Source organism: Microbacterium sp. CSI-V, from assembly GCF_001984105.1.
Classification (GTDB): domain Bacteria; phylum Actinomycetota; class Actinomycetes; order Actinomycetales; family Microbacteriaceae; genus Microbacterium.
In genome coordinates this window covers 803105-858295 of the sequence record NZ_MTQM01000008.1, presented here as the reverse complement: position 1 = coordinate 858295, position 55191 = coordinate 803105, and the positions used below count along the sequence as shown (strand labels likewise).

At 71.2% G+C, this 55191-nt stretch carries 58 protein-coding genes (2 of these 58 only partly in view); 28 read left to right on the top strand and 30 right to left on the bottom strand.

Annotated features, from left to right (window positions below; translation table 11 throughout):
• From CSIV_RS18075 to menC, 6 genes are all read right to left on the bottom strand, one after another.
• Positions 1–364, bottom strand: the 5' portion of a protein-coding gene (locus CSIV_RS18075) for a hypothetical protein (protein ID WP_139340673.1). 56 nt of this gene lie to the left of the window's left edge; the window shows 364 of its 420 coding nt (coding positions 1–364); the start codon lies at positions 362–364; the stop codon falls past the left edge of the window.
• A 540-nt stretch (positions 365–904) separates the two neighbouring features.
• On the bottom strand, positions 905–1954 hold the full coding sequence (locus CSIV_RS10545; protein WP_077051305.1) for a tetratricopeptide repeat protein: 1050 nt from the start codon (positions 1952–1954) through the stop codon (positions 905–907).
• 1 nt (position 1955) lies between these two features.
• Positions 1956–3059, bottom strand: coding sequence for an ATP-binding protein (locus tag CSIV_RS10540; protein WP_077051304.1), 1104 nt, complete (start codon positions 3057–3059; stop codon positions 1956–1958).
• Positions 3060–3063: 4 nt separating this feature from the next.
• On the bottom strand, positions 3064–4452 hold the full coding sequence (locus CSIV_RS10535; RefSeq protein ID WP_077051303.1) for a glycine--tRNA ligase: 1389 nt from the start codon (positions 4450–4452) through the stop codon (positions 3064–3066).
• A gap of 57 nt (positions 4453–4509) precedes the next feature.
• Positions 4510–5211: a hypothetical protein gene (locus CSIV_RS10530; RefSeq protein ID WP_077051302.1), complete on the bottom strand. Its 702-nt coding sequence runs from the start codon at positions 5209–5211 to the stop codon at positions 4510–4512.
• Positions 5208–6341 (bottom strand): o-succinylbenzoate synthase, encoded by a 1134-nt coding sequence (menC, locus tag CSIV_RS10525; RefSeq protein ID WP_077051301.1) that lies wholly within the window; start codon positions 6339–6341, stop codon positions 5208–5210. Before menC ends, CSIV_RS10530 begins: the two co-directional genes overlap by 4 nt.
• 153 nt (positions 6342–6494) lie before the next feature.
• Between menC and CSIV_RS10520 the strand changes: the two genes are divergently transcribed.
• Entirely contained in the window at positions 6495–7304 is an 810-nt protein-coding gene (locus tag CSIV_RS10520) for an SDR family oxidoreductase (protein WP_077051300.1), read from the top strand.
• A gap of 4 nt (positions 7305–7308) precedes the next feature.
• Positions 7309–7518, top strand: coding sequence for a multidrug transporter (locus CSIV_RS10515; protein ID WP_077051299.1), 210 nt, complete (start codon positions 7309–7311; stop codon positions 7516–7518).
• 1 nt (position 7519) lies between these two features.
• On the opposite strand, the gene CSIV_RS10510 is transcribed toward CSIV_RS10515, so the two are convergent.
• Positions 7520–8212: a GNAT family N-acetyltransferase gene (locus tag CSIV_RS10510; RefSeq protein ID WP_077051298.1), complete on the bottom strand. Its 693-nt coding sequence runs from the start codon at positions 8210–8212 to the stop codon at positions 7520–7522.
• 254 nt (positions 8213–8466) lie between these two features.
• On the opposite strand from CSIV_RS10510, the gene CSIV_RS10505 reads away from it, so the two are divergent.
• Entirely contained in the window at positions 8467–8871 is a 405-nt protein-coding gene (locus tag CSIV_RS10505; protein ID WP_077051297.1) for an MFS transporter permease, read from the top strand.
• A 9-nt stretch (positions 8872–8880) separates the two neighbouring features.
• Here the strand turns inward: CSIV_RS10505 and CSIV_RS10500 are convergent, their stop codons facing one another.
• Complete coding sequence (locus CSIV_RS10500) at positions 8881–10197, bottom strand: MFS transporter (protein ID WP_077051296.1); 1317 nt, start codon at positions 10195–10197, stop codon at positions 8881–8883.
• Between the two features lie 200 nt (positions 10198–10397).
• On the opposite strand from CSIV_RS10500, the gene purU reads away from it, so the two are divergent.
• From purU to CSIV_RS10485, 3 genes are all read left to right on the top strand, one after another.
• Positions 10398–11285, top strand: coding sequence for a formyltetrahydrofolate deformylase (purU, locus tag CSIV_RS10495; RefSeq protein WP_077051419.1), 888 nt, complete (start codon positions 10398–10400; stop codon positions 11283–11285).
• Positions 11286–11350: 65 nt separating this feature from the next.
• Positions 11351–11875 (top strand): ArsR/SmtB family transcription factor, encoded by a 525-nt coding sequence (locus tag CSIV_RS10490; RefSeq protein WP_077051295.1) that lies wholly within the window; start codon positions 11351–11353, stop codon positions 11873–11875.
• On the top strand, positions 11872–13101 hold the full coding sequence (locus CSIV_RS10485) for an MFS transporter (protein WP_077051294.1): 1230 nt from the start codon (positions 11872–11874) through the stop codon (positions 13099–13101). Before CSIV_RS10490 ends, CSIV_RS10485 begins: the two co-directional genes overlap by 4 nt.
• A gap of 40 nt (positions 13102–13141) precedes the next feature.
• On the opposite strand, the gene CSIV_RS10480 is transcribed toward CSIV_RS10485, so the two are convergent.
• The 4 genes from CSIV_RS10480 to CSIV_RS10465 all read right to left on the bottom strand — a co-directional run bounded on the left by CSIV_RS10480 (position 13142) and on the right by CSIV_RS10465 (position 17405).
• Positions 13142–14029, bottom strand: a complete 888-nt coding sequence (locus tag CSIV_RS10480; RefSeq protein ID WP_077051293.1) for an FHA domain-containing protein — start codon at positions 14027–14029, stop codon at positions 13142–13144.
• A gap of 14 nt (positions 14030–14043) precedes the next feature.
• Complete coding sequence (locus CSIV_RS10475; RefSeq protein WP_077051292.1) at positions 14044–14319, bottom strand: hypothetical protein; 276 nt, start codon at positions 14317–14319, stop codon at positions 14044–14046.
• Positions 14320–14420: 101 nt separating this feature from the next.
• On the bottom strand, positions 14421–15383 hold the full coding sequence (locus CSIV_RS10470) for a serine hydrolase (RefSeq protein WP_077051291.1): 963 nt from the start codon (positions 15381–15383) through the stop codon (positions 14421–14423).
• A 48-nt stretch (positions 15384–15431) separates the two neighbouring features.
• A complete protein-coding gene (locus tag CSIV_RS10465) occupies positions 15432–17405 on the bottom strand; it encodes a M13 family metallopeptidase (RefSeq protein WP_077051290.1) in 1974 nt (657 codons plus the stop codon).
• A 73-nt stretch (positions 17406–17478) separates the two neighbouring features.
• On the opposite strand from CSIV_RS10465, the gene CSIV_RS10460 reads away from it, so the two are divergent.
• The 3 genes from CSIV_RS10460 to CSIV_RS10450 are packed head-to-tail and all read left to right on the top strand — an operon-like array spanning position 17479 to position 19786.
• On the top strand, positions 17479–18807 hold the full coding sequence (locus CSIV_RS10460; protein ID WP_077051289.1) for an MATE family efflux transporter: 1329 nt from the start codon (positions 17479–17481) through the stop codon (positions 18805–18807).
• Between the two features lie 42 nt (positions 18808–18849).
• Entirely contained in the window at positions 18850–19392 is a 543-nt protein-coding gene (locus CSIV_RS10455; protein WP_077051288.1) for a hypothetical protein, read from the top strand.
• Positions 19393–19441: 49 nt separating this feature from the next.
• Positions 19442–19786 (top strand): hypothetical protein, encoded by a 345-nt coding sequence (locus CSIV_RS10450; RefSeq protein ID WP_139340671.1) that lies wholly within the window; start codon positions 19442–19444, stop codon positions 19784–19786.
• Here CSIV_RS10450 and CSIV_RS10445 read toward each other — a convergent pair.
• Together CSIV_RS10445 and CSIV_RS10440 are read right to left on the bottom strand one after the other, a co-directional pair.
• Positions 19767–20816, bottom strand: coding sequence for a hypothetical protein (locus tag CSIV_RS10445; RefSeq protein WP_139340670.1), 1050 nt, complete (start codon positions 20814–20816; stop codon positions 19767–19769). The genes CSIV_RS10450 and CSIV_RS10445 overlap by 20 nt on opposite strands.
• Positions 20817–20914: 98 nt before the next feature.
• The gene (locus tag CSIV_RS10440) at positions 20915–21565 is read right to left on the bottom strand and encodes a TrmH family RNA methyltransferase (RefSeq protein WP_077051285.1); all 651 of its coding nucleotides are present in this window, start codon (positions 21563–21565) and stop codon (positions 20915–20917) included.
• 75 nt (positions 21566–21640) lie between these two features.
• On the opposite strand from CSIV_RS10440, the gene CSIV_RS10435 reads away from it, so the two are divergent.
• The 3 genes from CSIV_RS10435 to CSIV_RS10425 all read left to right on the top strand — a co-directional run bounded on the left by CSIV_RS10435 (position 21641) and on the right by CSIV_RS10425 (position 24070).
• Positions 21641–22918 carry an Nramp family divalent metal transporter gene (locus tag CSIV_RS10435; protein WP_077051284.1) on the top strand — a complete coding sequence of 426 codons (1278 nt, stop codon included), beginning with the start codon at positions 21641–21643 and terminating at the stop codon, positions 22916–22918.
• A gap of 9 nt (positions 22919–22927) precedes the next feature.
• Complete coding sequence (locus CSIV_RS10430; protein ID WP_077051283.1) at positions 22928–23563, top strand: metal-dependent transcriptional regulator; 636 nt, start codon at positions 22928–22930, stop codon at positions 23561–23563.
• A gap of 75 nt (positions 23564–23638) precedes the next feature.
• The gene (locus CSIV_RS10425) at positions 23639–24070 is read left to right on the top strand and encodes a hypothetical protein (RefSeq protein WP_077051282.1); all 432 of its coding nucleotides are present in this window, start codon (positions 23639–23641) and stop codon (positions 24068–24070) included.
• Here the strand turns inward: CSIV_RS10425 and CSIV_RS10420 are convergent.
• Together CSIV_RS10420 and CSIV_RS10415 are read right to left on the bottom strand one after the other, a co-directional pair.
• Positions 24019–26511 carry an HAD-IC family P-type ATPase gene (locus CSIV_RS10420; protein ID WP_083735099.1) on the bottom strand — a complete coding sequence of 831 codons (2493 nt, stop codon included), beginning with the start codon at positions 26509–26511 and terminating at the stop codon, positions 24019–24021. The two genes, CSIV_RS10425 and CSIV_RS10420, sit on opposite strands and share 52 nt — an antisense overlap.
• Before the next feature lie 42 nt (positions 26512–26553).
• Entirely contained in the window at positions 26554–27501 is a 948-nt protein-coding gene (locus tag CSIV_RS10415; RefSeq protein WP_077051281.1) for an SDR family NAD(P)-dependent oxidoreductase, read from the bottom strand.
• Positions 27502–27689: 188 nt separating this feature from the next.
• On the opposite strand from CSIV_RS10415, the gene CSIV_RS10410 reads away from it, so the two are divergent.
• The 4 genes from CSIV_RS10410 (at position 27690) to CSIV_RS18720 (ending at position 29510) form a co-directional block, all read left to right on the top strand.
• Positions 27690–27860, top strand: coding sequence for a CsbD family protein (locus CSIV_RS10410; RefSeq protein ID WP_077051280.1), 171 nt, complete (start codon positions 27690–27692; stop codon positions 27858–27860).
• A gap of 96 nt (positions 27861–27956) precedes the next feature.
• A complete protein-coding gene (locus CSIV_RS10405) occupies positions 27957–28787 on the top strand; it encodes an HAD-IIA family hydrolase (protein WP_077051279.1) in 831 nt (276 codons plus the stop codon).
• Position 28788: 1 nt separating this feature from the next.
• Positions 28789–29364: a YdeI/OmpD-associated family protein gene (locus tag CSIV_RS10400; RefSeq protein WP_077051278.1), complete on the top strand. Its 576-nt coding sequence runs from the start codon at positions 28789–28791 to the stop codon at positions 29362–29364.
• Between the two features lie 17 nt (positions 29365–29381).
• Positions 29382–29510: a hypothetical protein gene (locus tag CSIV_RS18720; protein ID WP_272918358.1), complete on the top strand. Its 129-nt coding sequence runs from the start codon at positions 29382–29384 to the stop codon at positions 29508–29510.
• 229 nt (positions 29511–29739) lie between these two features.
• On the opposite strand, the gene pyrE is transcribed toward CSIV_RS18720, so the two are convergent.
• Positions 29740–30318 carry an orotate phosphoribosyltransferase gene (gene pyrE, locus CSIV_RS10395; protein WP_077051277.1) on the bottom strand — a complete coding sequence of 193 codons (579 nt, stop codon included), beginning with the start codon at positions 30316–30318 and terminating at the stop codon, positions 29740–29742.
• Positions 30319–30425: 107 nt separating this feature from the next.
• Here pyrE and CSIV_RS10390 point away from each other — a divergent pair, with 107 nt between their 5' ends.
• The 4 genes from CSIV_RS10390 (at position 30426) to CSIV_RS10375 (ending at position 33383) form a co-directional block, all read left to right on the top strand.
• A complete protein-coding gene (locus CSIV_RS10390) occupies positions 30426–31271 on the top strand; it encodes an exodeoxyribonuclease III (RefSeq protein WP_077051276.1) in 846 nt (281 codons plus the stop codon).
• A gap of 82 nt (positions 31272–31353) precedes the next feature.
• The gene (locus CSIV_RS10385) at positions 31354–31587 is read left to right on the top strand and encodes a hypothetical protein (protein WP_077051275.1); all 234 of its coding nucleotides are present in this window, start codon (positions 31354–31356) and stop codon (positions 31585–31587) included.
• 132 nt (positions 31588–31719) lie between these two features.
• Positions 31720–32148 carry a YciI family protein gene (locus tag CSIV_RS10380; protein WP_022878177.1) on the top strand — a complete coding sequence of 143 codons (429 nt, stop codon included), beginning with the start codon at positions 31720–31722 and terminating at the stop codon, positions 32146–32148.
• Positions 32145–33383, top strand: a complete 1239-nt coding sequence (locus CSIV_RS10375; RefSeq protein WP_077051274.1) for an RNA polymerase sigma factor — start codon at positions 32145–32147, stop codon at positions 33381–33383. Before CSIV_RS10380 ends, CSIV_RS10375 begins: the two co-directional genes overlap by 4 nt.
• A 129-nt stretch (positions 33384–33512) precedes the next feature.
• On the opposite strand, the gene CSIV_RS10370 is transcribed toward CSIV_RS10375, so the two are convergent.
• Entirely contained in the window at positions 33513–34085 is a 573-nt protein-coding gene (locus CSIV_RS10370; protein ID WP_077051273.1) for an NADPH-dependent FMN reductase, read from the bottom strand.
• A gap of 144 nt (positions 34086–34229) precedes the next feature.
• On the opposite strand from CSIV_RS10370, the gene CSIV_RS10365 reads away from it, so the two are divergent.
• Complete coding sequence (locus tag CSIV_RS10365) at positions 34230–35501, top strand: sensor histidine kinase (protein ID WP_077051272.1); 1272 nt, start codon at positions 34230–34232, stop codon at positions 35499–35501.
• On the top strand, positions 35494–36165 hold the full coding sequence (locus CSIV_RS10360; RefSeq protein ID WP_077051271.1) for a response regulator: 672 nt from the start codon (positions 35494–35496) through the stop codon (positions 36163–36165). The genes CSIV_RS10365 and CSIV_RS10360 overlap by 8 nt, the downstream gene beginning before the upstream one ends.
• 323 nt (positions 36166–36488) lie before the next feature.
• Here CSIV_RS10360 and CSIV_RS10355 read toward each other — a convergent pair whose 3' ends face one another.
• A complete protein-coding gene (locus CSIV_RS10355) occupies positions 36489–36941 on the bottom strand; it encodes a hypothetical protein (protein WP_077051270.1) in 453 nt (150 codons plus the stop codon).
• A 244-nt stretch (positions 36942–37185) separates the two neighbouring features.
• Between CSIV_RS10355 and CSIV_RS10350 the strand changes: the two genes are divergently transcribed.
• Together CSIV_RS10350 and CSIV_RS10345 are read left to right on the top strand one after the other, a co-directional pair.
• Entirely contained in the window at positions 37186–38070 is an 885-nt protein-coding gene (locus CSIV_RS10350; RefSeq protein WP_077051269.1) for an ABC transporter ATP-binding protein, read from the top strand.
• Positions 38067–39185 (top strand): ABC transporter permease, encoded by a 1119-nt coding sequence (locus CSIV_RS10345; protein ID WP_077051268.1) that lies wholly within the window; start codon positions 38067–38069, stop codon positions 39183–39185. Before CSIV_RS10350 ends, CSIV_RS10345 begins: the two co-directional genes overlap by 4 nt.
• An 84-nt stretch (positions 39186–39269) precedes the next feature.
• On the opposite strand, the gene CSIV_RS10340 is transcribed toward CSIV_RS10345, so the two are convergent.
• From CSIV_RS10340 to CSIV_RS10325, 4 genes are read right to left on the bottom strand one after another with little or no spacing between them, the layout of a single operon-like run.
• On the bottom strand, positions 39270–39650 hold the full coding sequence (locus tag CSIV_RS10340; RefSeq protein WP_077051267.1) for a VOC family protein: 381 nt from the start codon (positions 39648–39650) through the stop codon (positions 39270–39272).
• A 15-nt stretch (positions 39651–39665) separates the two neighbouring features.
• Positions 39666–40346, bottom strand: coding sequence for a hypothetical protein (locus CSIV_RS10335; protein ID WP_077051266.1), 681 nt, complete (start codon positions 40344–40346; stop codon positions 39666–39668).
• A 39-nt stretch (positions 40347–40385) separates the two neighbouring features.
• The gene (locus tag CSIV_RS10330) at positions 40386–41096 is read right to left on the bottom strand and encodes a hypothetical protein (RefSeq protein WP_077051265.1); all 711 of its coding nucleotides are present in this window, start codon (positions 41094–41096) and stop codon (positions 40386–40388) included.
• A gap of 41 nt (positions 41097–41137) precedes the next feature.
• Positions 41138–42907, bottom strand: coding sequence for a glycoside hydrolase family 15 protein (locus CSIV_RS10325; RefSeq protein WP_238592366.1), 1770 nt, complete (start codon positions 42905–42907; stop codon positions 41138–41140).
• Between the two features lie 114 nt (positions 42908–43021).
• On the opposite strand from CSIV_RS10325, the gene CSIV_RS10320 reads away from it, so the two are divergent.
• Together CSIV_RS10320 and CSIV_RS10315 are read left to right on the top strand one after the other, a co-directional pair.
• On the top strand, positions 43022–44389 hold the full coding sequence (locus tag CSIV_RS10320; protein ID WP_077051264.1) for a glucose-6-phosphate dehydrogenase: 1368 nt from the start codon (positions 43022–43024) through the stop codon (positions 44387–44389).
• Positions 44390–44487: 98 nt separating this feature from the next.
• Entirely contained in the window at positions 44488–45072 is a 585-nt protein-coding gene (locus tag CSIV_RS10315) for a nitroreductase family protein (protein ID WP_077051263.1), read from the top strand.
• A gap of 154 nt (positions 45073–45226) precedes the next feature.
• Here CSIV_RS10315 and CSIV_RS10310 read toward each other — a convergent pair whose 3' ends face one another.
• The 3 genes from CSIV_RS10310 to CSIV_RS10300 form a co-directional block, all read right to left on the bottom strand.
• Positions 45227–46519 (bottom strand): cation:proton antiporter domain-containing protein, encoded by a 1293-nt coding sequence (locus CSIV_RS10310; RefSeq protein WP_077051262.1) that lies wholly within the window; start codon positions 46517–46519, stop codon positions 45227–45229.
• A gap of 13 nt (positions 46520–46532) precedes the next feature.
• Positions 46533–47000, bottom strand: a complete 468-nt coding sequence (gene rraA, locus CSIV_RS10305) for a ribonuclease E activity regulator RraA (RefSeq protein ID WP_077051261.1) — start codon at positions 46998–47000, stop codon at positions 46533–46535.
• Positions 47001–47335: 335 nt separating this feature from the next.
• Entirely contained in the window at positions 47336–49534 is a 2199-nt protein-coding gene (locus CSIV_RS10300) for an ATP-dependent Clp protease ATP-binding subunit (protein WP_077051260.1), read from the bottom strand.
• A gap of 128 nt (positions 49535–49662) precedes the next feature.
• Between CSIV_RS10300 and CSIV_RS10295 the strand changes: the two genes are divergently transcribed.
• Positions 49663–51039, top strand: coding sequence for a DUF2252 domain-containing protein (locus CSIV_RS10295; protein ID WP_238592365.1), 1377 nt, complete (start codon positions 49663–49665; stop codon positions 51037–51039).
• Positions 51040–51059: 20 nt separating this feature from the next.
• On the opposite strand, the gene CSIV_RS10290 is transcribed toward CSIV_RS10295, so the two are convergent.
• Entirely contained in the window at positions 51060–52049 is a 990-nt protein-coding gene (locus tag CSIV_RS10290; protein ID WP_077051259.1) for a GlxA family transcriptional regulator, read from the bottom strand.
• A gap of 85 nt (positions 52050–52134) precedes the next feature.
• On the opposite strand from CSIV_RS10290, the gene CSIV_RS10285 reads away from it, so the two are divergent.
• Positions 52135–52425 carry a hypothetical protein gene (locus CSIV_RS10285; RefSeq protein WP_077051258.1) on the top strand — a complete coding sequence of 97 codons (291 nt, stop codon included), beginning with the start codon at positions 52135–52137 and terminating at the stop codon, positions 52423–52425.
• Here CSIV_RS10285 and CSIV_RS10280 read toward each other — a convergent pair.
• From CSIV_RS10280 to CSIV_RS10270, 3 genes are all read right to left on the bottom strand, one after another.
• Positions 52398–53630, bottom strand: a complete 1233-nt coding sequence (locus CSIV_RS10280; RefSeq protein ID WP_077051257.1) for a glycosyltransferase family 4 protein — start codon at positions 53628–53630, stop codon at positions 52398–52400. The two genes, CSIV_RS10285 and CSIV_RS10280, sit on opposite strands and share 28 nt — an antisense overlap.
• Before the next feature lie 4 nt (positions 53631–53634).
• A complete protein-coding gene (locus tag CSIV_RS10275; protein ID WP_077051256.1) occupies positions 53635–54843 on the bottom strand; it encodes a glycosyltransferase in 1209 nt (402 codons plus the stop codon).
• Positions 54844–55076: 233 nt separating this feature from the next.
• Positions 55077–55191: the 3' portion of an ABC transporter ATP-binding protein gene (locus CSIV_RS10270; RefSeq protein WP_077051255.1), read on the bottom strand. It continues 1910 nt past the right edge of the window; 115 of the gene's 2025 nt are visible here — the last part of the coding sequence; the start codon falls outside the window, past its right edge; it ends in the stop codon at positions 55077–55079.

Sequence of the window (55191 nt, the reverse complement as noted above, 5' to 3'; positions counted from 1 at the left end):
CCACCTCGACGTCATCGATGTTCACCCAGCGATGCCAGCCGTCTCTCACGTTCCCCTCCCACGAGGGATCAGACGATGCTGCGGAAGGCCCGGCCTGGATGAGGAGTTGCCCCTCGCGAACGTTTCCCACCCAGCACCACTCGCCGTCGAACAGGGCGTACCAGTCCCAGAGGCGCACATCACGCACCGATGAGCGCCGGATCCTGACGTTTGGCGCCCCCGGCACATCGTCGGCAGGTAGCGGCGCCCATCCGGGGGGCAGACATACGCGGGGAATGGTCACCCAGTCCACCGGGGTACCTCCTGTTCCCGCGCTTCCCGACCCGATGATCGGCACCTCGACATCGTCGACGAAAGCGAACATCCCACGCTGATGCAATTCGCGCACCATCACGGGAGGTCCGGCTTCCATCCACCTACCGAGACCCATCCTCCGGTGAGGTCATCGAGGATTGCGAGCATCCGGTATGTCCCTCCTGGTGTCACTTCCCACATCTCCGCCCCCGTCTGCATCCGCGTGCCGCGGGAGGCATAGAACGCGGGGATGAGATCTCCATCGCGAATCGGTATCCCAGACGCTGTATACCCCTTACCCGTGAACGGGTCCAGGTCGGTGAAACCCGTGGGGTGACCGGCGACAAATTCATCGAAGGGTACTTCGAGAGTGCCCGCTTCCCGCCGATATCGAATCATCTGGATCGGGCCGTCGAGAAGCGAATGGAACGGAGACGATTGGTAGTCAAGGCGGAGACCGCTGAAAACAGCCTGCGAATCCCGAAGATGAGCGACATCCTGCAATCGAGCAACAAAACCGCCCACGGAGTCCGTGATCGCCGCCCTGGCCGCGGTCTCGGGTGGGATCGCCCACGACCTGGCGCCCGACGGACGCGGCTGACGCCGCGCCTCAGCGAGGCGTCGGCATCCGCAATCCGTTGAGCTTCACCTCGTGGACGGTCCAGACCACCAGGGAGACCAGGGGCGCGAGTCCCAGAGGAGCGAGAAGGCCCGTCACCGCTGTCACGATGTAGCCGAGGAAGATGACGACGACGGTGGCGGCAGAGACGACTTCGATCCTCCGTCGCCGTGCGAACAGCCATACCGCGCGAGCCGTCGCACGATCACGGAGCGGCCCTAGCACGACCGCAGTCAGAACGCCGATGGCGAACGCTCCGATCGCGGCGGCCACGCGTGGACCGATCTGCCCGAGATACGGCTCGCTCAGACTCCCCAGCCCGAACCCGGCGGTGAGGACCGCGACGACGGCGACACAGCCGAGCAGTCGGCGTAGGAGCATCGCGACTGACAGCTGCGCCAGATAGGGCGGCAACCGTGCGAGCGGATTCTCGCGGAGGACCCGCAACGCGGTCGCCGCGGCCTCGGCTCGCCGCCCGGCCACCATCTGAGCGGTGGCGAGCAACTGCGTCGCGACCGCATCGGTCGGGTCGATCCGGACCGCGTCCTGCGCGACGAGCAGCGCCTCACCGTACCGCCCAGGGTCACGCACCGCGATCGACCCTGCGGTGATCAGCGCCTGCAGGCGTTCCTCCGGAGACACCGCGGTCATCAGCCCGGCGTCGGCTTGTTCTCTCGCCTCCGCCAGCGCACCGCGCTCGCGGAGCACGCGGGCGAGCACGAGGCGGTGCTCCGACCGCGACGGTTCCAGGTTCACGGCCTCGACGGCCCAGGTCACCGCTTCATCGAGATCACGCGTCGCGATGATCTGTGCGAGTGCCGAGGCGGCTTCCGCCCGCAGTTCGGGGTGGGCAAGCGCCAGTCGCGCGTCGCGCTCGGCCGCCGCGAGATCTCCGAGCTCCACACGCACGTAGGACATGACGAGAAGGGCCGGCCCGTAGTCCGGATGCTGCGACAGCACGAGCTCGAGGATGAGCCGCGCTTTGTGCGGTTCCCCGAGAACGAGGTACCGCCGCGCTTCCGCGAGGGGATGGGATGCCATGTCAGATGCGGTGACGTTTGAGGTAGGTGCGCAGCTGGCCGAAGGTTCCGTCATCGACGCCGTACTCGAGCACCGGCTTGATCTGCTCGAACCACTCGCGGGTGGACGGGATGATGCGCGCGGCGGCGCGCTCCAGATCGGCCGTCCCGATCATCCGCGGCACGCCGCTGGCCACCGACTCCGTGAACGCGGTCTCGACGGCCTGATCGACGATGTACGCGATGTCGGCCCCGGAGAACTCGGTGGTGCGCCGCGCGAGATCGCCCGCGTCGACGGATGCCGCGGGCTTGTCGCGCAGAGCGATCTCGATGATCGCGCGCCTCGCGGGCTCGTCGGGCGGGAGCACGAGGACGGTGCGGTCGACGCGACCCGGGCGGCGCAGGGCGGGATCGATGTCCCACGGGCGGTTCGTCGCCGCGAGGATGTAGACGCCGTCGTTGTCGGCATCCACCCCGTCGAACTCCTCGAGGAGCTGACTGGTGAACATGCGCAACGACTGGGCCGAGGAACTGCCGGACGAACGTCGCCCGCCGATGGCGTCGAACTCGTCGATGAACACCACGCAGGGGCGGGCGGCACGTGCGGCCTCGAACAACGAGTGGATGGCCTGCTCGGTCTCGCCGAAGTGCGGCCGCACGATGTCGGCGAGCGTGGCGTGGACGAAGTTGGCATCCAACTCGCCGGCGATCGCGCGCGCGATGAAGGTCTTGCCGCATCCGGGTGGGCCGTACATCAACAGGCTGCCTCGCGGAGCCTTGCCGAACATGCGCGCCATCTCGGGATTGCGCATCGGCAGGAGGAACGAGCCGTTGATGTGGGGGGCAGGCGGCGCGGGCCGCTCCGGCGCGGAGGGTTCCGCGGACACCGGGGGCGCGGCATCCGGAACCTGACCCGCCCGCAGACGCGCCGCCGCCAGCCGCGCCCTCAGCACGAGCACGGTGGCCGCGTTCGCTCCGATCGATGAGAGCTGTTCGATCTCGGCCGCAGCCTCGTCGAGGCGGTCCTGCAGAAGCAGCTCGACGAGGTCGACGCGCAGACCGACGTTGCCCGGGTCGGCCTCGACGGCCGCCCGGATGATCTCGACGAAGTCCTCGGAGCCCGTCACGATCTCAGGCGCCGCGCAGGCGCTCGGAGAGGTAGGCGTGCAGGCCGTCGAGCGGGATGCGCTCCTGGCCCATCGTGTCGCGGTCGCGGACGGTCACGGCGTTGTCGTCGAGCGAGTCGAAGTCGATCGTGACGCAGTACGGCGTGCCGATCTCGTCCTGACGGCGGTAGCGGCGGCCGATCGCCCCGGCGTCGTCGAAGTCGACGTTCCAGCCGGCCGCGCGCAGAGTGTCGGCGACCTCGCGCGCCAGCGGCGACAGACGCTCGTTGCGCGACAGGGGGAGGACGGCGGCCTTCACCGGCGCGAGGCGCGGGTCGAGCTTCAGCACCGTGCGGGTGTCGGTGCCGCCCTTCGCGTTGGGCACCTCTTCCTCGCGGTACGCGTCGACGAGGAAGGCCATCATCGCGCGCGTGAGACCGAACGACGGCTCGATGACGTACGGGGTGTACTTCTCACCCGAGGCCTGGTCGAAGTACGTGAGGCTCGAGCCCGAGGCATCCGAGTGGCTCTTCAGGTCGTAATCGGTGCGGTTCGCGACGCCCATGAGCTCGCCCCACTCCTTGCCCGGGAAGCCGAAGCGGTACTCGACGTCGATCGTGCCGGCGGAGTAGTGCGCGCGGTCGTCCTCGGGGACGTCGAACCGCTTCATGTTCTCGGGGTCGATCCCCAGGTCGACGAACCAGTTCCAGCACGCCTCGACCCAGTGCTCGAACCACTCCTGCGCCTCGGCCGGGGGCGTGAAGTACTCGATCTCCATCTGCTCGAACTCGCGCGTGCGGAAGATGAAGTTGCCGGGGGTGATCTCGTTGCGGAACGCCTTGCCCACCTGGCCGACGCCGAACGGAGGCTTGCGACGGGATGCCGTGAGCACGTTGGAGAAGTTCACGAAGATGCCCTGCGCGGTCTCGGGACGCAGGAAGTACAGGCCCGACTCGTCGTCGACGACGCCGAGGTACGTCTTCACGAGACCCGAGAACGCCTTCGGCTCGGTGTACTGACCCTTCGTACCGCAGTTGGGGCACGGGATGTCGGCGAGGCCGTTCTCGGCCTTGCGGCCCTTGCGGGCTTCGAAGTCCTCGATGAGGTTGTCGGAGCGGAAGCGCTTGTGGCAGTGCAGGCACTCGACCAGCGGGTCGGTGAAGGTCGCGACGTGGCCCGACGCCTCCCAGACGCGCTTGGGCAGGATGATGCTCGAGTCGAGGCCCACCATGTCGCCGCGGCCGCGCACGAACGTCTGCCACCACTGGCGACGGATGTTCTCCTTCAGCTCGGTGCCGAGGGGGCCGTAGTCCCACGCCGAACGCGAACCGCCGTAGATCTCACCGGCCTGGAACACGAACCCGCGGTGGCGAGCGAGCGAGATGACCTTGTCGAGGCGGGACTGTTCGGCCACGGTGGCTCCAATGGTCGGGAAAGCTGTGGGTGCGAGCGCGAGTGCGCGGCATCCAGTTTATCGAAGCGATCCCGCCACGCCGGGCCCGCCGTCTCGGGCGTCGTCGCGCTCGCGGATCCAGTTCTGCAGATAGGGCATCGCGACGTTCGTAGCGTGGGCGGCCAGGGTGGCGCGGGCGGCGTCCGAGAGGGAGCCGAGCGCCGGCGCTGCGGGGTCGACGACGTGCGCGATCGGATACGGGAAGCGGTTGCGGAACATGTCCATCCACAGCAGCACGAGATCGCCCTCGTGCGCGAGCATCGCGTGGCTGAACGAGCCGCGCTCGTGCCGCTCGATCTCCCACCCCTGCCGCGCGGGCCGCGCGGCGTAGTCGGGATCCCCGCCCCAGGACCACCCACCCCGGCCACGGACGGGCACGCCGTAGCCGAAGCCGTCGAGCGCCGACGCGAGCGCCTCGGGCGTCCACGGGGCCGGGAAGAAGGTCGACAGGCTGACCCGCAGCGCCAGCGGCGACAGGTGCGTCGGAGCCTCGCCCGAGGTCCGCGGGAGCTCCGCTTCGAGCGCGGCGGCCAGCGCGATCGTCGCGGCCGACGGCTCGCCCCGGTCGAGCAGCAGCAGGAACGTCTGGAGGGCACGAAGGTAGGTGCGGTGCTCCGCGGCATCCGCGAAGGGCGGGATCGGGATGCCCCCGACGGGCGCCCGCCCCCAGGGCACGTCGTCGCGGTCGGTCTCCGAGAGTCCCGACCGCGCGCTGCTCATCGGGTGATCCGCTCGCGGTGCACGGTGAACTCCTCGAGTGCCGCCTCGTCGATCTCGACGCCGAGCCCCGGCCCCGTCGGGACGCGCACGTGCCCGTCCTCGATCACCGCGGGCTCGGTGACGATGTCACGGTCGTAGAAGCGGGCGGATGCCGAGATGTCACCGGGCAGCAAGAACCCGGGGAGAGCCGCGAGCGCCGCGTTGGCGGCCCGCCCGATGCCCGTCTCGAGCATGCCGCCGCACCACACGGGGACCCCGGCGGCGCGGCACCGGTCGTGGATCGCGAGGGCTTCGAGGTAGCCGCCGACGCGGCCGGCCTTGATGTTGATGATCGCCGCGGCACCGAGTTGCAGTGCGTCGGCCGCGGCCTTGTCCGACACGATCGACTCGTCCAGGCACACCGGTGTGGTGAGACGCTTCGCCAGGGTCGCGTGGTCGACGAGGTCGTCCTCCTGCAGCGGCTGCTCGATGAGGAGCAGGTCGAAGGCGTCGAGGCCCTGGAGCGTGTCGGCATCCGCGAGGGTGTACGCGGAGTTGGCATCCACCTGAAGAGGAATGCCGCCGAACGCCGCCCGCACGGCGGCGGTGTCGTCGATGTCGCGTCCGGGCTTGATCTTGATCTTGATGCGGACGTAGCCCTCGTCGAGGTACCCGCCGACGGTGTGGACGAGCGCGGCGGGATCGCGCTGGATGCCGACTGAGACGCCCGAGGGCACGCGGTCCTTCTCGGCGCCGAGGTACGCGCCGAAGCTCCGGCCCTCGGCGCGGAGCGCGGCGTCGACGACGGCGAGCTCGAGCCCCGCCTTGGCCATGCGATGCCCGACGACCGGGGCCAGGATGCCGGCGACCTCCTCCGGCGCGACCGTGCGGCGCTCGAGCAGGGCCGGCGCGAGGAAGCGGGTGAGGACGTCCCACGCGCCCTGCGTGTACTCGCTGGAGTACGACGGCTCCGCCTGCGTGACCACCTCGCCCCACCCGCGCCCGTCGGGGGTTTCGGCGGTGACGACGATGACCTCGCGCACCGTCTCGGTGCCGAAGGACGTCGTGAACGGCGACACCAGCGGGATCTGCAGGACGCGAAGCTCCACGGCATCCAGGGTCACGGGGGCGGCGGGGGTGCGGGGCGGCATGAGGGCAGGGTATCGGGCGACCGCAGCCGTCCTCGACGGGACCCGGATGCCACGGCACCGCCGGTTCTGCCGGGGTCCTGCCCGCCGTAACCCCTCGCACGCGGCGTGGCAAGGCCGGTGTCGGGGCCGAACCCGCCGCGTAGCGTCGCGGGCATGAGCGACTTCACTCCCCGCCACGCGATCGTCACCGGTTCGGACTCGGGCATCGGCGCGGCCACCGCGCTCGCGCTCGCCGAGGCCGGCCTCGACGTCGCCATCACCTACCACTCCGACAAGGACGGCGCCGAGGAGACGGCCGAGGGCGTGCGCGCCCGCGGCGGCCGTGCCGTCGTCGCGCAGTTCGACGCCACCGACTTCGGCTCGGTCCCCGGGGCGGTGAACGCCATGGCCGACGAACTCGGCGGCCTCGACGTCTTCGTCAACAACGCCGGCGGCGGCATCGGCGGAGCCTTCCTCGACCTCGACCTCGACACCTGGCGCACCGACATCGCCCTGAACCTCGACGGCGCCTTCCTCGCCCTGCACACCGCCGCGAAGCGCATGGTCGCGGCCGGGAACGGCGGGCGCCTCATCGCCGTGTCCAGCGTGCACGAGCACCAGCCCCGCGTCGGCTCGGCGCCGTACGTCGCGGCGAAGCACGGCCTCGGCGGCCTCATCAAGACCATGGCGCTCGAACTCGGGCAGTACGGCATCACCGCGAACGCCGTCGCGCCGGGCGAGATCGCCACCCCCATCAACGACATGGATGCCGAGGATGCCGACCGCATCCACCGTCCCGGCATCCCCCTCGGTCGCCCGGGCAAGCCGGACGAGGTCGCCGACGTGATCCGGTTCCTCGCGTCGCCGTCGGGCTCGTACGTGACGGGCGCGAGCTGGGTCGTGGATGGCGGCATGCTGCAGATGGGCCCGCAGGCGGGATCGCACATGGAGTCGGACGCGTGGCGTTCGGCCGGAAAGGAGTGAGGCGATGAGCGACGAGAAGAGCTTCGAAGAGAACCGTCACGACCAGCTGACGAGCGCTCCGAAGGCGACGGAGGCCGACGCGGCCCCGCGCATCGACGTCACGAAGCACGACGGCGTCACCCGCATCGACGTGCGCGACGACGCGGCCGTACGTCCGGGTCCCGGGCAGGGCGACCCCGCCGCGGAGAAGGACGTGCCCGTCTCGGGCGACTGACTCAGACGAGCAGGTACCCGCGGGCGTCGACGCCGCCGATGCGGAGACCGGATGCCAGGTGCCCCCGGAGCTCGTCGCGGACGCGGTACCGCCACTCGGCGGCTGCGGCCGGGTCGCTGCGGCGGAGCGCCTCGATGTCATCCGGGATCTCGACGACCGCCCGCACCGCATCACCGGCGGGCGTCGGGGCGGGCGGCTCGGCCACGGCCCACGACACCATCAGCCGGTCGGACTCATCGCCGCGATTGACGTCGTCGGGCATCTCGCCGTACTGGTTCACCAGGTACTCAGTGGCGCTCGCGCCGAGGACGGCGAGGTTGAAGTGCGCGTTGCGGCGGATCAGCGGGTCGAACGTCCAGGTGATGCGGCCGATCCCGCGCTCGAGCGCCCACTCGCGCTGGTGCACCTTGAGCTGACGCCCGAGACCGCGCCCCTGATACCCGGGCAGGATGCCGGTGATGTGGGAGTGCATCGTGCGCTCCGCAGGAGGTCCGAAGAACGCCGCGGACGCCCCGATCATCCGGTCACCGTCGTATAGGCCGACGACGTAGTTGCCGGAGTGCTCGAGCGCCCGCAGGATGTTCGCCGGCATCGTCGCGCGATCACCGACCCAGACGTCGTCGAACACCTGCGCCGCGACGACGATGGCCTCGAGGGTGTCGAGCGGGCGGATGTCGATGCCGGACGTGCTCATGGTCCGAGTCTGGCATCCACGGCCCGCGCGCGCCTCGCCCCGTTTGCCCACGGAACACGCAGCACCCCCTCGTCCCACTTCTGGCGGATCATGTCCCCCTTCTTGCTGCTCCCGCACGCCGAAACCCGCATGAAGTGGGATGAGGATGCCGCGCCGAGCCACGCGGGATCCCGCCGCGGCGTGACGAAGCGCCCGCGCACACCGTCCTATCCGTGAAGCCCCGGATCGCCCGGGCCCGGACGAGAGGACGACACATGAGAGCCGGACGCATCACGACCGCCCGCCGACCGCGCGGAGTCCTCGTGACGGCGGGGATCGGGACCGTTCTCGTCGTCGTGATCGCGGCGGGACTGTTCCTGCCGCTCGTCGGGTTCCTCGCCGGGGCCACGGCATCCACGGTCGGGCTCGTCCCCTTCCCGGCGGCGAGCGTGACCCTCGTGGCACTGGCCGGGGTCGTCGTCTGCGCGGGACTCCTCCTCGCTGCCCTGACCCGCCGCCGCACGGCGACCGCGATCGTGTGGACCGTCCTGGCCGTGATGGTCGCGCTGGCGGTGACGGCGTTCCCGCTGGTCGCCGTGGCCACCGGGTCGGCGGAACGCGCGTCCGACCTGGCGCCCATCGTCGGCGACCTGTGGGGCCGCCTCACCGGGCAGGGCTGAGCGGGCGGCTCAGCGCGGGAGCGTCCCGCCGACGTGTCGGATCGTGCGACCGCGCTCGACGACGATCGCGATCCCCCCGAGCAGCCACAGCGGCACCTGCGTGAGGAACGCCAGGCGGAAGGCATCCAGAGAGTAGGTGTCGGGGGTGCCCGCGCCCTGCACGTCCATCGCGATACCGATGAAGAGGATTGCGAGGAGCGCGGCGAGGAAGCCGCCGCCGTTCACGATGCCGGTCGCGGTGCTCAGGCGATGGCTGGGCGTGAAGGTGCGCGCGTGGTCGAACGCGATCATCGACGCCGGGCCACCGGTCGCGAGCGCGAACATCAGCACGATCAGCAGCCACAGGGGCGCCGGTCCCGGCCAGGCCGCGACGACGATCCAGACGAGCGCCTGGAACACCACGGTGGGCAGCACGAGCCAGCGCGACCGGCGACGCGGATGCCGACTGGACAGGGCTCCGATCACCGGCCCGCTCACGATGCCGAACAGCACGAAGAGCGTCATGATGCCCGACGCGGTCGCGGGAGGCAGCCCCTCACCGGCGGTGAGGAAGGGGAAGCCCCACAGCAGCATGAACGCCGTGCCGGCGAAGGGCGTGGCGAAGTGCGACCAGAATCCGAGACGGGTGCCGGGGTGCGCCCACGACTCTCGAAAGCCCTGCCGCAGATCGGCTGCCGAGGTGACGACGCGGATCGTGCCGGTCTGGGTGTCGACTGACGTGTCGACCGCATCGTCGCGCCGCTCGGGCGGACGGTTGCGGATGATCGCGTACGTGAGGACGGCGAACAGCACGCCGAGCCCCGCGACGCTGCCGAAGGCGACGCTCCAGCTCGTCGCGTGCAGGAGCGCGGCGAGCGGCACCACGGCGACGATCTGGCCGAGCTGACCGATGATCCCCGTCAGCTGCACGAGCACCGGCGCACGTTGCGCCGGGAACCACGTCGCGATCACGCGCAGGACGCTCGGGAAGATCATCGCGTCGCCCGCGCCGATGAGGACGCGGGCGAGGATGCCGATCCCCACCGCGTCCGCGAACGCCATGACCAACTGGCCCGCCGCCATGAGCAGCATGCCGATCGCGATCATCGGTCGTGCGCCGAAGCGGTCGAGCAGCAGTCCGACGGGGATCTGCATCGCGCCGTAGACGAACAGCTGGATCACCGCGAACATCGACAGCGCCGAGGCGTCGGCCTGGAACCGGGTGGCGGCATCCACGCCCACCGCCGACAGCGACGTGCGGTTGACGATCGACACGACGTAGGCGAGGACGCCCACGCCCCACAGCGTCCACGTCCGCCAGCCGGGGCGTTCGAGGCTGCTGATCACGGTGGTTCCTGGGAGAAGAGGGGAGGGGATGCCGCACACAGCGGCATCCACCAGGCTAGTCGCGGGCGCCGACACCGCGGTCCGCGCGGCCGCGCGCGAGTCGGCTGAGGGCGGAGGCGGGTCGGCCGAGGGCGGGGGCGGGTCGGCCGAGGGCGGGGGCGGTGGTCATCGCCGTCACCGGGGCACGGCAGAATGGTCCGATGGTCTCCGCGAGCCCCCACCTGCAGCCCGATCACGCGTGCCTCATCGTCCACGGCAGCGACACCCCCGGCATCATCGCCGCGGTCTCGGCTCTCATCGCCCGTCAGGGCGGCAACATCGTCGCCTTCGACCAGTACTCCGACGGCACGCGCGGTGGGGCGTACTTCCAGCGCGTGGTGTTCCACCGCCCCGACCTCGCGGCATCCCTGCCCGAGATCCAGGCGGATCTCCACCGCACGCTCCGCGACGGGTTCGAGCTCGAGTGGAAGCTCACCGACCTCGCCACCCCGAAGCGCATGGCGATCCTCGCGTCCAAGCAGGACCACTGCCTGCTCGACCTGCTGTGGCGCCACCGCCGCGGCGACCTGCCCGTGAGCATCCCCATGGTCGTGTCCAACCACACGACCTCGGCGGAGGACGTCCGCTCGTTCGGCGTGCCGTTCTTCCACGTCCCCTCGACCCCCGGCCCCGACAAGTCGGCATCCGAGGCCCGCATCCTCGAGCTGCTCGTCGGCAACGTCGACTTCGTCGTGCTCGCGCGGTACATGCAGATCCTCTCGCCCGACTTCCTCGAGAAGATCGGGGTGCCGGTGATCAACATCCACCACTCCTTCCTGCCCGCCTTCATCGGCGCGGAGCCGTACAAGAAGGCCAAGGAACGCGGCGTCAAGCTCATCGGCGCGACCTCGCACTACGTCACCGGCGACCTCGACGAGGGTCCGATCATCGAGCAGGACACGATCCGCGTCACCCACGCCGACTCGGCCGCCGAGCTCGCGCGCCGCGGTGCCGACGTCGAGCGTCAGGTGCTCTCGCGAGCCGTGCTGTGGCACGCCGAGGACCGCATCATCCGCAGCGGCAACCACACCATCGTCTTCACGTCCTGAGGCCGGGGTCACCGACCCCCAAAGAGACATTTGACGGTCGGCCCCCGCCGCGCGAGCATCGGGGGATGTCCCGCATCGACGAGCTTCGCACCACGGCGCACCCGCTCCGGCTCCGAATGCTGTCCCTGCTGACCGGAGCGGCCATGAGCGCCGCCGAGGTCGGGCGGGAGCTCGGCGTTTCGCAGGCTTCGGCGAGCTACCACCTCCGCGTGCTCGAGCGGGTGGGTCTGATCCGCGTCGTCGAGACCGTGCGCCTCCGGGGCGGGGATGCCAAGCGCTACCGCCACGAGTCGTCCTCGCGCCGGATCGATCCCGACGCGCCCCCGGCGCCGCGCGTCCCCGCCGAGGACGAGGCGTCCTACGTCGAAGCGCTCATCGAGGAGCTGCGGCGTCGCGCACGTCGGCGCGCCGACGGTCCCGGCGTCACGACCGACGCCGAACTGTGGGTCGATCCCGAGGTGTGGCGACGGGTGGTGCACCACGTCGCCGAGGCCTCCGCCCTCCTGCACGCCGCCGCCCGGCCGCCGCGGAGCCCCGGGACGCAGCCGGTCTCGATGACAGCCGCGCTCTTCCGGCTGGAACGCCCGTGAGCGGCTGGGGCCCGTGGCGCCACGCCGCCTTCCGGTGGCTGCTCGCGGCGCGGACGACGAGCATCGTGGGCAACGCCGTCGCCCCGATCGCCCTCGCCTTCGCCGTGCTCGACCTCACGGGCTCGGCCGCCGACCTGGGGCTCGTCGTCGCGGCCCGTTCGATCGCGAACGTCGCCGTCCTGCTCTTCGGCGGGGTCCTCGCCGACCGCCTCCCCCGCAATCTCCTGCTCGTCGGGACGTCAGTCGCGGCCGCGCTCACGCAGGGCGCTGTCGCCGCCCTCGTCGTGACCGGGTCCGCGACCGTGCCCGCGTTGGTCGTGTTGAGCATCCTCAACGGCGCGGTGGCCGGCGTGAGCCTGCCCGCGTCCGCCGCGCTCGTGCCCGACACCGTCCCGCCCGACCAGCTGCGCTCGGCCAACGCGCTGCTGCGCCTGGGACTCAACGGCGGCACGATCCTCGGCGCCTCGGCGGGTGGCATCCTGATCGCCTCGGTCGGACCGGGCTGGGGACTGGCCGTGGATGCCGCCGCGTTCGCGGCCGCAGCCGTGTTCTTCTCCCGGCTGCGCCTGCCCGAACGCGCTGCGGCGCCGCGGACATCGATGATCGCGGACCTGCGCGAGGGGTGGCGGGAGTTCACGAGCCGCTCCTGGGTGTGGATCGTGGTCCTGCAGTTCGCCGTCCTGAACGCCGCGTTCACCGGTGCGGTCGCGGTGCTCGGGCCGGTCGTGGCGGACGAGACGATCGGTCGCTCGGCGTGGGGGTTCGTCATCGGCGCGCAGACGCTGGGCCTCGCGCTGGGGGCGGTGGTCGCGCTGCGCTGGCGGCCCCGTCGCGCCCTCGGGATCGGCGTCGCCGCGATGGCGTTCGCCGCGGTTCCGGTCGCGACCCTCGCGGCGGCTCCCGTGGTGCCCGTGCTGCTCGTCGGCTTCGCGCTCGGCGGCTTCGCCATCGAGCTCTTCGCGATCGCCTGGGACCAATCGCTGCAGTCGCACATCCCCCGCGACGCGCTCTCGCGCGTCTACTCCTACGACATGGTCGGGTCGTTCATCGCCGTGCCCCTGGGCGAGGCGGTCGTCGGTCCGGCCGCCCACGCGGTCGGAACGACCCCGGTGCTGTGGACCTGCGCCGCGCTCGTCGTGGCGGCGACGCTCGTGGCCGCGTCGACGCGGAGCGTGTGGCGGGTGGTGGCGCCCGAGAGCGGGCCCGCCGAGACGGCATCCGCCTGACACTGTCCGACGGATGCGGTCTCGGCGTGCGCGGGTCGACTCAGTCGGGGTCGGATGCCGCGGCCAGGGGGCCCGTGCCTCCCCGCGGCGGTTGCTTGCGCTGACGCGCGAGCTCGCCGCCGACACGACCGCCGTACGGACGGCCGTGATCGGCCCACTCCGCGCGGAAGTACGCCAGGCGCCAGTCGCCGAGCTCGATCCGCGCGCCCGTGCGCAGGATGCGGCCGTTACCGCGACGCCCCTCGACCGCGGCACCGCCGCCGCCGACGACGTCGAATCCGTACAGGACGTACTCGTCGTCGCCCTCGTGCCGGATCTCGGCGTGGACGGGCGCGAGGCCGGGCAGACGCAGGTCGGCCTCGTCGCCGGACCCGATCACGGTCTTCGTCGGGAGCAGGTCGAACTCGCGCGGGCGCGATCCGTTCCACGATGAGGAGCCGACGGCGAAGATCAGGCGCGGCCGGCCCGACCCGGGGGTGTAGTGCGTCGTCGTGATCCGGCGCGGAACGAACCGGTTGACGGTCGGCACGAGCGGCAGCGGCGTCCCCGGCGGCACCGGGAACGTGAGCGCCTGGCCCCCGTTGCGGCGGGTGAGCAGCGGTGCCAGCGCCGCGACGGACCCGAGTCGGATGTGCGGCGAGCCGGTCACGACCCGCTGCAGGAGACTGCTCTTGACGTCGCCGAGGTGCAGGATCGGGCCGTCCGGCCCCTCCACGCGCACCGAGATTCCGCGGGCAGCGAGCGCGTCGGCGACCGTGGAGAGCTCGGCGAGGGTGCGGCGACCGTTGCCGGGCAGCCGCGACGGGTCGCTGATGGTCACGCGCACCTCGGAACCCGCGGCGGTGATCGTTCCCTCGAACGGGGGGAGCGCGGCATCCGTCCCCGTCTCCTTCTCGGAGAAGGCGAGGTCGATGTCGAGGCGCACCATGACGGCGCCCGCTCTCAGTTGCCGCGGTACGGGTCGGAGCCCGGCGCGGTGTCGTCGCTCGTGGTGACGCGGAGGGTGCCGTTGAGCTTCCACGTCGCGCGGGGGGCGTCGGGGCCGATGTCGCGGGGCACCTCGACGGTCATGTCGACGAACGAGTAGTTGACCGCGGCGCCGCGGCCGGTGAGGTACGACCACATCTCGCGACCGAGGTCGGTCCAATCGGTGATCGAGTGCCCCTCGGGGCCGGCGGAGTCGGCGAACGGGTCGGTGGATGCGGTGGTGTCGGACATCGTCCCAGTCCTTTCTGGTGTTCGGGGGCACCAGATTCCCACCGGGCCGCATTGCGCACGGAGGGATTGCGTTCCGGGGCGAGTTGCGGGATAACCCGCCGTCAGTACACGTACTCCATCAGCTCCACGCCCAGCACGCGGAACGCGTCGTGCGCGCGCAGACGGTGCGCGATCGAGAGGTCGTCGAAGTTCGCGATGAGCGCGTAGGCGACTCCCGCGCGCGGGCCGCCGAGCACGCCCGCTTCGGCGCGCACGCCCTCGGATCGGCCGGTCTTGTTGACGAACAGCAGACCGTGGCGGTCGTTCTCGTGGGCGAACGGGTCGAGACCGGTCGCGGATGCCACCAGCGACAGGTCGTGGTTCAGGCTCAGCCATTCCGCGACCTGGGCACTGACCCCCGGTGACACGACCGTGGAGTTGACGAGTCCGGCGAACACGGAGGCCATCTCGCGCGCGGTCGACAGCGCGACGTGCGGAGCGTCGTCGGGTCCGCGGTCGTCGCGGAAGCGGTCGAGGAGGGCGGTGCGCCGCAGCCCCAGCTGCTCGATGCGCGCGCGGACTGCGGGCAGCCCCACCCGTTGCAGGAGCGCGTTCGCCGCCAGCGCGTCCCCGGCGGACGCCGCGAGCACCGCCACGTCCGCCAGCGGCAGCGCCGGAGCCTTCAGGTGCTGCCACACTCCCCCGGCCGACGCGGTGTGGACCGTGGCGCGGTCGATGATCTCGAGAGCCTCGACACGGCCGGCCTCGATCGCCGCGGCCACCTCGACCAGCAGCGGGACGACGCCCAGTCCGGCGACCGGCAGCGTGACGAAATCGTCGCCCTCGAGCACCGCGGAGCCACCGTCGAGATCGTCGATGCGCACCGACACCTTCGCCCCGGATGCCGCGAGCTCGTCGAGCGCGCGAAGCGTCGCCGTGAACGATCGGCGACCGGCGGCCGCCCGTCGCGGCAGGCGTCGAGGTCCCTTCCGCGCCGAACCCCGGAGGGCCGGGGCGTCGCGTCGCGACGATTCCACGGACCCTCCGGAAGGTTCGGGTGCGGCAGGCTCGGGAACCGGTGGCATGCCCACGAGCGTGGCTCCTTCCGGGTCAGGAGAGCAACAAACGCGACCTCACCAAATGGTGACGCGCTGGTCCGCGTCGAGCCACAGGGCATCGCCCTCGGTGACCTCGAACGCGTCGTAGAACGCATCGATGTTGCGCACGATCTGGTTGCAACGGAATTCGTTCGGCGAGTGCGGGTCGATCGTCAGCAGGCGGATGGTCTCGGCATCCCGGCCCTTCTGCTGCCAGATCTGCGCCCAGCTGAGCAGGAGCCTCTGGATGCCGCTGTACCCGTCGACCTCGGGACCGTCGGCGGGCTCGTCCGCACCGAGCGACAGCCGGTAGGCGCGGAGCGCGATGCCCAGGCCCCCGAGGTCGCCGATGTTCTCGCCGATCGTGAGGGCGCCGTTGACGTGGTGCTCCTCGCTCAGGCCCTCGGGGACGAGCGCCTCGTACTGGGCGATGAGCGCCTTGGTGCGCTCCTCGAACGCCGAGCGGTCGGCATCCGTCCACCAGTCGCGCAGCGACCCGTCGCCGTCGAAGCGGCTGCCCTGGTCGTCGAACCCGTGACCGATCTCGTGGCCGATGACCGCGCCGATCCCGCCGTAGTTGGCGGCCGCATCGCGCTCGGCGTCGAAGAACGGGTACTGCAGGATCGCCGCGGGGAACACGATCTCGTTCATCAGCGGGTTGTAGTACGCGTTGACGGTCTGCGGGGTCATGTACCACTCGTCGCGGTCGATCGGCTGACCGACCTTCGCGAGCTGCCGGTCGTGCTCCCACACGTGGGCGCGGCGGACGTTCCCGACGAGGTCGCCGGCCTCGATCTCGAGGTCGGAGTAGTCCTTCCACTTCACCGGGTAACCGATCTTGGGCGTGAACGCGTCGAGCTTGACGAGCGCGCGCTCCCGGGTCTCGGGCGTCATCCACTCCAGCGCGGTGATCGACTCGCGGTAGGCCTCGATCAGGTTCTTCACGAGGACGTCCATGGCATCCTTCGCCGCGGGCGGGAAGTGCCGCTCGACGTACACCTTGCCGACGGCTTCGCCGAGCGCCGCCTCGACGAGGCCGACGCCGCGCTTCCACCGCTCGCGGTTCACCGGCACACCGGTGAGCTGCGTGCCGTAGAACGCGAAGTTCTCGGCCACGAACTCCTCCGACAGGAACGCCGCGGCGGAGTGCACGACGGCGAACCGCAGCCACGCCTTCCAGTCCTCGAGGCGCTCGTCGACCAGCAGTGCGCCGAGGGACTCGATGAAGCTCGGCTGGTAGACGACGACCTCGGCGAAGGCGTCCTCGTGCCCCGGGGCGACACCCGCGCGCCACGGCACGAGGTCGAGGCCGGCGAGGCCGACCATCTCGTCCCACGTGCGCAGGTTGTAGGTCTTCACGGCGTCGCGGCTGTCTTCGCGCGACCAGTGGTGCGTCGCGAGCTCGGTCTCGAGGGCGAAGACACGATCGGCGGATGCCGCCGGCTCGGCGACCCCGGCCAGCTCGAACATGCGCTGGATGTGCGCGCGGTAGGCGGCACGCGTCTCGGCGAAGTTCTCGAGCCGGTAGTAGCTCTCATCGGGGAGCGACAGGCCGCCCTGGTAGATCACGGGGACGTAGCGGGTGGGGTCGCCCGGGTCGGGCTCGACGAACAGGGTCAGCAGGCCGCTCACGCCGTCGCGCTCGAGCTCCCCGACGAGACGGAGGAAGCCGGGCACGTCGGTCACGGCGTCGACGCGGGCGAGCTGATCCGCCAGCGGCGCCGCTCCCGCCTCCTCGATGCGGTCGGTGTCCAGGAAGCTCGCGAACAGGTCGCCGATCTTGCGGGCTTCGCTGCCCGGCTCGGCCTGCTGCGACTCCTCCACGATGGTGCGGACGTCCTTCTCCGCCTGTTCGGCGATGAGATGGAAGCTGCCCCATCGGGCTTTGTCGTCGGGGATTTCGGTGCGCTCCAGCCAGCGGCCGTTCACGTGGCGGAACAGGTCGTCCTGGGGGCGGATCTCGTCGCTCAGTTCGTCGAGCGCGAGACCGGATCGGGGGGTCTGGGTCATGGAGACAGGATAAATCCCTCCGCTCCACGCGGGCTCAGCATGTCGTGTCGGGGGGCGGCCGTAGGCTCGAACGGTGACCACCCCCGCACCGGCGACGCTGAACCGCGCGATCGTGCGGTTGGCCGTGCCGGCCCTGGGCGCGCTGATCGCCGAGCCGCTGTTCCTCATCGTCGACGGCGCCATGGTGGGCCACCTCGGCGTGGCGCCGCTCGCCGGGCTGGGGATCGCCGGCGCGGTCCTGCAGACGGTGGTCGGGCTGATGGTGTTCCTGGCGTACGCGACCACACCCGCCGTGGCGCGTCGGTTCGGTGCCGGCGAGCTGGGTCGTGCGGTGTCCGTCGGCATCGACGGCATGTGGTTCGCGCTGACGATCGGCGCCGTCCTCGCCGCCGCGGGCGTCCTCGCCACCCCGGCGCTGGTCGACGTGTTCGGCGCGGCACCCGATGTGGCCGAGAACGCCCGCGTGTACCTGTCGATCTCGATGTGGGGACTCCCCGCGATGCTCGTCGTGTTCGCCGCGACCGGGCTGTTGCGCGGAATGCAGGACACCGTGACCCCCCTGTGGATCGCCGGTCTCGGCTTCGGCGCCAACGCGCTTCTGAACTTCCTCTTCATCTACGGCTTCGGCTGGGGCATCGCCGGTTCCGCGATCGGCACCGTCGTCGCGCAGTGGGGCATGGTGGGCGCCTACGTCGTCATCGCCACGCGCCTGGCCCGCACGCACGCGGCGTCGCTGCGCCCCGAGCCCGGCGGGCTCCGCGGCACGGCGCGCTCGGGCGGCTGGCTGTTCCTGCGCACGCTGAGCCTGCGCGCCGCGTTCCTCGCGACGGTGGCGGTGGCCACCGGCCTCGGCTCGGCCGAGCTGGCGGGTTGGCAGATCGCCTTCACGATCTTCTCGACCGCGGCCTTCGCGCTGGACGCGCTCGCGATCGCGGCGCAGGCGCTCGTCGGCAAATCGCTCGGCGCGGGCGACGTCGCCGGGGCGCGGCACGTGCTCTCGCGCACGGTGGCGTGGGGCCTGTGGTTCGGCGTCGCGGTCGGGGCGCTCGTGGCCGCGGCATCCGGGGTCCTCGGTCTGGTGTTCACGGGCGATCCCGAGATCGCCACCCTGATCCAGCCGGCGCTCCTCGTCCTCGCCGTCGCGCAGCCGCTCGCGTCGTTCGTGTTCGTGCTCGACGGCGTCCTGATCGGCGCCGGCGACGCGCGCTACCTCGCGATCGCGGGGCTGCTCAACCTCGTGCCGTACGTTCCGGCGCTCGTGCTCGTGGCCGTGTTCGCGGGCGGTGGCCCGGCGGGTCTGGCCTGGCTCGCCGCCGCGTTCTTCGGGGTCTACATGCTGGCCCGCGCCACGACGCTGGGACTCCGCGTGCGCGGCAGGGCGTGGATGACCGCGGGCGCCTGAGATGCCCACGCGACTCCCAGGACTCGCGCGTACCGTGCCGTCATGAGGTCGAACCCCCCGGCCCGCGCGGCCCTTCCCGCCCTGCTGTTCCCTGCGCTGATCCTGCTCGCGGGATGCACGTCGACGGACGCGGCGTCGCCCGCTCCCTCGGCGTCGACCCCGCCTCCCTCCACGCCGTCGCTCTCCCCGTCGGCACCGTCTCCCGGCGAAGCGCTGCCGAGCGACGCCGCGACGCTGGAACAGTGGGCGGCGACCGCGCTGCCCGAGAACGGTCTCGGCGGCAGCACCGCCGTCGCCCGCGGCACCGGCGAGGTCGGATCGGCCGGGGCGAGCGTGGACCTCCAGCCCGTCGGCGGATCGTGGGATGTCGTCGTCGCGTGCGAGAGCGCCACGGGCGCGCCCCTCACCGTCCAGATCGGCGGCGTCGACGGCACGTCGGCCGACGTCGCGTGCGGTCTCCCCGGCCAGCCCGGTGCCGCGCCGACGACCCTCCGATGGGATGCCGCCACCTCCGCCACCCTGCGCGTCGACTCGAAGACGCAGGCCGTGTTCGTTTACGAAGTGCATCCGCGCGCGGGAACCTGATTCCCGCCGATTTCACACGCCCGACACTTGCGATCCCTATCCTGGTCGCATGCGGGGGCATGTGGCGGGAACGCTGATCGTGGCCGTCGCGCTGATCGTGGCCATGGTCATCTTCTGCGCGGGCGGCTATTACTACGTCGAGTATCAGGCGTGGGACGCCGCGTCGTCGACGTGGGTGTACCGCAACAGACCCTTCTCGGGCGCGGTACTCGCCGTCTCGGTGCTGGTGAGCGCGGGCGTGCTCTTCGGAGCGGCGCTCCTGCTGCTTCGGACGGGCCGCGTCCACGGCCGGCCCGTCGTCGACGAGTGCCCGCAGCTCTCCGGGAGGGCGGGGCGCTCCGATGCGGTCGAGCCCGATGCCGGGTCGCCTTCGCTCAGCTCTGGGGGCCGTTGACGTAGCTTCGCGACAGGGCGCGCTGATCGGGGTCGTTGGGGACGGCCGCGCTGTAGCCGATCTGCGGCGACGATCCCACCTGCGGCGTCGCGCCGGTCGGATCCGAGTAGGACAGCGCGAAGGTGACGACGTCACCGGAGGCCAGCGGCGACGTCAGCGAGAACAGCACCGACCGGAAGGCGCCGGAGACGGTGTTGCTCTGCTCGGACACCAGGTCGGGCGCGGGCGTTCCGTTGAGGGCGACGCCCTCGAGGGAGACGAGGTCGCCGAGTGCCGCATCGAAGGTGACGCGGACGGTGTCTCCCACCGCGGTGGGATTGGGCCCCACCGACGTCAGGGTCGCCTGCGTCGGTCGATACGCGGAGCCCGAGCCCGAGGTGACCTGCGCGAAGTCCGCCGTCACGGTCGCGCCGAACGGTGAGGACTCCTCCGTGGCCCCGGGGCCGTTGACGTGGACGTTGTCGGAGGCGTCGAGGTCGGCCGGTTCGACGAGTGTCCAGGTGCTGACCGAATCGGCCGGCTCGAGAGTGTCATCCGGGTAGTCGCCGAGGAACGTCAGGTCCGGACGAACGAGGATCCCCGTGTACGGATCGGCGTTCGGGACGACCGTCGCGGCGAACGTGGCGGTGTAGACGGCGCGGTCGCCCGTGACCGAGGGACCGCTGAAGCCGGCGCTCCGAGCTCCCTCACCGTCGCGGGCGTCGTACGTGAAGCCGGTCACGTCCCAGAGTCGGCGATCGACCTCCAGCCGGAGGATGACCGGGCCGGTGTAGACCTGTCCCGTCGTGTTGCCGACCACCACGCCCACGGGTTCGCTGGCGACGTAGCGTTCGGTGAGGGCGGGAGTGAACAGGGGCACCCCGCTGCCGAACTGCGGGGGGAGCAGGGCGAGGTTCGCCGTCGTGCTGGCGCTCACCGCGGGGGCCGCCACCGCGACCGCGACCACCGGGACGGACCACGCACCCGCCTTCAGGACGGAGCGACGCGCGACACCGCGCGGCGAACGGGTCGTTTGAGGGGAATCGGACATGGCGAGGGGATCCATCCGTCGAAGGGGGGAGTTCGAACAGCAGGGGTAGTCTGCGACACCCGGGGGCGTTTCTCACCCTCTCCCCGATGAGAAAGCTCTCATGCCCAGCGGCGACACCACTCGTACATGACCACGGCCGCGGCCGACGCGGCGTTGATGGATCGCGTCGAACCGTACTGCGTGATCTCGACGACGCCGGTCGCGGCGGCGAGCGCCTCGGGCGACAGCCCCGGCCCCTCCTGACCGAAGAGGAGGACGCACGCCTCGGGCAGCTCGGCGCGGTCGACGGGCACCGATCCGTCGACGTTGTCGATCGCGAGGACGGGCAGATCCTCTCCCTGCGCCCATTCCACGAACGCGGCGACGTCCTCGTGGTGTCGGACGTGCTGGTACCGGTCGGTCACCATCGCGCCGCGGCGGTTCCAGCGGCGCTTGCCGATGATGTGCACCTCCGCCGCCAGGAACGCGTTGGCGCTGCGGACGATCGAACCGATGTTGAGGTCGTGCTGCCAGTTCTCGATCGCCACGTGGAACGGATGCCGCCGGGCGTCGAGATCGGCGACGATGGCCTCCATCGTCCAGTAGCGGTACGGGTCGACGACGTTGCGCCGATCGCCCTCGGCGAGCAGTTCGCGGTCGTAGCGCGGGTCGTCGGGCCAGGCGTCCGGCCCGCCGGGCCACGGACCCACGCCGTGCGTGGGGACGGGCGGAGCGTCCTCGGAGTCCGGGGTCGCGTCGCCGTGGGTCACTTCCCCAGGCTATCCGCCGGGACCCGAGCGGCGTCCGCTGTTTTCGGTCGCCCGAAATATCGCTAGGGTTTCGGCATGCCGAAAAATCTGGATGCCACGCTCCCGCGCCGCACCACCGGCCGCGCGGCCTGGCTCCTCGGCCCGGCGATGGTCGCGGGAGTCGCCTACCTCGACCCCGGCAACGTCGCCAGCAACATGACGGCCGGGGCGGTGTTCGGCTACCTCCTCGTGTGGGTCGTGGTGCTGGGCAACGTGATGGCCTGGCTCATCCAGTACCTCTCGGCGAAGCTCGGCATCGTGACCGGCGAGAGCCTGCCCCAGCTGCTCGGCCGGCGGATCCGCCGCCCCTGGGCCCGCCGGGCGTACTGGCTGCAGGCCGAGCTGGTGGCCATGGCCACCGACGTCGCCGAGGTGATCGGCGGCGCCGTCGCCCTCAACCTGTTGTTCGGCATCCCCCTGCTGTGGGGCGGGGCGATCACGGGGGTGGTGTCGATCGCGCTGCTCCTGGTGCAGTCGCGCCGTGGGGCCCGTGCGTTCGAGACCGTCGTGATCGGCCTCCTCATCATCATCGCGGTGGGGTTCACCGCGGGACTCTTCTTCGCCCCGCCCGACGCGGCCGCCGTGGTCGGAGGACTCGTTCCCCGATTCGACGGGGCCACCTCCGTGCTGCTGGCCGCGTCGATCCTCGGCGCCACGATCATGCCCCACGCGATCTACGCCCACTCCGCACTGACCCGTGACCGCTTCGCGCCCGCCGTGCCGACCGCCGCCGCCGATCTCGAAGCGGCGCGGGGCCTGTCGACTCCGCGGCTGCTCCGCGCGACCCGGTGGGACGTGACGATCGCCCTCGCCGTCGCCGGCACCGTGAACCTCGCGATCCTGCTGCTCGCCGCCGCGAACCTCACCGGCGTCGAGGGCACGGACAGTCTCGAGGGCGCCTATGCGGCCTTGCGCGACGGACTCGGCCCTCTCGTCGCGACCCTCTTCGCGATCGGGCTGCTCGCGAGCGGGCTCGCCTCCACGTCGGTCGGGGCGTATGCGGGCGCCGAGATCATGCACGGCCTGCTGCGGGTCCGCGTCCCGCTTCTCGCGCGCCGTCTGGTGACCCTGATCCCGGCGCTGCTGATCCTGGGGGCCGGCATCGACCCGACGCTGGCCCTCGTCCTGAGTCAGGTCGTGCTGTCGTTCGGCATCCCGTTCGCCCTCATCCCGCTCGTGGTCCTCACCGCCCGGCGCGACGTGCTCGGCGTGCACCGCAACCGCACCCTCACGACGGTGGCGGGGGTGGCGGCATCCGTGTTCCTGGTCGCGCTGAACGCCGTTCTCCTGTGGCTGGTGTTCAGCGGCGGTTAGGCTGAGCGCGTGGAATCGCCCGTGGCCGACGACTATCTCAAGGCGATCTACCACCACACCGAGTGGCAGGACGACCCCATCACGCCCTCGCAGCTGGCCGGCGTGCTGAGCCTCGCACCCTCCAGCGTCACCGAGATGGTGAAGAAGCTCGCGGCGCAGGGACTTGTGAGTCACCGCCCGTACGGTCCCGTGTCGCTGACGCCCGCGGGCGCGCGGCGCGCGGCGTCGGTGATCCGCCGGCACCGCCTCATCGAGACGTGGCTGGTCCGCGAGTTCCACTATTCGTGGGACGAGGTGCACGACGAGGCCGAGGTCCTCGAGCATTCGCTCAGCGACCGGCTCCTCGAGGGCATCGACGAGCGGCTCGGTCGTCCGCGGTTCGACCCGCATGGCGACGCGATCCCGGATGCCACGGGTGCGGTGCACCGCGAACCCTTCGTGCTGCTGCGGGACGCGGCATCCGGTCACTCCGGGCGCGTCCTGCGCGTGAGCGACCGCGACCCGGAGCTCCTGCGCGCCCTGGTGGAACGCCGGATCGACGTGGGCCACGAGCTCGAGGTCGTCTCGGAAGACGTCGTCCGCGCCGACGGCGTCGAGGTGACGCTGCCCGAGGGCGCCGGCGGTTCGGTGTGGCTCACGCGCTGACCCGGGCCCCGCGTCACCCGCTCCCCGGTTACGCTGACCCCATCGGCTCCCGGAGCCGCCGAGCGTGAGGCAGCCATGACCAGCACCGTCGAGGTCCGTCGACCCGTCCCCGTCACCGTCGCGGTCGTGCTCGTCTACGTGGGCGGGTTCGCCAACACCGCGCTCGGGGTGCTCGTCCTGCTGTCGCGATATCAGGTGGATGCCGACGACGTGCTGCCGGTGTCGTTGGTGGGCGCCGCGACGATCCTGCTGGGGCTGCTCACCGTGGCCGGCGGATCGTCGCTCGCCCGGGGCAGCCGACTGGCACGCACGCTCCTGACCGCGTATCTGTCGCTGCTGGTCATCCTGCAGGGCCTGGCGCTGGCGCTCACCGAGCTCGATCCCACGATCATCACTGCGCTCCTCGCGGCACTCGCGGTGATCGCCGCGATCTGGATCCCCCCGACGGCGCGACGCTACTTCCGCCGCGCGGCGCCCCCCGCGGGGGAACCCTCGCCGATGCTCTGAGTCGGACGCGCGTCGCGGGGTCCCGCCGGCGGCATCCGGAGCATCCACCGCACGAAGCGCCGATGCGCGAACCGCACGATCTCGATCGCGCCGACGGCGACGATCACGACACCGGTGATGAGCCAGGCGCCGTCTTCACCCGGGTCCTGCAGCTGGAAGAACTGCCCCAGCGGCGGGATCGTGAAGATCGCGGTGAGCGCGATGAACATCGCCCCGATGACGAGCACTTTCACGCGGGTCACGGGGCGGGAGAGCACCGTCAGCACCCAGATCGCCACGATCGCGAGGATGATGGTGGCCCCGGTCCGCAGCTGCTCGACGCTCAGCCCCATCGCCATCGCGGCACGCGTGTAGAGCGTGAGCGCGATCGCGATCACGAGGCCCGCCGGGATCGCGAAACTCAGCGAACGGCGCAGGAAGCCGGGAACGTAGCGCTGCGTGTTCGGCAGCAGCGCGAGGAAGAAGGCCGGGATGCCGATGGTCAGACCGTCGGTGATCGACAGCTGTCGCGGCAGGAACGGGAACTCCATGACGAGCGCGCCGAAGAGCACGGCGAGGCCCGTGGCGTAGACCGTCTTGGTGAGGAAGAGCATCGAGACGCGCTCGATGTTGGCGATCACCTGGCGCCCCTCCGCGACGACCGACGGGAGGTGCGAGAAGCGCCCGTCGAGCAGCACGAGCCGCGCCACCGCCTTGGTCGCCGCGGCCCCCGAGTTCATCGCGATACCGATGTCGGCGGTCTTGATCGCCAACGCGTCGTTGACGCCGTCGCCGGTCATCGCCACGACGTGTCCGCGCGCCTGGAGGGCCGTCACCATGCGCTTCTTCTGGTCGGGGGTGACGCGCCCGAACACCGTGTGGTCCTCGAGGATGCGTCCGAGCTCGACGTCGTCGTCGGGGAGGCCCCGCGCGTCGTACCCCTCGTCGACCTCGAGGCCGACCTCGCGGGCGATCGCCGCGACCGTGCGCGGGTTGTCCCCCGAGATCACCCGGACGCCCACGCCCTGCGCGCGGAAGTAGGCGAGCGCCTCGGCGGCGTCGGGGCGCACCGCCTCGACGAAGGTCAGGACGGCGACGGGGACCGCGCCGCCGGGGAACCGTTCCGCGGCGACGTCGGCGTCGCCGAGCGGGTCGGCGGTGTGGGCGAGCACGAGCGTGCGGCGGCCGGACGAGGCCAGTCTCGTCACCGCCGCACCCAGTTCGCTCGTCGCGTCGGCCGCGGTATCGCCGAAGACCATCTCGGGCGCCCCGAGCACCCAGGTTCCGGGCGCGGAGCCCTCGAACGACATGGCGCTCCATTTGCGGGCCGACGAGAACGGGATCCGGTGCGCCACCGCCAGCGGCGCCGTGACGGGGAAGGGGTCGCGCAGGCACTGGGCGGTGGCGTTGGCGTCGTCGGCCGCTCCGTACCAGGCGAGCACGTCGCGCCAGCCGTCGGCCGACTGCATCTCGAGAGCCGCGTCGAAGCGGATCTCCCCCGCGGTGAGCGTGCCCGTCTTGTCGAGGCAGATGACGTCGACGCGAGCGAGCCCCTCGACCGCGGGCAGCTCGTTGACGAGCACCTTCTTGCCCGCGAGCCGGGCGGCTCCGACGGCGAAGGCGATCGAGGTCATGAGCACGAGGCCGAGCGGGATCATCGCGGTCAGCGCCGCGATCGTGTTGACGACGGCCTGCGACCACGTGCCCTGCCGCCACGCCTCGACCCAGCCGCCCGCCACCATCATCTGCGCGTTCAGCACCAGGAGGCCGATCGGCCCGATCCCCCACCCGACCCACCGGAGCACGCGGTCGATCGAGGTGCGCAGTTCGCTCGAGACGAGCTGGAACCGCTTGGCCTCGGCCGCGAACGCGTTGGCGTACGACTCGGCGCCGACGCGCGTGACGCGGGCCGTCCCCTCGCCGGCGACGACGATCGACCCCGACAACGCCTCGTCGCCCGGCCTCTTGTCGACAGCATCCGATTCGCCCGTCAGCATCGACTCGTCGATCTGCAGCGCGCGCGACTCTGCGACGACGGCGTCGGCGGGCACCTGATCCCCCGCGCGCAGCACGAGCAGATCGTCGCGGACCACCTCGGCCGGGGCGATCTCGGCGTCGACACCGTCGCGGCGCACACGCGCACGCGGCGCATTGAGCAGCGCGAGCCGGTCGAGCGCGGCTTTCGCACGGAACTCCTGCACGCATCCGATGACGGCGTTGGAGAGCGCCGCGACGCCGAACAGCGCGTCCTGCCACCGGCCGAGCAGGAGGAGCACGAGGAAGCACGCGCCCACGATCCCGTTGAACAGCGTGAAGACGTTGGCCCGGACGATGTTCCACGCCGACCGGCTGCTGTCGGCGACGAAGGCGTTCGTCTGCCCGGCGGCGACCCGCTCGGCGACCTCGGCCTCGGTCAGCCCGCGATCGTCGGCCACGGTCTCGATGGCGGTGGGGGGCTCCATGCGATCACTGTAGGCGCACGCCGCGACATCGCGGCGGAGGATTCAGGATGCCGTACGGCGCACCCGCTCGAACGGCCACCGGACGTGCGTCGCGGTCTCGCACGCGCGCCACAGGTCGGCGCTGAGGCCGCCGTCGCGCGTGAGACGGGCGGGAGTCGCCCGGCGCGGCGTGCCCCGGACGATCCGTGCGGGGCCGTACATCGCGCCGCCCTCGGCGAGCGGATCGATCAGCGCGCGCACGAGGGCCCAGGCCCCTTCGTCCTTGGACTGCGTGATCGGGGCCTGCAGGTTGTCGACGAAGCGCGTCAGCCGCGTGGGTTCGTTCACGCCCCGGATGCCACGGGTCCGGCCGCTCGTGGAGTATCCGGGGTGGGCGACGAGGCTCTCGACCGGCACGCTGTGCGCTTTCAGCCGTCGGTCCGCCTCGAGCGCGAGCATCGTGGTCGCGGCCTTGGACTGCACGTAGGCGCGCCACGGCGTGTACCCCTCGACGAGCTCGGGGTCGGTGGGGACGTGCTTCCAGAGCGAGGTCGACATGCTGCCCACCCAGACCATCCGGCCGCGCGCCGTCGCGAGCGGCGTCAGGAGCTCGCCGGCGAGGGCGAAGTGTCCGAGCACGTTCGTGGCGAAGACCTTCTCGTGCCCGCCCGCCAATTCGCGCGTCTTCGGGGGGTGCACGATCCCCGCGTTCATCAGCAGGCCGTGCAGCCGTCCGCGCGCGCGGACCGTCGCCGCGGCGGCGCGCACCGAGCCGAGGTTGCTGGTGTCGAGCAGGAGCGTCTCGATCGAGGCATCCGGATGCGTCCGTCGGACGGCCTCCTTCGCCAGGACGAGGCGATTGGGGTTGCGGCCGGTGAGCAGGACGTGCGCGCCCGCGCCCGCCAGCTGCTCGCACGCGAAATAGCCGAGCCCGCGGGTCGCGCCGGTGACGAGGTACGCGCGCCCCGAGAGGTCGGGAAGGTTCCGGGGGTCCCACTCGTCGCGCGCCACCCTTCGACCCTAACGAGATCGCTCGGCCCCGTCACCGGTGCATTCCGGATCGGGAATACCGATCTCGTGAACTTTTTCGCTCCCCCGCGTGACGAATCGCGCTGTCGCTGCGTCTGATTAGTGAGCACACCGGCTCCGCCGCCGCCATCACCCGGCGCGACGTCTTCATTCAAGGGAAGGAACCCCTCATGGGTCTCGACGACAAGATCAAGAACGCCGCCCAGGACATCGTGGGCAAGGCGAAGGAAGCCATCGGCAACGCCACCGACAACGACAAGCTCGCCGCTGAGGGCAAGGCCGACCAGGTCAAGGCCGACGCGAAGAAGGCCGGCGAGAACGTCAAGGACTCGTTCAAGTAATCCGCGACGCTCGCACGGGCCGTCAGCCTCCGGGCGGGCGGCCCGTGCGTCGTTTCGCCCGGTGGCCGTGTCCGACCCCGGGGATAGGCTGAACCCATGCGAACCCGTGGCGACGTGGAGTGCTGGCTCACCGACATGGACGGCGTGCTCGTCCATGAGAACACCCCCGTCCCCGGCGCCTCCGAACTGCTCGCGCAGTGGCGGGCCGAGGGCACCCCGTTCCTCGTTCTGACGAACAACTCGATCTTCACGCCCCGCGACCTCAGCGCCCGGCTGCGGTCGTCGGGGCTCGTGGTGCCCGAGTCCTCGATCTGGACCTCCGCGCTCGCGACCGCCGATTTCCTGCGATCGCAGATGCCGGGCGGCTCCGCCTTCGTCATCGGCGAGGCCGGGCTCACGACCGCTCTGCACGAGGCCGGTTTCATCATGACCGAGACCCACCCCGACTACGTCGTGGTGGGCGAGACGCGCAACTACTCCTTCGAGGCGATCACGAAGGCCATCCGCTTCATCCGCGACGGTGCCCGTTTCATCGCCACGAACCCGGATGCCACGGGCCCCTCGACCGAGGGCGTGCTGCCCGCGACGGGCGCGATCGCCGCCCTCATCACGAAGGCCACGGGCAAGGAGCCCTATATCGTCGGCAAGCCCAACCCGATGATGTTCCGCTCCGCCCTCAACCGGATCGGCGCGCACTCCGAGAACACCGGCATGATCGGCGACCGCATGGACACCGACATCGTGGCCGGCATCGAGGCCGGCCTCCACACCGTTCTGGTGATGACGGGCATCAGCGATCAGAACGAGATCGAGAAGTACCCGTTCCGGCCCGACGAGATCCTGGCATCCGTCGCCGATCTCGTCCGCGACGAGCCGGTCGAGACCGACCTCGCCGACGGCGAAGAGGGCCTGGCCGAAGGCCTGTGACGTGGGCGCGCTCGACGACGGGGTGAAGGTCGCGGCGGTCGACGCCGCCGAGTGGGGCCGCTGGCTCGACGAGAACCACACCGTGTTGAAGGGCGCGTGGCTGCTGCGCGGTCGGGGCGAACACACCGGTCGCTACGTCGAATACGAAGAGGCGATCTGCGAGGCGCTGTGCTTCGGCTGGATCGACGGCCCGGTGCGCGTGTTCGACGAGGTCAGCTCGGGCCTGTGGTTCGCGCCGCGTCGGGCGACCAGCGGCTGGGCGGCGACGAACAAGGCGCGCATCGCCCGCCTCGAGGCCGAGGGGCGCCTCCGGCCGGCCGGCATCCGCGCGCTCGAGGTCGCCCGAGCCAACGGTGCGTGGGAGATCCTCGACGGGCCCGAGGCGGGAATCGAACCGCCCGAGCTCACCGCCGCCCTCGACGCGGTGCCCGCCGCCCGCGCCAACTGGGACGCGTTCCCGCCGTCGGTCCGCAAGTTCGGGCTCACGCAGATCGCGATGGCCGTCCGGCCGCAGACCCGCGAGGCGCGGGTCGCGAAGATCGTGGCCGATGCCGCCGCGGGCAAACGCCCGGTGTGATCGGGGAGGATCGACGCATGGACGACCGCACACTCTGGCTCCTCACCGCGTTCCTGATCACGGCGGGCACGCTCGTCGCCTTCATCGTGCAGTGGCGCCGCTCGCGGAAGGGCGACCGCCGCGACCCGTTCGACGGCGGGGAGTGACCCGTTCGGCCGGAATGCATGGCATCCGGTCCTGAAGTCGGCGGCTGACCCGTGCCGCCGGGTGGGTGGCATCCGGCCCGTGTCGCGCAGCGCGGTGACGGTTCGCACGCGCGAGGCAGCGGCATCCGGTCTGTGTCGTGGAACAGGCGATGTCTCCGGAACAGGGCGATCCGCGCCGAAACGGCCTGTTCCCGGCGCGGCGCCTGTTCTCGGAACGGCCGCGAGCGGATTACTGCGGCTGCAGGCCCAGGTCGTCGAGGTCGATGGATGCCAGCCACTGCAGGCCCTCGGCCTCGATCGCGGCCTGCGCGCCGGTCTTGCGGTCGACGATCACGGCGACGGCGACGACCTCCGCGCCCTCGCGGCGCAGAGCCTCGACGGCCTTGAGCGCGGACTGACCGGTGGTCGAGGTGTCTTCGACGACGACGACGCGCTTGCCCTTGACGTCGGCTCCCTCTATCTGGCGCCCGCGGCCGTGGTCCTTGGGCTCCTTGCGCACGACGAAGGCGTCGAGCGGGTGGCCCGCGTGCACCGACTCGTGCATCACGGCGTTGGCGATCGGGTCGGCGCCGAGCGTGAGCCCGCCGACGGCCACGACACCGTCGAGGTCCTTCACGAGGTCGAGCACGAGACGGCCGATCGCGGGGGCCGCACGGTGGTCGAGCGTGAGCTTGCGCATGTCGACGTAGTACGTCGCCTTCTTGCCGCTCGAAAGCGTGAAGTGGCCGTGGAACACCGCCTCGGCGTTGATGAGGCCGATGAGGGCCTGGCGGTCGGCTTCGAGCTCGGGAGTGGAGGCGGCAGTCACGGCGTCGAGTTTATGTGCTCATGTGGATCACGTCGGTCGTGATCAGAGAAGATCAGCCTCCGCTGCCGCGCCCGGCGATGTCCCCGCCCGAAAGTAGGCTGGATGCCATGCGCCTGGCCACCTGGAACGTCAACTCCGTCCGCGCCCGCGTCGCCCGTACCGTCGAGTTCGCCGTGCGCGAGCACATCGACGTTCTGGCGATGCAGGAGATCAAGTGCAAGACGGAGCAGTTCCCGTACGCGGCGTTCGAAGAGGCCGGGTATCACGTCGTCGCACACGGGCTGAACCAGTGGAACGGCGTCGCGATCGCCAGCCGTGAGCCGATCGAAGACGTCCAGATCGGCTTTCCCGGCATGCCCGGGTTCGAGAAGGGCAAGGAAGGCCCCGACCTCCCGAAAGAGGCGCGGGCGCTCGGCGCGACCATCGACGGCGTGCAGGTGTGGAGCTTGTACGTCCCGAACGGCCGCGGGCTCGACGACCCGCACTACCACTACAAGCTCGACTGGCTCGAGGCGCTCCGCCGCCACACCGAAGACACCCTGGCCGCGAACCCCGGCCTGCCCCTGGCCCTGACCGGCGACTTCAACATCGCCCCGACGGATGCCGACAACGGCGACCCCACGGTGATCGAGGGCGTGACCACGCACGTGTCGCCGCCCGAGCGCGCCGCGTTCGCCGCGTTCGAGTCCACGGGGCTCACCGACGTCGTGCGTCCGCTCATCCCCACCGGTTACACCTACTGGGACTACAAGCAGCTGCGCTTCCCCCGCAACGAGGGACTGCGCATCGACTTCATCCTCGGCTCGACGGCGTTCGCCGACGCCGTGCAGGGCGCCGAGATCCACCGCAACGAGCGCAAGGGCGAGGCGCCCAGCGACCATGTGCCCGTCGTCGCCGACCTCGACTTCTCCCACGGCGAGGACGACGACGACCTCCCGATGATCTTCGGCTGACGGCATCCTTCTTCTCCGTCGGGTGGGGGAGGCGCGGGCGCCGGAGCTGCTCGTAGGCTCGGATCAGCGAGGGAGGAGCTCCATGGCATCCACGAAGGATCCGCAGGGATCGACCGCCGTCTGGTATTTCGTCGCGGCGGTGTTCGTACTGGTCCTCCCGAACCTGCTCTTCCCCGACGTGAACCTCGTGCTGCGAATCGTGATCCTCGTCGCCGGCGTCGCCCTCATGGCCGTGGGCTTGGTGCACCTTCGCCGAGAGACATCGGCCAAGACCGGGCCCGCCGAAGATGATGGCTCGAGCCGGGACGACACCTGATCCGCTCCGCCTGACGGCATCCGGGAACTTTTCTCCGACGCTCTGTCGATTCCGCCCGTCGCTGTTCGACGCGATAGTAGGGGCAGGCATCCGCTCCCCCGGAACGAACGACAGCAGGGAAGAGAAGAGACCATGACGAAGTACATGCTGATCATGCGCGGCACCGACGAGGCGTACGCGGCGTACAAGCAGATCCCGTTCGAGCAGATCATCAACGACATGGGCGCGTACAACGAGTCGATGATCACCGCGGGCGTGCTCGTCGCCGGCGATGGCCTCGCCGAAGACATGAGCCAGAACTTCGTCGTCGAGTTCGGCGGCGAGGAGCCCGTGGTCACCGACGGCCCCTACGGCGAGACGCACGAGCTGTTCAACGGCTTCTGGATCATCGAGGTGTCCTCGCGCGACGAGGCGATCGAGTGGGCGCGGCGCGCGCCGCTCATCGCCGGCAACAAGCTCGAGGTGCGCCGGGTGACCGACGAGACCGACTTCGCGGCGTTCGCCGACAACGAGTACATCCAGAAAGAGGAGGGCTGGCGCGAGGAGCTCTCCGGGCGGTGACCCCCGACCCCGACCTCTCGCGCCGCGTCGCGGCGATCTGGCGCATCGAGGGCGCCCGGATCGTCGCGGCGCTGGCCCGCGTGGTCGGCGACCTCGGCACCGCGGAAGACCTCGCGCAGGACGCGCTGGTCGAAGCCGTCGAACAGTGGGCCCGCGACGGCGTCCCACGGAACCCCGGGGCGTGGCTGACGGCGGTGGCGAAGCGTCGCGCGATCGACGGCTGGCGGCGCGAGCAGCGCCTCGGCGAGAAGTACCGCCTGCTCGTCGCCGACCTCGACGAGGTGGCCGACGACGTGTGGGAGCCGATCGACGACGACGTGCTGCGTCTCGTCTTCGCCGCCTGTCATCCCGTGCTCTCGCGTGAGGCGCAGGTGGCTCTGACGCTGAAGGTCGTCGGAGGCCTCGACACCGAGGCGATCGCGCGGCTCTTCCTCGTCCCGGTGCCGACGATGCAGCAGCGGATCGTCCGTGCGAAGAAGGCGCTGAGCGCGGCGCGCGTCCCCTTCGCCGTCCCCGAGCCGGCCGAGTGGCCCGCGCGGCGCACGGCGGTGCTCACCGTCGTGTACCTCGTCTTCACCGAGGGCTACGTCGCGAGCACGGGCGATGCGGTCCTCCGCACCGAGCTGGCGCACGAGGCCCTGCGCCTTGGCCGGGTCCTCGACCGGCTGATGCCCCGCGAGCCCGAGGTGCTGGGACTCTCCGCACTGATGGAGTTCCAGGCATCCCGCTTCGCCGCCCGCGTCGACGGGAACGGGGATGCCGTGCTGCTGGCCGACCAGGACCGTCGCCGCTGGGACCACTCGGCGATCGCCCGCGGCCGCGCGCTCCTCGACCGGGCCGACGCCCTCGGCAAGGGCCGCGGCCCGTACCAGCTGCAGGCCGCGATCGCGCTGTGTCACGCCGAGGCCGCGAGCGTCGACGCCACCGACTGGGACCGCATCGTCCTCCTGTACGAGATGCTCGGCCGGATCACCGCGAACCCGGTCGTCGAGCTCAATCGCGCGGTCGCCGTGTCGATGGCATCCGGTCCGGAAGAGGGGCTCGCGGTCATCGACGGAATCGATGCCACACCCTTGCGCGGCTCGCACCTCCTGCCCTCGGTGCGCGGCGAACTGCTCGCGCGCCTGGGCCGCGTCGAGGAGGCCCGCACGCAGTTGTTCGAAGCCGCGGCGCTGACCCGCCACGCCCGCGAGGCGGCGCTGCTGCGGCGGAAGGCCGAGGCGCTGGGTAGATGAACCAGCGCGGGGCGCGGCGCGCGGGTGGCTCCCGCGCGGGTGTCACGGGTTTGGGGCGCGTTCTGTGCGTTGGGGCGTGAATTGCACGCCCCGAAGCACGAAACGCGCCCCAAACCGAGAAACGGTGCGTCAGGCCGCCGGAACCGCCGCGGGAGCGGTGCGGTCGGCGAGCGTCACGAGCGCCTCGATGATCGAGCGGAGGAACGCCGCGGTGCCCTCGTCGTTGACGGTGCCGTCCTCGTCGAACAGGCCGGGCGTCGACTGGATGTACCCCTCGGGCTGTCCGAGCACGAGAGCGTTGTAGTGCAGGAGGACCGAGCGCAGGTGCTGCTGACCGGCAGCGGTCGCGATGCCGCCCTGCGAGGTGCCGATGACCGCGGTGGGCTTGTCGTTGAACGACGCCTCACCGTAGGGACGCGCCGACCAGTCCAGCGCGTTCTTGAGCACGCCCGGGATCGACCGGCTGTACTCGGGGGTCACGATGAAGACCGCGTCGGCATCCTCGATCGCGTTCTTGAAGTCCGTTGCGACCTGCGGGAAGTTCCCGTCGTAGTCGGGCGAGTAGAACGGGAGGTCCTTGATCGGGATCTCCTTCAGCGTCACGCCCTCGGGTGCCACCTTCTCGAGCGCCTTCGCGAGGCGACGGTTGATCGACGTGCTGGAGATGCTTCCGACGATGTAGCCGATGGTGTGGTCGGTCACGATGATCCTTCCTGTGTCATGGGGACGCCGAGACGTCCGAATACATCCACGTGCAAGCTTTGCGTTCCGCGGACTATTCCCCGTCGGGGTTGACTCCGTCGGACGGGGGATGCCGAACGTCGGGGGTCCCCCTACCGTGGAAGGATGCCGAACCTCACGCGCGCGCAGTGGCGGAGCGACATCGTGCTCGCCGCGGTGCTGTTCGTCGGCGGACTGCTCAGCGCCGTGCTCTCCGCGGTCGCGGGGATCTACGGCGACCAGCAGGCCGAATTCATCCTCGCGGTCGTGTACGTCACGGTGCTGGCCGTGCCCCTGGCGTTCCGGCGCCGGTGGCCGTCCATCGTGGCCGTGATCGTGTCGGTGGCGTACTTCTTGGCCGTGACGCTCCGGGTCCCCGAGGTCTACGCGGGCAACATCGCCATGTTCATCGCCATCTACACGGTCGGGGCGTGGTCGACGAACCGGCGCCGGGCCACGATCGTGCGGGTGGCGATCATCCTCGGCATGTTCGCGTGGCTGTTCGTCGTGATGTTCCAGGATGCGACGATGCCGGTCGATCAGGTGCCGGAAGGCTTCCCCTCCCGCACGGGCGCGTTCTCTCCCTTCGTCGCCTCGCAGCTGCTCGGCCTGGGCTTGAACGCCCTGTTCTTCGGCGGGGCCTACTTCTTCGGCGAGCGTTCGCACCAGCAGCGCCTGCAGCGCATCGCGCTGGAGGAGCGCACCGCCGAGCTCGAAGCCGAGCGCGAGATCACCGCGTCGCAGGCGGTCGCGCTCGACAGGGTGCGCATCGCCCGCGAGCTGCACGACGTCGTCGCGCACCACGTCTCGCTGATGGGCGTCCAGGCCGGAGTCGCCCGGTCGGTGATGGATCGCGACCCGGCGAAGTCCCGCGAGATGCTGAGCGGGATCGAGGAGTCCGCGCGCACCTCCCTGCGCGAGCTCCGGCAGCTGCTCGAGACCCTTCGAACCCCGGATGCCGCCGGCGGTGACCCACCCGGCACCGATACCGCCCCGACGACTCACGGTCTGGCATCCATCCCGGCCCTCGTTGAGGAGGCGTCGGCCGCGGGGCTTCCGACGACGTTCGCCGTGATCGGCGAGCCGGCGGTCGAACCACCGCCGCTCGTGCAGGTGAACCTGTTCCGGATCGCGCAGGAGGCGCTGACGAACGCCCGCCGGCACGCGGGACCGGATGCCACGGCCGATGTGCGCGTCCGGTTCGACGACACGTCGGTCGAGCTCGAGGTGACCAACACCGGCCGGCGCGGGACAGCGACCCCGGGGCTCGGGCAGCTCGGAATGCGGGAGCGCGCCGCGGTGTCCGGCGGCAGCATCGAGATGGGTCCGCGTTCCCGCGGCGGGTATCTCGTGCGGGTTCGAGTTCCGCTGGTCGAGGTCGAGGTGGCGCATGCCTGACCTGCGTGTACTGCTCGTCGACGACCACGCCATGATGCGGGCGGGATTCCGCACGATCCTGTCGCTCGAGGACGACATCGAGGTGGTCGGGGAAGCGGGCACGGGCGTCGAGGCGATCGCTGCGGCGGCGGCGCTCCGACCTGACGTGATCTGCATGGACGTCCAGATGCCCGACATGGACGGGCTCGAGGCCACGCGGCGCATCGTCGCCGATCCCGAATCGGACGCGGCGGTGCTCATCGTCACGACGTTCGACCGCGACGACTACCTCTTCGACGCGCTCGGGGCGGGGGCGAGTGGGTTCCTCCTGAAGAACGCGGGGCCCGAAGAGCTCGTGGGCGCGGTGCGGGTGGTCGGCGCGGGCGATGCGCTCCTCGCGCCGGAGGTGACGCGCCGCGTCATCTCACGATTCGCCGGGCGCGGCGGCGACGTCGCGCCGCCTTCGCCCGCGGTGGAGCCACTCGTCCTCGCGGAACCCCTCACGGACCGCGAGGCCGAGGTGCTGAGGCTCGTCGCCGAGGCCCTGAGCAACGCCGAGATCGCCGCGCGCCTGTTCATCGGCGAGGCCACGGTCAAGACCCACGTGTCCAACGTGCTGCAGAAGCTCGGCGCCCGCGACCGCGTCCAGGCCGTCGTGCTCGCGCATCGGCACGGCCTGACCTAGGGGATGGCTCGGGGCGCTCGGTCCCCGAGCCACAGCCTGAACCCGTCGGTCTGTGGGGTAGACGATCTCTCCCGCTTGATCGAACAGCACGTTGACATACGTGGCTCCCGGTACCTCCGACGCGCCGTAGATGTACAGCGCGAGGACGTTAGGTGCCTCGCCCGCGTACTCCAAGGCCAGCGAGACCCACTTCGAGACCAGATCCGTCAACACGCCCTGCTCGCTCACCCGCAAGCCCCCGCTCCGCGAAAACTCGAATCCATTCCCGAGGCGCAGCCGCGAAGCCCCGGGGGCCTCAGCATGCCACCCGGGCCGATCTCTTGTCAGAGTTTCGGGGCGCGGTCCCCGAGCCACAGGGTGAAGCCGTCCACCGAGGGAGCCTTGCCCGTACCGCGATAAATGATCTCGCGCGAGAGCTGAACGTCCAGCTTTCGTGTCCCGATCTCGAAATACACGCGGTACTCCGTAGGCGGCGGAACACCAGTCTCCTCGAAGCTGTGTCGCGCTTCTGCTAGATCTTCGAATAGCAGTTTGATCAAGTGAGCAGACAGATTCGTCGCCTGAGAGCCACCTCCACGCGCCCGCGCAGGATATTGAATCTCACCATCCTTTTCGAATGCGATACCCACGTACGTCGAGCCCGGCACCTCGTTGGCCGCGTAGATGTAGATGGCCCGGACACCCTCCGTGCCGCTGATGTACTCGAGACCCAAAGAGATCCATTTCGAGATCAAGTCACGGAGAATCTCCTGTTCGACCTCGGCGGATGCCGCCATGGAAAATCTCCCTACTGACTCAGGACACGGTTGACGTTTTCACACTCAGTCTGGCTCGACCACCACAGGTAGCACAGCCCCCCTCGGCATCGTCGGCATTGCCCTCGACCGAGACAGCGGCGGTCGGGGTCAGTACGTCCAGGCCCTCCCCCGCGCGGCGGAGTCCCCGAACCCTCCCCCGGACGGATGCCGCGCCCCCACCCGTGTCCGTAGCGTGGATGCCATCACCAGAAAGGGGTGGAGCGTGCTCGAACTGAACGGCATCACCAAGAGCTACGGCGGACGCCGCGTGCTCGACGACGTGACCTTCACCGTGGCCCCGGGACGACTGACGGGATTCGTCGGCGGCAACGGCGCGGGAAAGACCACGACCATGCGGATCGCGCTCGGCGTGCTCGGGAAGGATGCCGGCACGGTCTCGCTCGACGGCGCCGAGCTGACCGCCGCCGACCGGCGTCGCTTCGGGTACATGCCCGAAGAACGCGGGCTGTACCCGAAGATGAAGGTCGTCGAGCACATCGCCTACCTCGCCCGGCTGCACGGCTTCGGCAAGGCCGAGGCCACCGCGAAGGCGACGGCGCTGCTCGAGCGCCTCGGTCTCGGCGAGCGCCTGAACGATCTCGTCGAGACGCTCTCGCTCGGCAACCAGCAGCGCGCGCAGATCGCCGCGTCGCTCGTGCACGAGCCCGACGTCCTGATCCTCGACGAACCGTTCTCCGGTCTCGACCCGCTCGCGGTCGACGTCGTCGCGGGCGTCCTCCAGGAGAAGGCCGCCACCGGCGCGGCGGTGCTGTTCTCGTCGCACCAGCTCGACGTGGTCGAGCGACTCTGCGACGACCTCGTGATCATCGCCGGCGGGACGATCCGCGCGGCCGGCAGTCGCGACGCGCTCCGCGCCGAGCACGCGACGCACCGCTACGAGCTCCTCTCCGGCGGCGACGCGGGGTGGCTCCGCGACCAGCCCGGCATCACGGTGCTCGACTTCGACGGTGGGTACGCCGTCTTCGACGCGGCCGACGACGCCGCGGCCCAATCCGTTCTGCGCGCGGCGGTCGCCCGCGGCGACGTCGCGAGCTTCGCGCCGCAGCGCCCGACCCTCGCCGACATCTTCAAGGAGGTCATCCAGTGAGCACCGCGACGACGCGACGGGCCTCGGGCCCGAGCGAACTGCAGAGCATCTGGCTGGTGGCCGAGCGCGAGATCGGCTCGAAGCTGCGCAGCAAGGTCTTCGTCATCTCGACGGCGATCCTCGTGCTCGCCGCCCTCGCGTCGGTCCTGTGGGGCGGTTTCGCCGCCCGTGACGCCGGGGGCAGCGGCATCCCGGTCGCCGTCACGAGCCAGACGCAGTCGGCGCTGTCGGGGGTCGAGGGCGTGGACGCGACCGTCGCCGATTCCGACGCGACCGCCCGCGCGCTGGTCGAGGACGGGACGGTGGATGCCGCCCTGGTGTCGGGATCGTCGAACCCCGCGTTCGACTACACCGTCGTGGTGAAGGACTCGGTCCCGCCCGCGCTCCTGCAGATGCTGAGCGAGACCCCGGAGGTCGAGACCATCGAGCCCGGCGCCGGGGCGGCCGATGCGCTCCGCTACTTCATCGCCCTGGGCTTCGGCATCGTGTTCCTGATCGCCGCGAGCACGTTCGGCGGAACCATCGCCCAGAGCGTCGTGGAGGAGAAGCAGACGCGCGTCGTCGAGATCCTCATCTCGGCGATCCCGGTGCGGGCGCTGCTGGCGGGCAAGGTGCTGGGCAACACGATCCTCGCGATGGCGCAGATCGTCCTCCTCGCCGCCGTGGCGGTGATCGGGCTCGCCGTGACCGACCAGGTGGGCGTGCTCGGGGCGCTCGGCGCACCGATCGCCTGGTTCGCGATCTTCTTCCTGTTCGGGTTCGTGCTGCTGGCGTCGCTGTTCGCCGCGGCCGCAGCGATGGTGTCGCGACAGGAGGACATCGGCGCGACGACCACACCCATCACCATGCTGGTGATGGCGCCGTACTTCCTCGTGATCTTCTTCAACGACAACCCCGTCGTGCTGACGATCATGTCGTACGTGCCGTTCTCGGCACCGGTCGGGATGCCGCTGCGCCTCTACCTCGGTGACGCCCAGTGGTGGGAGCCCGTGCTCTCGCTCGTGATCCTCATGGCATCCTGCGTCGCCGCCATCGCGATCGCCGCCCGGATCTACCAGAACTCCCTGCTGCGCATGGGGGCCCGCGTCAAGCTGGCAGAAGCGCTGCGGGGCTGACCGGCTCGGGCCCGGTCACCGGCGGGATGGATGCCACGGCTTCTGGCATCCATCCCGCTTCTCGCGTCCGGCCGCGGGACGCCGTCACTCGTCCAGGACCGCCAGGACGTTGCCGGCGGGGTCGCGGAACCACGCGATCAACGGGCCGCCCTCGCGCATGATGCCGCGGGAGTCGGTGGGGAAGTCCGCGTCGTCGTAGATCTTCGTCTCGACGCCGCGTGAGCGGAGGTCGTCGACGGCGGCCTCGACGTCGGAGACGGGGAAGTTCAGCACCGTGAACGTCGCCGGCACGTGGTGCGGTTTGCCGTAGACGAGCACGCTCCCCCCGGATGCCAGATGGAGGCGGAGGAAGCCGGATCCCTCGAGCACCTCCACGCGGATGCCGAGCGTGTCGGCGTAGAAGCGGTGGGCGGCGTCGAGGTCGTCGACGGCGAACCCGGAGAACGCCCCGTCGGAGTGGAACATGGTCGTGCCCTTTCCCTAGTTCGGCCTCACGTAGGCCGTGACGCTCTCGGACAGTCGGATCGGCGTGCCCGCGACGGTGTCGTCGGCCGGGTCGCCGATGGCGACGGAGAGGTTCTCGTCCACCCCGAAGACCGCCGCGCCGGGCTCCCCGCCGCTCGCGCACCCCGCCGACCACGGCCGGTTGTCGGTGGAGGTGAAGACCGCGATGCACCGGCCGTCACCGTCATCGGGGACGGCGAGGTAGATGCGGAAGTCGCGGATGGTGGCGATGTAGCGGATGCTCGCCGGGTCGATGCCGCTGTCCGACAGGATGTCGGCGGAGATCACATCCTCGGAGGTCTGGACGAAAGCGAGTTCGGGGAGGAGTGGCGCCGACGTGTCGGCCGGGGTGGGAACGTGGGCCAGCGCGAAGCCGATCGCGCCCCCGAGTCCGAGGAGGGCCACGGCGCCGAGGGCCGTGAGCACCCGGCGGGCGACGGGGCGGGTGGGAGCGCGGGGAACGGCGGGTTCGTCCGGGGGCTGCGCGTCGTCGGCGGGCGCCTCGGGGTCGGGGTCGGGCACGGCCGGAGCGGTACCGGCGCGCGCGCGATCCTCGAGGGCGGCGAGCCGCGCGATCTCGGCCTCGGTGGGCGCACTCCCGCGTCCGCCGTACACGCGCTCGCGCAGGTGGCCCAGCTCGACGTCGACGTCGCTCATGCCACGACTCTAGGCGTGTCGCACGGGCCCGGCGTTGCCTCACTCGACGACGTACGCCGTGACCGACTCCGACAGTCGCACGGGGGCGCCGCGGATCGACATGCGGGACGTGTCGCCGAGGCCGATGCTCAGGTGCTGGTCGATGCCGAAGACGGCGCCGTCGTCGAAGGGTCCTCCCGTCGTGCATCCCGCTGACCACGGCTGGTCGTTCACCGCGATGAGCGTCACGACGCACACCCCCTCGCCGCGCTCGGCCTGAGCGAGGAACACCCGGAACCCGCGCATGACGGCGATGTACCGGGTCGTGGCGGGATCGATTCCGCTGTCGTCGATGATGCTCGCCGAGATGACGTCATCCTCGGTCTGCGGGAACGCCAGCTCGGGATACCGCGTCGACGGCGTCGGCGAGGGGGTGGCGGACGCGCCGACGAAGGCGGGCGAGGCCACGCCCGCGGCGTATCCCGCCCCCAGCAGCACTCCCGCCGCCGTGACCGCGGCGATGACCGCGAGAGCTCGGTGGCGGGGAGGCGCGGCATCCACGGGGATGTGCTCGACGGCGCCGGACGGATCGGCGGCCGTCGGTGCGGTGACGGCCGGTGCGCGCTCGGGCGCGGGCGTCGGCGCGCGCCGCGCGCGGGCATCCTCCTCGAGCGCGGCGAGGCGCGCGATCTCCTCCGGTGTCGCCGGAGTCGCGGTGTCGCCGTACACGCGCTCCCGCAGATGGTTCAGCTCGACGTCATCGTCGCTCATGCCCCGACTCTAGAACCGCCCGGGAGCGGGTGGGGCGGTCGTCAGGGAGCCGTGGCCCCCAGGGCGTCGGCGGCCCCCACGAGGGCGAGGTGCGAGAGCGCCTGCGGGGTGTTGCCGGCCTGCCGCCCGCCGCGCGGGTCGTACTCCTCGGACAACAGGCCGACGTCGTTGGCGACCGCGGTCAGCCGCCGCATCAGTGCGACGGCATCGTCGCGGCGACCCGTGCGCGCGTACTGGCCGACGAGCCAGAACGAGCACGCGAGGAACGGGTGCTCGTCTCCCGCGAGTCCGTCGACACCCGTGGTGCGGTACCGCAGGAGCCAGCCGTCGGGCATGAGCGTCTGCTCCATACGCTCGACCGTGGCGAGCATGCGCGGGTCGTCGTAGGCGCAGAACCCGACCTGGGGCAGGATCAGCAGCGATGCGTCGACCTCGTCGGTGTCGGCGTGCTGCGTGAACCAGCCGCCGGCGTGCACGCCGTGCGCGTCGATATCGGCCCGCACGCGGTCGCGCAGCTGCCGCCACGTGTCGACCTCACCGTCGAGACCGTTCTCTTCGACGGCCCGGATGCCGCGATCGAACGCCGCCCACACCATCGCGCGGGAGTGGGTGAAGAAGTGCGGGTCTCCGCGCATCTCCCAGATGCCGTTGTCGGGACGGTCGACCCACTCCACGAGCTGGTCGAGCAGCGCGCGCTGCAACGCCCACGAGAACGTGGTCTCCGCCACACCCGCGGCGCGCGCGGCTTCGAGCGCGACCATGACCTCGCCGATCACGTCGGCCTGGTACTGGTCCACCGCCCCGTTGCCGATGCGGACGGGCCGCGCCCCGTCGTACCCGGGGAGGCTCGTGATCTCGCGCTCGGGGAGGTCGCGCTCCCCCGCGATGCCGTACATGATCTGCACGTCGGCGGGGTCTCCGGCGATCGCGCGCAGCAGCCACGTGCGCCAGCGGTGCGCGGCGTCGAGGTAGCCGTGGTCGATGTAGGCGACGAGAGTGAGGGCCGCGTCGCGCAGCCAGACGTAGCGGTAGTCCCAGTTGCGTCCGCCGCCGAAGGCCTCGGGGAGCGACGTGGTGGCCGCGGCGACGATGCCGCCCGTCTCGGCGTGCGTCAGCGCCCGGAGGACCAGGAGCGAACGCGTGACGAGGTCCGCGTGCTCGCCGGCCGCCTGCACGCGTTCCGCCCATGAGGCCCACCATTCAATGGTGCGTTTCAGGGTGGCATCCACGTCGATCGGGGCGGGCGGCTCCTGCCACGACGGCCCCCACGACAGCACCGAGTCGACGCTCTCGCCCGCGACGGTGGTCCACAGGGCGCGGTGCGCGGTGTCGACCGCGATCAGGCGCGGACCGCGGAGCACCACGGCATCCGGGCCCGCCACCGCGAGGATCGCGTGCTCGCGACCGGTGCCGATCTGCCGCACCCACGGCACCGCACGGGCGTAGTCGAACCGGAAGCGCACCTCGCTGACGAAGTCGACTTCGCCTGAGATCCCGACGACGCGACGCACCACGGCCTCGACGCCCTCGTCGATGGGCATCGCATCGTGCACTTCGGCGACCCCGGTCGGCGTCTCCCAGCGCGTGACCAGCACGAACGTGTCGGCGTCGTAGTGGCGGGTGACCGTGGCATCCGGATCGCTCGGACGCAACGACCACGCCCCGTGCGACTCGTCACCCAGGAGCGCTCCGAACATCGATCCGCTGTCATACCGGGGCAGGCAGAGCCAGTCGATGCTCCCCCAGCGGGACACCAGGGCGGCGGATCGACAGTTGCTGAGGACGGCGTAGTCCTCGATCGCGGTGCTCACCCTCGTGATTGTGGCAGGGGATGCCGACACCGTGGCCGTGCATCTCGCTAGTGGCATCCGTGGGCCGGCTGCAAGCGACCCGTCGGTGTCGGACCGGGACGCTACGGTGGCCCCATGCCGGCGGACACCACCCTCATCATCCTGGGCGCTTCGGGCGACCTCACCTCGCGTCTCCTGCTGCCCGCCCTCGGGCAGCTGCTCACGCGCGAGCCGAACCGCTCGGTGCGGCTGCACGGCGCGGGCATGGAGGACTGGACCGACGAGAAGTGGCGCGACACCGTGCGCGCCTCGTTCGCGACGATGGGCGCCGAGAAGGCCTTCGACAAGGTCGCCGAGACCACCTACAGCCAGGCCGACATCACGAAGGCATCCGATCTGCAGGAGCTCCTGGATGCCGCCGAGGGCCGGCCGGCGCTGTACTTCGCCGTCCCGCCGGCCGTCGCCGAGAAGGCGTGCGTGGCCCTGGCCGACGTGACCATCCCCGAGGGCACGATCCTCGCGCTCGAGAAGCCGTTCGGCACCGACGAGGCCAGCGCCCACGCGCTCAACCAGCAGGTCGCGAAGCTCGTCCCCGAGAACCAGGTGTTCCGCATCGACCACTTCCTCGGCCGGTCGACGGTGCTCAACCTCCTCGGCGTCCGCTTCGCCAACCGGCTCATCGAGAGCGTGTGGTCGGCCGACGACATCGCCGCGATCACGGTCGACTTCCCCGAGAAGCTCGGGCTCGAAGGCCGCGCGGGGTACTACGACCACGCCGGCGCCCTCGTCGACATGATCCAAAGCCACCTGCTGCAGGTCATGGCGTTCGTGACGATGGAGCCGCCGTCCTCCCTCGACCAGCTCGACCTCCGGGATGCCACCTCCGCGGTGCTGCGCGCGACCCACGTGTGGGGCGACGACCCGGTGAAGAGCTCCCGCCGCGCCCGGTACACCGAGGGCACGATCGGCGACCGCCACTTCACGTCCTACGCCGACGAGCCCGGCGTCGACCCCGCGCGGCAGACCGAGACGCTCGCCGAGATGACGGTCGAGGTGCGCACCGCCCGCTGGCAGGGCGTGCCGATCGTGCTGCGGTCGGGCAAGGCCCTGGGCCCGGATGCCGGAGACCCGGCCGTGACCGTCACCTTCAAGCCCGTTCGGCACCTGCCCGACGGCTTCGTCGGCGAGAGCGCCCCCTCGGTGCTCACGTTCTCGCTCGGCCCCGACACGATGAGCCTCGGACTGAACGTCAACGGCGCCGACGACCCGCTCGAGCTCGAGCGCGTGACCCTCGCGGCCGACCTCGGCGAGGGCGGCCTGAAGGCGTACGGCGAGGTGCTCTCCGGCATCCTGGACGGCGACGCCATGCTCGCCGTGCGCGGCGACGCCGCCGAGCAGTGCTGGCGCATCGTGCAGCCGGTCATCGACGCGTGGCGTGCCGATCAGGTGCCGCTCGACGAGTACCCGGCGGGCACGGCCGGCCCGGCGTCCTGGGGGCTGTGACTTTCTCCGTCACACGGGAACATCCGGCGGCTCGACCGCGTTCCATGGATCGGGTCGACGGAGCCCCGGCATCGTTCTCACCCCCGAGGAGTACCCCCATGTCCCACGTTCTCGACCGCACCGCGCAGACCGACGTCCCGATCCTCGACGTCCTGGCCGAGCGCTGGAGCACCCGCGTCTTCGACGCCGACGCCCCCATCGACGAGGAGGCACTGCGCGCCGCCCTCGAGGCCGCCCGCTGGTCGCCCTCGGCCAACAACACCCAGCCGTGGCGCTTCCTGCTCGCCCGTCGCGGGACCGAAGCGCACGCGAAGGTCGTCGAGTCGCTCGTCGGGTTCAACCAGGGCTGGGCGCCGTCCGCCGGCGCACTGCTCGTCGTCCTCGCCGAGACCGTCGACGACGAGGGCAACGCCCGCCCGTGGGCCGTCTACGACGCCGGCCAGTCCGCCGCGTTCTTCACGGTCGAGGCCCACGCCCGCGGCCTCGCCACCCACACCATGGGCGGCTTCTCCCCCGACGACCTGCGCGCCGCGTTCGACATCGACGCCCGCTTCACGCCCGTGACCGTGATCGCCGTCGGCGCCTTCGGAGACCCGGATGCCGCCGACGAGGCCGTCCGCGCCCGCGAGTCCGCGCCCCGCACGCGCCGTCCCCTCGCCGAGTCGCTGCTGCTCGACGCCTGACGCCCCGCCGGTCCCCGGCATCCCTCCGCCCCCGTACCCGCACTCGCGGCACGGGGGCGGAGGCGTCTGCGGCGGGTCCCGGGGGGAGCCACATCACGTGATCTGGGCGAGGCCACCCGCCGGGGCGCGCACACGCCGGGTCACCTCGGCGACATCACGTGATCTGGCTCCCCGACGCCTCGGGAAGCAACCGCCGCACCGCGAACGGGGTCACCACCCCGTGGAACAGGATGCTGAGCACCACCGTGAACACCATGGTCGACAGCACGACGTCGCCCGTGTCCTCGGGGAGGCGGTTGTACGCGAGGAGCCCGAACACGATGGTCGCCGTCCCGCGCGGACCGACGAACCCGATCAGCGCCCGGTCGCGCCACGAGATCGGCGAGCGCAGCAGGGCGATGCCGACCGGGATCGCCCGCAGCACCGTGACCGCGAGCGCCGCGAAGATCACCACGCGCAGATCGACGCCGTTGAGGATCACGACCGTGAGCACCGCCCCCATGACGAACCAGATGATGTTGGCCGCGAGGGTCCCCGCCTCCTCGACGAGGAGCGTCTCGGCATGGGGGACGTTGCGCCCCTCGAGGTCCTTCGCGCGCGTGAGTCGATAGACGATGCCCGCCACGAACGCGGCGACGAAACCGTTCGCGGCGACGTCGCTGAGGGTTGCGATCCCGTAGGCGAGCAGCGGCGTCAGGAGCATGACGTACCGGATGCCACTGGCATCCGCCCATCTGCGCGCCACGGTCCAGCGGGCGAGGATGCCGATCGCACCACCGACGGCCCCGCCGATCACGATCGCCGCGATCGTGGCGGGGGCCGCACCGAAGAAGGCGTCGAACATGTCCTCGAGGTTCTTCACGAGCTCGGGCTGCGCGTCGAGGTCGGCTCCCGACTCGGCGGCGGCGAGGAGCGCGGGGAGCGCGACGGCCGCCGCGAGGAACACGCCGAAGATCGGCGACACGAGGCCGTCGTTGTAGCCGCTCTCGACGGTGAGGATCCGCCGGACGCGCTCGGGGATGCGCGGTGAGCGCAGCAGCATCGCCGCGGGGGCGAAGTCGGTGGGCATCACGACGCACGCGATCACCACGAGGACGAGGACGTTCACATCGGGCAGCAGCGCGAACCCCGCGAGCACGGCGAGGATCAGCGCGAGCGGCAGGGCGATCAGCACGAGCCTCGCGAGCGCACGCCCCACCCCGCCGAACACGCCGCCGCGGACGTCGCACGCGTCGACGAAGAGCAGCACCGCCAACACGAGTTCGACGACGCGCTCGGCCTCCGACCCCGCCAGAGCCGACGAGAAGCCGTCCGGGTCGGCGAAGACCAGCACCGCCCCGGCCAGCGCGAGGAACGCGGGGCCCAGCGCACCGATGCGTTCGAAGCGGTGCGCGACCAGCGACCACAGCAGGATGACGGCGATGCCGACGAGGAAGAAGACGGGCACCGGATGCCGCGTCTCAGCGCTCGACGAGCACGCCGTCGGCGTCGGCCCAGACGTGCCGGCCGGGGGTGAAGACGACGCCCGCGATCGTCACGGGCACGTCGATCTCGCCGACGCCGTCCTTCGCGCTCTTGCGCGGATTCGAACCGAGCGCCTTCACGCCGAGGGGCAACCCGGCCAGGGCAGTGCGGTCACGGATCGCGCCGTTCACGATGATCCCCGCCCAGCCGTTCTCAACGGCGGAGGCGGCGATGAGGTCGCCGACCAACGCCGACTCGAGCGAACCGCCGCCGTCGATCACCAGCACCGAACCCTCGCCCGGCGTGGCCAGGACCTGCTTGACCAGGGCGTTGTCGCGGTGGCATCGCACCGTGCGGATCGGGCCCGCGAACGCGACGCGACCACCGAGGTCGAGCAGCTGCAGCGCGAGCGAGTCGAGGTCTTCACCGCGCTCGTCGTAGAGGTCGGCCGTCGCGATCGTCATGCGGCCAGGGTAGCGGCGGGCGGGGGTCCGAGGCTCCGCTGCATCCCCCGCGACGCCGGCTCCCGGCATCCACCCGACGCGGTGCCGGCTCCCGGCACCCGCCCCACCGGCGCCGGCTCCCGGCATCCACCCCACGCATAAACGGGATCCACGACGAGAAACACGGGGAGAGCGCGTTTCTACGCGTGGATCGCGTTTATGCCGGAGCCGGGGGCCGGAGCCAGGGGCCCGAGCCGGGCGCCGAAGCCGGGTGCCGAGCGGGAGCCCGGGGCCGGGAGCCGAAGCCGGGGCCCGAGCCGGAGCCGAAGCCCGGGGCCGGGGACCCGACTACCGGGTTACTCGATGATCTCGGCCTCGATCACGTCATCGTCGGCCACGGGGTCGGCCGCGGGACCGGCGCTGGCCAGCACCAGCGACTCGCCGTCGCTCGCGACGTCGACCTTCACCACGTCGCCGTCGTGCACCCCGCCGGCGAGGATCGCCATCGCGAGGCGGTCCTGCACCTCGGACTGGATCAGGCGGCGGAGCGGACGCGCGCCGTACACCGGGTCGTATCCGCGCTCGGCGAGCCACGACCGGGCGTCGGGCGTCACCGCGAGCGTCAGGCGACGTTCGCGGAGCCGCTTGTGCAGCGCGTCGACCGCGAGCTCCACGATCTGGGCGAGGTCGTCCTCGGTGAGCGCCTGGAAGATCACGATGTCGTCGAGACGGTTCACGAACTCGGGCTTGAACGCCTGACGCACCAGTGCCTGCACCTGCTCGCGCTTGGTCTCGATCGACAGCGTCGGGTCGATGAGGATCGGCGAGCCGAGGTTCGACGTCAGGATCAGGATGACGTTGGTGAAATCGACCGTGCGGCCCTGGCCGTCGGTCAACCGGCCGTCGTCCATCACCTGCAGCAGGATGTCGAACACCTCGGGGTGCGCCTTCTCGACCTCGTCGAGCAGCACGACGCTGTACGGGCGCCGACGCACGGCCTCGGTCAGCTGACCGCCCTGCTCGTAGCCGATGTACCCCGGAGGGGCACCGACGAGCCGCGCGACGGAGTGCTTCTCGCCGTACTCCGACATGTCGATGCGCACCATGGCGTGCTCGTCGTCGAAGAGGAAGTCGGCGAGCGCCTTCGCGAGCTCGGTCTTGCCGACGCCCGTGGGGCCGAGGAACAGGAACGAGCCGACCGGGCGGTTCGGGTCGCTGATGCCGGCGCGCGAGCGCCGCACCGCGTCGGACACCGCCTTCACGGCATCCTTCTGCCCGATCAGGCGCTTGCCGAGCTCGCGCTCGAGGTGGAGCAGCTTCTCGGTCTCGCCCTGCAGGAGACGACCGACGGGGATGCCGGTCCACGCCGCGATGACCGCCGCGATGTCTTCGTCGGTGACCTGCTCGTTGACCATGCGGTCGCCCGCGGGCTCCTCGCGCTCGGCGGTCATCAGCTCGCGCTCGAGAGCCGGGATGTCGGCGTACAGCAGGCGCGACGCGCGCTCCAGGTTGCCCTCCCGCTGCGCGCGCTCGGCATCCACGCGGGCGGCGTCGAGACGCGTCTTCAGGTCGCCGACGCGGTTGAGCGACGCGCGCTCGCGCTCCCATCGGGCCTGCAGCTCGTCGAGCTTCGCCTGCTCGGCCGCGAGGGTCTCGCGGAGGGTCGCCAGGCGCTCCTTCGAGGCGGCGTCCTTCTCTTTCTTCAGCGCGAGCTCTTCGAGCTTGAGGCGGTCGACGTGGCGACGCAGCTCGTCGATCTCGAGCGGGGCCGAGTCGATCTCCATGCGCAGGCGCGACGCGGCTTCGTCGATGAGGTCGATGGCCTTGTCGGGCAGCTGCCGCGACGGGATGTAGCGGTTGGACAGGGATGCCGCGGCCACCAGCGCCGCGTCGGCGATCGCGACCTTGTGGTGCGCCTCGTAGCGCTCCTTGAGGCCGCGGAGGATCGCGATCGTGTCTTCGACGCTGGGCTCGCCGACGTACACCTGCTGGAAGCGGCGTTCGAGGGCGGCATCCTTCTCGATGAACTCGCGGTACTCGTCGAGGGTGGTCGCACCGATCAGGCGCAGTTCCCCGCGGGCGAGCATGGGCTTGAGCATGTTGGATGCCGCGACGGAGCCCTCGCCGCCGCCCGCGCCCATGAGCACGTGCAGCTCGTCGATGAAGGTGATGATGCGGCCGTCGGACTCGGTGATCTCTTTGAGGACGCTCTTCAGGCGCTCCTCGAACTGGCCGCGGTACATCGCGCCGGCGACGAGCGCCGAGATGTCGAGGGCGACGAGCTCTTTGTTCTTGAGGCTCTCGGCGACGTCGCCCGCGACGATGCGCTGAGCGAGCCCCTCGACGACGGCGGTCTTGCCGACGCCGGGTTCGCCGATGAGGACGGGGTTGTTCTTGGTGCGGCGCGTGAGCACCTGGCTGACCCGGCGGATCTCGCTGTCGCGCCCGATGACGGGGTCGAGCTTGCCCTGCCGGGCCCGGTCGGTGAGGTTGATGCCGAACTGCTCGAGGGCGCTCCGCGCGTCCTCCTGTCCGGGCTGTTGTGTGGCGTTCATGGTGTCTCCTGGAAATCTTTCGCAAACTTGAGTTGCGTTGACTCAAGTTTAGCAGCGGCCGGTCGGAAGGGCAATGGATGCCGGGACACCCACCACCGCTGCGGCATCGGCGGGTCTATGGTGAGCGCGTGAGCACAGGTACGGCCACCGCGCCCCGCCCCGACATCCCGTGGAACCCGCCGCCCTCGTCGACCGAGCGCCGCGCTCAGGGTCGCGAGATGCGGAAGCGATTGCCGCGGCGCGATCTCGCACGCCTCACCGTCGAGGGCCGCGATCCGCTCGGCATCCTGGATGCGCAGAATGCGACCCGCATCCCCGAACTCGTGCCGTTGCGCATCGAGCGGATGTCGGCGAACCCGTTCGCCTTCTACCGCGGCTCCGCGGCCGTCATGGCCGCCGACCTCGCGCGCGACCCGTCCACCCCGTTCCACGTCGCCTCGTGCGGCGACGCCCACGTGGCGAACTTCGGCTTCTACGCCTCACCGCAGCGCACCCTCGTCTTCGACCTCAACGACTTCGACGAAGCGGCCTGGGCGCCGTGGGAATGGGATCTCAAGAGGCTCCTCACCAGCGTCGTCCTCGCCGGCGCAGAGACCGGACGCGACGAGTCCGTCGTCCGGGATGCCGTCGAGGCGACGGTCGGCTCCTACATCCGCGCGATCCGCGCGCTGGCCCAGCGGGACCCGATCGAGCGCTACTTCGAGCACTTCGGGCCGCGGGACGTCCTCGACTCGCTGGACCGCGCGTCGCGCGCCGTGCTGAAGAACGCCATGGCCGATGCTGAACGTCGGACCGGCGCCCGCGCCGTCCGCCGCCTCACCACCGACGTGGGGGCGGGACGCCTCGCGTTCGTGCACCAGCCGCCGCTCATGACCCCCGTCGACGCGGAGCTCGCCGCGCGCGTCCTCGCCGTTGACGGCGCCTACCGGACGTCGGCGAACGTCGACGTGCGCCTGACCCTCGAGCAGTACAGCATCACCGACGTCGCGCGTCGCGTGGTGGGCGTGGGCAGCGTCGGAACCCGCTGCTACCTCCTGCTCCTGCAGGACGGGGACGCTCACGCCTTCGTCCTCCAGGGGAAGCAGGCCGGCGCCAGCGTGCTGCAGCAGTTCGGCGGCATCCGTCAGCCGGAATCGCTGGTCGCGCTCATCGCGTCCGACGGGGAGGGGGCGCGGGTCGTGTCGCTGCAGCGCGTTCTCCAGGGCGTGTCCGACCCGTTCCTCGGGCACGTCCGGGGCGCCGAGGCCGACTACTACGTGCGCCAGTTCCACGACATGAAGGGCGGCATCGAGATGGTGGAGCTCGCCGACCAGCCGTTCCGCCGATACGCCCAGGCGTGCGGGGTCACCCTGGCGCGCGCGCACGCGCAGTCTCCGGATGCCGCCGCCGTGGCGGGCTACGTCGGCTCCGGTCGCGCGGTGACCGAGGCACTGGCGTCCTGGGCGTTCGCGTACGCCGACGTGTCGCGCGCGGACCACGCCGCCTTCGTCGCCGCGCACGCCTGAGGCGGGGCGGTCCGGCGAGCTCAGGCCGGCACGGCCTCCCGGGAGGGCACGGCCACGTCGTCGGAGCACGAGAAGCGGGCGCGGTACGCGGTGGGGGTGAGCCCCATCGTGCGGGCGAAGTTCTGCCGCAGCACCGCCGCCGAGCCGAAGCCGCACTCCGACGCGATGCGGTCGAGGCCGAGGTCGGTCTCCTCGAGGAGCCGCTGGGCGTGCAGCAGCCGCTGCCGCGCCAACCACGCGGCCGGCGTCGCACCGAAGTCGGCCTTGAAGCGGCGCGCGAACGTCCGCGGCGACATGTGCGCGCGGGCCGCGAGCCGCTCAACCGACAGGTCGGCGTGCAGGTTCTGCATCATCCACTCGGTGACGGGGGCGAGCGACAGCGACGTGTCGACCGGGATCGGGGCCGCGATGAACTGCGCCTGCCCGCCGTCGCGCTGCGGCGCGACGACCATCCGCCGGGCGATGCGGTTGGCGAGTTCGGCTCCCAGTTCCTGCCGGAGCAGGTGCAGGCACGCGTCGAGCCCCGCCGCGGTACCGGCGCTCGTGATGATGTTGCCCGACTGGACGTACAGCACGTCGGGGTCGACCTCGATCTCGGGGTACATGCGGGCCATCGTGTGGGCGTAGCGCCAGTGGGTCGTGGCGCGACGCCCGTCGAGGACGCCCGCGGCGGCGAGGACGAACGAGCCGCTGCACACGCTCAGCAGCCACGCGCCGCGGGCGTCGGCGCGGCGCACGAGGTCGATCACGCGTTCGTCGACGTGCTCCCACTGCGCGCGGGGGATCGGGGCCAGGACGAGGATGTCGACGTCGTCGGCGGCGTCGAGACCGTGCTCGACGTTGATGGAGAACCCGATGTTGGACGGGACCACGCCCGGGTCGGGGCTCACGATACGGAAGTCGAAGTTCGGGATGCCGTCATCGCTGCGGTCGAGTCCGAACGCCTCGCACGCGAGGCCGAACTCGAACGGGGCGAAGCCGGGCTGGACGACGACGGCGACGGAACGCATGGATCCTCCGGGTGGCAGAAATACATCGAATGTCGTCCATCATGCCACTCGCAGGCATGATTCGTACAGACGTAGTTTCTCTGCCATGGCTTACTTCATCGCTTTCGGCCTCCTCGCCCTGATCGGGATCGGCGCCTCCGTCTGGCTGATCCGCACCGACGGCTACCGCCGCGTCCCCACCGACTCGCGCCGCCTCCCCGGCGGCAGCGAGCTCCGCGCACCGCGCGACGACGCCGCATCGCCCGCCGCGTCAGCCGCAGCCGCGTCCGCCGCAGCCGCGACCGAGGCCGCCGCACCCGAGGCCGCCGAGGCGTCGCGGCGCGCGACCCCCGGCCGCGTCCAGCGCGCTCAGCGCGGCGCGACGGCCCGGGCGTAGACCTCGACCATCGCCGCCGTGCGCGACGACTGCCGGAACCGCTCCCCGATCGTCGGATCCACCGCGACCGGGGAGCCCGCGGCGATGTCGGCCGCCGCGCGGCGCAGAGTCTCGGCGAGCGCCGGGACGGTGGCATCCCCGACGCTCCAGACGCCCCCGCCGAGCTCCGCGGCGATGTCGGGGTCGCTGACCACGGCGGGAGTCCCGAGCGATGCGGCCTCGAACACCGTCATGCCCTGCGTCTCGAAGCCGATCGAGGTCTGCACGACGGCGTCCGCCGCGGCGAGACGCGCGAGCGTCCGGGCGTACGGCATCCTCCCCGCGAATCGGATGGATGCCACCGGGCGCGTGCGCTCCACGAGGCGACGGGCCGCGCGCAGCTGCGCTCCCCCGCCGATGACCTCGACCTCGGCGTCGATGCCCGCTGCCGCCACGGCCTCGAGGAAGGGCAGAAGCCGCTTCTCCGGGCTCATGCGACCGATCCACACGAACCGCGGGCGGCCGGGGCGCCGCTCGGCGGATCCCGCCGCGAGCGCGGCATCCAGGATGTCGTCGTCGATGCCGTTCCACACGACGTCGACGCGGGCGGTGTCCTCAGCGCCTCGGACGGTGTCGCCGGGGACCGCGCCGTGCGCCTCGAGCCGACGCGCGAAATGCGCCGACGGCGCCGTGACCGCGGCCGACAGCCGTGCGAGGCGGCGCAGGTAGGCCCAGCCGTCGGGCTCGTGCCGGGGTTCCCGGCCGCGCAGCGCGGGCCGAAGCGCCCGGCGCGCCCACGCATTGAGCACCCGCATCACGAGAAGCGGGAACGGGGCGGTCGCCTCGATGCCGACGTCGACGCGGTTGTGCATCGTGTGCACGACCGGGAGCCCCTGCCGTGCCGCGTACCGGTGGCCGATGAACGCGCCCCAGAAATCCGCCTGCACGTGCACGACGTCGACGGGCGCGCGGCCGGCCAGCGCGGCATCCACGAGACGATCCGTCCGGCGACCCGGCCACGAGAGCGCGTACTCGCGGTCGAGGGTGACCGGGATCGACGGGAGGTCGACGTACGCGGTGTCGGTGGGGGCTCGGCGATGCATCCGAGGCGCGACGATCGTCACGGTGTGGCCTGCGCGCTCGAGGAACCGCCGCTGCAACCGCATCGACACCTGCGCACCGCCCAGCGACTCCACGTGCTGGTCGGCGAACATCACCACGTGCACGGGGTCACTCCGGAATCGGCCGTCCGCGGTAGAGCGCCTCGAACGTGTCGAGCGTGCGGCCAATGTCGTGGACCCGCACCCCGTCGAGCGACGCCTGCTGCATGCGGCGACGCTCGTCGGGCTCGGCGGTCAGCACGTCGGTGAGGCGCGCGGCGAGCTCGTCGGCGTCACCCGGCTCGAAGAGGTAGCCGTTCTCGCCGTCGTGCACGAGGTGCGGGAGGGCGACGGCGTTCGCCGCGACGATCGGCAGACCGGATGCCATCGCCTCCATCGTCGCGATCGACTGCAGTTCGGCGATCGAGGCGATCGCGAACACGCTCGCCCGCGTGTAGAGGGAGCGGAGGTCTTCCTCGGATGCGTGCCCGTGGAACGTCACCCGGTCGACGACGCCGAGCTGGGCGGCGAGCTGCTCGAGGTTGCGGCGCTGGTCGCCGCCGCCGACGACGTCGAACGTGGCGTTCAGGGCCGGGTCGAGCTGCGCGAGCGCGTGTAGGACGACGTCGATGCCCTTCTCGCTCGTCAGGCGTCCGACGAAGAGGATGCGGTTCGCGTCGCGCGGCTCGAGGTCGGCGGTGTAGTTCGACCGGTCGATGCCGCACGAGACCGGGATGACGCCGTGGATGTCGATCGTCGACTCGAGGAAGTCCGCCGCACGGCGCGTGGGGGTGGTCACCGCGCGGGTGAGGGCGAACGTGCGCTTCGCGTCGGCCCAGGCGAGCTTGACGAAGATGCGGTCGAGGAAGTCGGGCAGCGTCGTGAAGTCGAGGATGTTCTCGGCCATCACGTGGTTCGTGGCGATGAGCGGGATGCCGCGCTTCTTGGCTTCGCGCGCGAGGCCGCGCCCGATGATGATGTGCGACTGGATGTGCACCACGTCGGGCTTCACGTCGTCGAGCACCCGTCGGGCGTAGTGCTTCGCCCGCCACGGCAGGACGAACGTCAGCCAGTCGTGCGGCAGGAAGCGCCACGACGGAAGACGGTGCATGGTCATCGGTTCGCCCTCGATGACCTCGGTGAACACACCGGTGTTGCGGTGCCCGTCGCTCGGCGCCATGACGTGGACGTCGTGTCCGCGCGCCACGAGACCGGCGGCGAGCCGCTCGGCGAAGCGGGCCGCGCCGTTGACGTGCGGGAGGAAAGTGTCGGCGCCGATCAGGACCCGGAGCGGGCGGTCGGGCGAGGGTGAGGGGGCGGGCGTCGCAGGAGTGGTCACGAGTGGTGAGGCCTATCTGTGCGGCGGAACGGGTCGCACGGTGCGGTGCATGCGCGTCACAACTGTACCCGAGCGGTTTTGGAGGACCCCGGATGCCGCCCACGCGCGGGGCCCGTCGGCTGTCCGCACACTCCCGTTCCGCGTCCCTCCGTTTGGGGCGGGTTCCTCCGTTGGGGGCGCGGGAATCTCGCCCCAAACGGCAGAACGCGCCCCAAACGCTGCGGGCGGCGGCGTCAGCCGCGCGCGGCGCTCGGATCGAGCACGGGCGCGCCGTCGTCGGCCGCGCTCTCGAACTGCGACTGGTACAGGCGCCAGTAAGCGCCGTGCGCGGAGATCAGCTCGTCGTGC

Coding starts and splice junctions, on each gene's coding strand:
- CSIV_RS10545 (WP_077051305.1), bottom strand. CDS start 1,954: ATGGCATCCCATCCCCTCGCGGAAGCGCGGCGGTACCTCGTTCTCGGG.
- CSIV_RS10530 (WP_077051302.1), bottom strand. CDS start 5,211: ATGAGCAGCGCGCGGTCGGGACTCTCGGAGACCGACCGCGACGACGTG.
- menC (WP_077051301.1), bottom strand. CDS start 6,341: ATGCCGCCCCGCACCCCCGCCGCCCCCGTGACCCTGGATGCCGTGGAG.
- CSIV_RS10520 (WP_077051300.1), top strand. CDS start 6,495: ATGAGCGACTTCACTCCCCGCCACGCGATCGTCACCGGTTCGGACTCG.
- CSIV_RS10515 (WP_077051299.1), top strand. CDS start 7,309: ATGAGCGACGAGAAGAGCTTCGAAGAGAACCGTCACGACCAGCTGACG.
- CSIV_RS10510 (WP_077051298.1), bottom strand. CDS start 8,212: ATGAGCACGTCCGGCATCGACATCCGCCCGCTCGACACCCTCGAGGCC.
- CSIV_RS10505 (WP_077051297.1), top strand. CDS start 8,467: ATGAGAGCCGGACGCATCACGACCGCCCGCCGACCGCGCGGAGTCCTC.
- purU (WP_077051419.1), top strand. CDS start 10,398: ATGGTCTCCGCGAGCCCCCACCTGCAGCCCGATCACGCGTGCCTCATC.
- CSIV_RS10490 (WP_077051295.1), top strand. CDS start 11,351: ATGTCCCGCATCGACGAGCTTCGCACCACGGCGCACCCGCTCCGGCTC.
- CSIV_RS10480 (WP_077051293.1), bottom strand. CDS start 14,029: ATGGTGCGCCTCGACATCGACCTCGCCTTCTCCGAGAAGGAGACGGGG.
- CSIV_RS10475 (WP_077051292.1), bottom strand. CDS start 14,319: ATGTCCGACACCACCGCATCCACCGACCCGTTCGCCGACTCCGCCGGC.
- CSIV_RS10470 (WP_077051291.1), bottom strand. CDS start 15,383: ATGCCACCGGTTCCCGAGCCTGCCGCACCCGAACCTTCCGGAGGGTCC.
- CSIV_RS10465 (WP_077051290.1), bottom strand. CDS start 17,405: ATGACCCAGACCCCCCGATCCGGTCTCGCGCTCGACGAACTGAGCGAC.
- CSIV_RS10455 (WP_077051288.1), top strand. CDS start 18,850: ATGAGGTCGAACCCCCCGGCCCGCGCGGCCCTTCCCGCCCTGCTGTTC.
- CSIV_RS10450 (WP_139340671.1), top strand. CDS start 19,442: ATGCGGGGGCATGTGGCGGGAACGCTGATCGTGGCCGTCGCGCTGATC.
- CSIV_RS10445 (WP_139340670.1), bottom strand. CDS start 20,816: ATGTCCGATTCCCCTCAAACGACCCGTTCGCCGCGCGGTGTCGCGCGT.
- CSIV_RS10435 (WP_077051284.1), top strand. CDS start 21,641: ATGCCGAAAAATCTGGATGCCACGCTCCCGCGCCGCACCACCGGCCGC.
- CSIV_RS10425 (WP_077051282.1), top strand. CDS start 23,639: ATGACCAGCACCGTCGAGGTCCGTCGACCCGTCCCCGTCACCGTCGCG.
- CSIV_RS10420 (WP_083735099.1), bottom strand. CDS start 26,511: ATGGAGCCCCCCACCGCCATCGAGACCGTGGCCGACGATCGCGGGCTG.
- CSIV_RS10410 (WP_077051280.1), top strand. CDS start 27,690: ATGGGTCTCGACGACAAGATCAAGAACGCCGCCCAGGACATCGTGGGC.
- CSIV_RS10405 (WP_077051279.1), top strand. CDS start 27,957: ATGCGAACCCGTGGCGACGTGGAGTGCTGGCTCACCGACATGGACGGC.
- CSIV_RS18720 (WP_272918358.1), top strand. CDS start 29,382: ATGGACGACCGCACACTCTGGCTCCTCACCGCGTTCCTGATCACGGCG.
- CSIV_RS10390 (WP_077051276.1), top strand. CDS start 30,426: ATGCGCCTGGCCACCTGGAACGTCAACTCCGTCCGCGCCCGCGTCGCC.
- CSIV_RS10385 (WP_077051275.1), top strand. CDS start 31,354: ATGGCATCCACGAAGGATCCGCAGGGATCGACCGCCGTCTGGTATTTC.
- CSIV_RS10380 (WP_022878177.1), top strand. CDS start 31,720: ATGACGAAGTACATGCTGATCATGCGCGGCACCGACGAGGCGTACGCG.
- CSIV_RS10365 (WP_077051272.1), top strand. CDS start 34,230: ATGCCGAACCTCACGCGCGCGCAGTGGCGGAGCGACATCGTGCTCGCC.
- CSIV_RS10360 (WP_077051271.1), top strand. CDS start 35,494: ATGCCTGACCTGCGTGTACTGCTCGTCGACGACCACGCCATGATGCGG.
- CSIV_RS10355 (WP_077051270.1), bottom strand. CDS start 36,941: ATGGCGGCATCCGCCGAGGTCGAACAGGAGATTCTCCGTGACTTGATC.
- CSIV_RS10340 (WP_077051267.1), bottom strand. CDS start 39,650: ATGTTCCACTCCGACGGGGCGTTCTCCGGGTTCGCCGTCGACGACCTC.
- CSIV_RS10335 (WP_077051266.1), bottom strand. CDS start 40,346: ATGAGCGACGTCGACGTCGAGCTGGGCCACCTGCGCGAGCGCGTGTAC.
- CSIV_RS10330 (WP_077051265.1), bottom strand. CDS start 41,096: ATGAGCGACGATGACGTCGAGCTGAACCATCTGCGGGAGCGCGTGTAC.
- CSIV_RS10320 (WP_077051264.1), top strand. CDS start 43,022: ATGCCGGCGGACACCACCCTCATCATCCTGGGCGCTTCGGGCGACCTC.
- CSIV_RS10315 (WP_077051263.1), top strand. CDS start 44,488: ATGTCCCACGTTCTCGACCGCACCGCGCAGACCGACGTCCCGATCCTC.
- rraA (WP_077051261.1), bottom strand. CDS start 47,000: ATGACGATCGCGACGGCCGACCTCTACGACGAGCGCGGTGAAGACCTC.
- CSIV_RS10300 (WP_077051260.1), bottom strand. CDS start 49,534: ATGAACGCCACACAACAGCCCGGACAGGAGGACGCGCGGAGCGCCCTC.
- CSIV_RS10290 (WP_077051259.1), bottom strand. CDS start 52,049: ATGCGTTCCGTCGCCGTCGTCGTCCAGCCCGGCTTCGCCCCGTTCGAG.
- CSIV_RS10285 (WP_077051258.1), top strand. CDS start 52,135: ATGGCTTACTTCATCGCTTTCGGCCTCCTCGCCCTGATCGGGATCGGC.